This is a genomic window from Roseomonas sp. AR75 (assembly GCF_005222815.1).
In the GTDB taxonomy this organism is placed as follows: Bacteria; Pseudomonadota; Alphaproteobacteria; order Acetobacterales; family Acetobacteraceae; genus Falsiroseomonas.
The window spans coordinates 494,088-548,397 of record NZ_STGB01000004.1; the positions used below are offsets into that span (position 1 = coordinate 494,088).

The window sequence follows — 54,310 nt, forward strand, 5'->3', positions numbered from 1 at the left end:
GAAATACGTCAAGCGCCTGGCCTTCACGCGGGAGGAAAGCGACGCGTCGATCCAGCGCACCGGCTACCGCGTGCGGCCGGTGGGCCAGCGCGGCGCGCCGGACCAGCCTTCGATGTGGGAGATGAGCGTGAAATCCTGGGTGACGCATCCGCTGCGGGAGATGGCGGATGGTCCGGTGCAGGTGCTCGGCGTCGCCTTCGGCGGCATGCAGGCGCTGCGCCGGGTGGAGGTCTCCACCGATGGCGGCGAGACCTGGCAGGAGGCGCGGCTGCTCGGCCCCGATCTCGGCCGCTTCGCCTGGCGGCCCTTCGCCCTGGCGGCGGAGCTCTCGCCGGGCCGGCACGTCATCGCCAGCCGCGCGACCGATGCCGAGGGCAATACCCAGCCCGAGGATGTCGAGCCGAACGAACGCGGCTACGGCCACAATGGCTGGCGCGACCATGCGGTGGAGGTGACCATCGGTGGCTGACAGCTTGCGCCGCGCGGCCCTGGCCGTTGCGCTCGGCCTCGCCGCAAGCGGGGCGGCGGCGCAATCGGGCCGGGATGTCTTCACCGCCGCCGCGCAGCCGAACTGCGCGGTGTGCCATACGCTCGCGGCGGCGGACGCCGCGGGCGAGATCGGGCCAAGCCTCGATGCGCTGAAGCCCTCCGCGGAGCGGGTGCGTCGCGCGGTGACCGAAGGGCCGGGCACCATGCCCGCCTATGCCGACACGCTGTCGGCCGCGCAGATCGAGGCGGTGGCGCGTTTCGTGGCGGAATCGGCCGGCGGCTGATTCGCCCCTTGCGGAAAGCGCGCAGGAACATATCATGAACACATGGACCTGCGCCAGAAGCTCGAGATCCTTGCCGACGCCGCGAAATACGATGCCTCCTGCGCGTCCTCCGGCACGGCGAAGCGCGACTCGACGCGCGGGGGCCTGGGCAGCACCGAGGGCATGGGGATCTGCCATGCCTATGCGCCGGACGGGCGCTGCATCTCGCTGCTGAAGATCCTGCTGACCAATGCCTGCGCCTTCGACTGCGCCTATTGCGTGAACCGCGCGAGTTCGAACGTGCGGCGCGCGCGCTTCACGGTGGCGGAGGTCGTGAAGCTGACGCTGGACTTCTACCGGCGCAACGCGATCGAGGGGCTGTTCCTTTCGTCCGGCATCACGCGCTCGGCGGATTGGACGATGGAGCAGTTGGTGCTGGTCGCGCGCACCCTGCGCGAGGAGCACGGCTTTCAGGGCTACATCCACCTCAAGACCATCCCGGACGCCGCGTCGGAGCTGGTGGAGGAAGCGGGGCGCTGGGCGGACCGGCTCTCCATCAACATCGAGCTGCCGCAGGCCGAAAGCCTGACCGCGCTCGCCCCCGAGAAGAATTTGTCCGAGATCAAGAAAGCGATGGGCGGGCTGCGCACGCGCATCGAGGGGGCGCAGAACGCAGCGAAGTCCGCGCGCCGGGCGAAGCCGCCGCGCTTCGCGCCGGCGGGGCAGAGCACGCAGATGATCGTCGGCGCAGATGCCTCGGACGATGCGACGATCCTCGGCACGGCGACCGACCTCTACGCCGGCTACCGGCTGAAGCGGGTGTACTACTCCGCCTATTCGCCGATCCCCGATGCCTCGCGCGTGCTGCCGCCGATCGCGCCGCCGCTGGTGCGGGAGCATCGGCTGTATCAGGCGGACTGGCTGCTGCGCTTCTACGGCTTCTCGCAGGCCGAGGTGATGGCGGGCGGGGATGGCGGGATGCTGGACCTGTCCCTCGATCCCAAGACCGCCTGGGCGCTGAAGCACCGCGCCGACTTTCCAGTGGACCTGAACCGCGCGCCGCGGGAGCGGCTGCTGCGCGTGCCCGGGCTGGGGTCGAAGACGGTGGAGAAGATTCTGGGGGCGCGCCGGCATGCCGCGATCCGCGCGGAGGATTTGGCGCGGCTGCGGGTGAGCCTGGCGAAGGTGCTGCCCTTCGTCATCACGGCCGACCACCGGCCACGCCTGCTCGACAGCGGCGGCCTGCGGGATCGGCTGATCCCCGGCACCGCTTTCGTGGCCGCCGCGCGGCCGGTGCAGATGAGCCTATTCTGACCGATGCGCGGGTCAGGCGGACCAGGGGTTCACGACGCCGGTGTCGAGGTCGCCGAAGTCGCGCAGGTTGCGCGTTGCGACCACGGCGCGGCGCGACAGGGCGATGCCGGCGATCAACGTGTCCTGCATGCCGACAGGGCGGCCTGCCCGCTCCCGCCGCGCCGCGAGATGACCCGCCGCTGTCGCGGCGCTCGCGTCCAGTTCCGCGATGCGGCCGCCCATCTCCTGGCGCAGCACGACATCGAGCGCGGCTTCCAGCCGGCGCCGCCGCTGGCCTTCCGGCAGGCGCGACAGGCCGAAGCGCAGTTCGAAGACGCTGATCGCGGTGGTCCAGAGATCCCCGGAGGGCTGGCGGTCCAGCCAGGTCAGCAGCACCGGGTCCGGCGCTGCCTGCATCAGGCCCGACAGGACATTGGTGTCGAGCAGGATCACTCGAAGCTGGCCGGCCGTGCCGGCGCGCCACGCAACTCCTCGATCCCGCGCGCCTCCTCCTCAGTCAGGCCGATGCCGGCGAAATGCGCGGCGATGCGCGTGCCAAGGCCGGCCTGGGACTCGACGTCCTCCGCGGCAGCGGCACGCAGGATTTCGCGCACCTCCTCCTCCATGCTGCGGCCCTTGCGCTCCGCGCGGCGGCGCAGGCGGTCGCGGATGCTGTCGTCCAGGTTGCGCACGATGAGCTGGGCCATCCGAGCCTCCCTCGTCCTGCTATCACGATAGCATCGCGCCATGACCACCGCCACCATCCTGCCCGGCCCGGCGGATTTCGCCGCCTGGCGCAACGCCGCGCGCAACCTGCTCGGCGCCGGCATCGCGCCAGAGGACGCGGAGTGGCGCGTGGCTGGGGAGGCGGCAAGCCTCTTCGCGCAGGAGGCCGAGCCGCCGCCCGGCGTCGCGGCCTTCCATGTGCCGCGCGCCTTCGTCGACCTGGCGGAGATCGCGATCCGCCACAGCGATCCCGAACGCTTCGCGCTGCTCTATCGAGTGCTGTGGCGCCTGACGCATGGCGAGCCGGCGCTGATGCAGGTGGCGACCGATGCGGACATCGTGCGGCTGCACGGCATGGCCAAGGCGGTGAAGCGCGACGCGCACAAGATGCATGCCTTTGTCCGATTCCGGCAGGTGGAGACCGAGGCCGGCACCCGCCACGTCGCTTGGTTCGAGCCGGACCACCACATCGAGGAAGCCGAGGCCGGCTTCTTCGTGCGCCGCTTCGCGGGGCTCCGCTGGTCCATCGTGACGCCGCGGCGAAGCGTGCACTGGAACGGCACGGATCTCTCCTTCGGCCCCGGGGGGCGGCGCGCCGATGTGCCACCGGACGACGCGGTGGAGCCGCTCTGGCGCGCCTACTACGCGGCGATCTTCAACCCCGCGCGGCTCAAGCCCGGCGCGATGCGCGCGGAGATGCCCCGCAAATACTGGCGCAACATGCCGGAGACGGCGGAGATCCCACGCCTGATGGCGGAAGCGCCGCGGCGCGCTGCGGCGATGGTCGCTGCCGCCGCCACCGCGCCACGGCCCAATCCGCAACGCCTGCATCCGCCCGGCCGAGCCGACGTTGAGGAGGCGATGGACCTGCTCGATGCCGGCACCGATCCGAAGGCTGCCCTTGCCGCGCTCGCGCGCGAACTGGCCGGGCGCAACGACCTGCCCGACTTTGCCCGCCGCGCGACGCAGATGGTGTTTGGCGAAGGCCCGGTCGGCGCGCCGCTGTTCTTCGTCGGCGAGCAGCCCGGCGACGAGGAGGACATCCAGGGAAGGCCCTTCGTCGGCCCCGCCGGGCGCCTGTTCAACCGCGCGCTGGACGCCGCCCAGGTGCCGCGCGACGAGGCCTATGTCACCAATGCCGTGAAGCACTTCAAGTTCACGCCGAGCGGCAAGCGGCGGATCCATCAAGGCCCCGATGCCGGCGACATCGCCTATTACCGCCCCTTCCTGCTGCGTGAGATCGGCATCGTCGCGCCGCGGCTGCTGGTGGGGCTGGGTGCCACGGCGCTGCGCGCGCTGACCGGCAAGGCCGTGCCGGTGATGAAGTCGCGCGGCACGATCCTGCCGGGGCCGGAGGGTCTGCCGGTCTTCGCGACGGTGCATCCCAGCTATCTGCTGCGCCTGCCGGACGAGGAGGCGCAGCGGCGCGAATACGCCCGCTTCGTGGAGGATCTGCGCGCCGCTCATGCGCAGGCGGCCTAGACCTGCGGAGGCGCCCGTGGCTACCTGCCGCGCAGGAGGACCGACCGATGAGCGACCTGCCAAGGACCGTCGAGATCCGCGAGGAAGGCCCGCGCGAGGGCTTCCAGATCGAGCCCGGCCCGATCCCGACCGAGCGCAAGGCCGCGCTGGTGAACGCGCTGGCCGCGACGGGGCTGAAGCAGATCCAGGTCTGCTCCTTCGTCTCACCGAAGCTGGTGCCGGGCTGGGCCGACGCGGACGCGATGATGGCGATGGTCTCGCCGCCGCCGGGCGTGGCGTTCACCGCGCTGTGGTTCAACGCGCAGGGGCTGAACCGCGCGCTGGCCTTCCGCGACAGGCTGACAATCTACGGCTCGATCTCCTTCGCGGCGTCGGAGGCGTTCCAGAAGAAGAATCTGAACCGCGACCGCGCCGGCCAGATCGAGGCGCAGCGCGCGCTGACGAAGGCGCATCAGGAGGCCGGCGTCGCGGTGACGCGCATCGGCATCCAGGCTGCCTTCGGCTGCAACTATATGGGCGACGTGCCGCCCGAGCTTGTCGTGCGCGCCGTGCAGGATGCGTATGACGTCGCGCGGGACGCGGGTGCGACCATCACGGAGTTGATGCTGGCGGACACGATGGGCTGGGCGACGCCGTTGCGCATCGAGCGCACGGTGGGCGCGGTGCGGGCGCGCTGGCCGGATGTGGCGCTGTCGCTGCATCTGCACGACACGCGTGGTCTCGGCATCGCCAATGCGATGGCGGGGCTGCGGATGGGCGTGGCCAAGTTCGACACGACGGTGGGCGGGCTGGGCGGCTGCCCCTTCGCGGGCCAGCCCGGCGCGCCGGGGAACATCTGCACGGAGGAGCTCGCGCTGCTCTGCGGCGAGATGGGGATCGAGACGGGTATCGATCTCGATGCGCTGATCGAAGCGGGGCACCTGGCGGAGGACATCGTCGGGCACAGGCTGCCGAGCGAGCTGCTGCGCTCGGGGAGCCTGGACGCGTTCAGGCGGAAGGCGGCGTAGGCGAGGGCACTTTCCGCGTCGCGGTCGGTCGCGCCCCCACCCCGACCCTCCCCCGCATGCGGGGGAGGGAGCTATTGTGCATTCTCCGCCATCACCTCATCCAGCCGCCGCCCCGCGACGAAGCCGCGCAGCCCGTCCGGGAACGCCACGCCCGGCGGCAGGCGTGGGCAGGGTTCCGGCGCGCCCAGCACCTGCACCACGGGAATGCGCGCGGCGTAGATCGGCAAGGCGTAGTCCTCCTCCTCGTCGGCGACGCCCTTGGTGCGGATCTTGCCGCTTGCCTGCTCGATCTCCATGCCGATGAGCATCGTCGCCTTCAGCTCCTGCGCGGTGCTTTCGCGCAGCGTGGCGGCGCGGCCGGGGTAGAGGCGGTCGATCATCGCATCCAGCGCACGCGCCTTCTGCGCCGCATCCTCCACGACATGCGCCGTGCCGAAGCACATCGCCGAGCGGTAATCGACGGAATGATTGAAGCCGCAGCGCGCGAGCACCAGGCTGTCGAGATGCGTGACCGTCAGGCACACCGGCACGCCGCCCTTCTGCGCGCGCAGCATCCGGCTTGCGGCGGAACCGTGCCAGTAGAGGTGGTCGCCCTCGCGCCAGAACACTGTCGGCGTGCAATAGGGCTGGCCCTCGATGACATAGGCGATGTGGCAGAGCATCGCGGCGTCGAGGATCGCGTGAACCGACTCGCGGTCGTAGCGCCCGCGCTCGTGCAGGCGACGCACCTTGTTGCGTCCGGTCACGGGATAGGATCCGTCCATCACGGGCACTCCTCGCTGGCACCAGGGGAGGCGGAAAATTGGTCCTGCGCGAGGGCCAATCCTGTGCCATGTTACCGGACCAATGCACGGCACCACCGACCTGCTGCTGCCCGGCATAGACCGCGCCGGCCCCGTGCCGCTGCTGCGCCAGATCTACCTGGCGCTGCGCGGCGCGATCCTGTCCGGCGTGCTGCCGCCCGGCGCGCGCCTGCCGCCGAGCCGCGCGCTCGCCGTCGATCTCGGCGTGGCGCGCAACTCCGTCGTCGCGGCCTATGAGCAGTTGCTCGCCGAGGGTTTCGTGCGGGGCCGCGTCGGCGCCGGCACCTTCGTCGCCGCCGACCTGCCCGACGTGCCGGAACCCGCCCCCGCGCCATCGCCGCCGCGCGAAGCGCCTTCGGAGGAGGCGCTGGACCTCTACGGCACCGCCCCCTTCACCACCGGCCGCGTCGCGCTGGACCAGCGCACGCTGGAGGTCTGGCGCCGCCTGACGCTGCGCCATCTGCGCCGGCCCGATCCGCGCCTGCTCGGTTACTCCGACCCGCGCGGATCCGCGGCGCTGCGCCAGGCCATCGCCGCCTATCTCCGCGCCGCCCGCGCCGTGCGCTGCGAGCCGGAGCAGGTGGTGGTCACCGCCGGCGCGCAGCAGGCGCTGGACCTGGTGCTGCGCGTGCTGATCGCGCCGGGCGACGCGGTGTGGCTGGAGGATCCCTGCTATCCCGCCGTGCAGGCCGCGCTGGCGGCGGCGCGCGCGCGCATCGTGCCCGTGCCGGTGGATGCGCAGGGGCTGGACGTGGCGGCTGGCGTGGCGGCGGCGCCAGGGGCGCGGCTGGCCTATGTCACGCCGTCCTCGCACTACCCGCTCGGCATGCAGCTTTCCATGCCGCGGCGGCTGGAGTTGCTGGCCTGGGCGCGACGCAGCGGGGCCTATGTGCTGGAGGACGATTACGACAGCGAGTTCCGCTACGCCGGCCGCCCGCTGGCCTCGCTGCAGGGCATCGATGAGGCGGCGCGGGTGATCTATGTCGGCACCTTCTCCAAGGTGCTGTTTCCGGGATTGCGGCTCGGCTACGCGGTGCTTCCGCCGGCGCTGCTGGACCCGGTGCTCGCGGCGCGGCGCCTGTCGGACTGGCATCCCGCGGTGCTGCAGGAAGCTGTCGTCACCGACTTCCTGGCCGAGGGCCATTTCACCCAGCACCTCCGCCGCATGCGCCTGCGCTACCGCGCCGCGCGCGACGCGCTGGCCGAGGCGCTTTGCGAGTCCGCGCCGGGCTTGCTGCTGCCGGAGCCGCCGGAGCAGGGCATGAAGCTGCTCGCGCGGCTCGGCGGCGGGCTTTCGGATGTGGCGGTGTCGCGCGCTGCGGCCACACGCGGAATCGTCGCGCGGGCGGTGAGCCCGATGTACCGCGCGGCACCGCCGGTGCAGGCGCTGATGCTGGGCTTCACCGGGCACGAGCCGGCGGCGCTGCGCCGCGCGGCGCGCAGGCTGGGGGAGGTGTTGCGGGCCTGTCGCTGATCGGCGGGGTGCGGGCGGAAGCAGACACCCGCCAGGCCATCGGTCCGGCCCACCCTGCAGGAGCCGATCAGCCCAGGACCCGGCGCGCCCCTCGCCTCAGCCCTGCAATTCGATGTCGCCCGGCTTCCAGCTCTTGTCGAGCCAGGGCTGCAGCGGGCCGTAGAGCCGCAGGATGACGAACCAGGACTTGCCCGGGATCGTCTGCACCCAGTTGCTCTCGCGCCCCGCCGGCGCGGTCGGGCCGAACCAGACATCCACGGAGCCGTCCTGGTTCACCTGCAGGTCCGGCTTCTGGCTGCTGACGGAGGGGAAGCGGTTGTCGGTCTGCAGCATGGATCGTGTCTGGGTGTCGTAGACGATGGTGGACCAGAAGGTGCGCACCGGCACCGGGCCGGGCAGGCGCAGGCGGTAGGTCTTGCCGCCGTCGAAGGCGTTGCCGTCGGAATCCTCGGCGGTCCAGGGGTAGGTCGAGCCCTCGCCCACCACCTGCGTATCCATGGCCGGCGTCACGCCGGTCGCGGCGAAGAAGTAGAAGGACCGCGCATTGAGGTTCGGCACGCCGGGCTGGCGTTCGAACTTGTAGCCGCCGACGAAGGCGAACTTCCATCGACGGTCGGGGAAGATGAGGCCCTCGGGGTCGCGCATCCGGTAGAACAGCGCGCGCGCGGTCGCGTCGCCCGTCGCCGCGGCCTCGGTCAGGATGCGGCGCATGCGATCGTCGGGCTGGAAGGGGCGGCCCTTCTGGATGCCGATGGCGGCGAAGTAGCCAAGGCTGGTCGGGTCGGTCGCCGCCAGCGGTTCCTCCTGCACGACGGTGTTCAGCAGCTCCCAGAAGCGGAAATCGGCAGGCCCGACCATGTTGAAGGGCCGTGTCGAGGCATCGACGAAGGTCAGGCGCGGCGGGTTCGCGGCCTGGGCCAGCGGGTAGACCTTGGTGTGCTGCTTCACCGCCTCGACGCCGGGGCGCGGGTCGCCGTTCTCCAGGAAGCTGCGCCAGATCACGACATTGCCGAAGGTCGCGGGGCGGAGGACGTGGTAGCCCTCGGGCACCGCACCGGCATGGCCCGGCGGAAGGATCAGGTATTTCCCGCCACGCCCGCGATCCGCGCCCGTCAGGCCGAGATCGGCGACCCAGAAATAGAACATGTCGTTGACGATGCCGAGCACGCGGGGCGGCACCTCGATGACCAGCGGGCCGCCGCGCAGGTCGATCCAGAACCAGGTGTAGGGCGTGTTGTCGTTGGCGGTGAGCTCGACCGTCCGGCTGTCCACCAGCTGCTCCCAGATCGGGATGGTGGTGTTGTCGGGTCCGAAGCTGCGGATGGCCTGGCGGTTGAAGGCCTGGTTCACCGCGGGGATGCCGAGCAGGTAGGCCTGCACCGCCTGCTGGAAGATCAGGTTGTCGTAGAGCGCATCGGTGCTGGTGGCGTCGGGCACGCCGTCGAAGAAGTTGAGCCGGCCGAAGCGCGTCTCGACCGAGGCCGGGGAGGCGACGCCGGGCGGGATGGGCGTGGTGTAGCGGAACACCGGCGGCGCCGGCGTGCCGGTGAGCGGCTGGGCCTGCGCCGTGCCGGGGCCGAAGGCGCCACGCAGGGCGGAGGCCGCGGCGGCGAGCAGGGCGAGTTCACGTCGCGTGGTCATGAAGGCCGAATGTCCCCGGAGGCCCGTTTCATCCGGGCGGTTGATGCCGAGCAGGCGAAGCGGGCGCGATGGACCTGGCGCTGGACCGTGCGGGGCAGGAGCGGCGCGGATTCGGTGCCGGGAAGCCTGGAGGTCCGCATGGATGCCGTCACCCTTGGGGGCGGTCCGACACGGATCGTTCCCCGGCGGCCACTCTATCGCGGGCGGCGCGGCCGATGCCCAGCTTGAACCCCTATCCGGATTGGGAACAGCATCCGCCGGGACGATCGCCATCCTTCGGGGAGATTCGCGGCTTGCCCTGCATCGCGCCCATCATCCGGGCGGCCGACTTCTCTAGCGTCGAGGACGTCGCCGCGGCGCAGCGCGACTTCGAAGCCGAGCTCGTCCAACTCTCGCCGGGACGGTTCCGCTACGGGATGAGCCTGGTCGATCTCGGGCCGGTGCGGGTCCAGTCGAATGCCGTCCAGGGCAGCTACCTGGGACGGGCGCGGGTGGCGCCGGGAGAATGGGCGCTGTTCTACCGGACCGGCGGCCCGGCAGAGGCGAGCCGGCTCAACGGCATCCTGCCGGGCAGCGCCGACGCGGTGCTCTACGCGCCGGGCGCCGAGCTCCTGGCCCGCGTGGTGGACGGCCAGCGCTGGACGATGCTGGTGCTGGATGGCGCGCGCTTCGCGGAGGTGTTCGACCGCCTGCCCGCGGCGCGCGAAGGGCGCGCGGTGCCGCTGCGCGGCCTGCTCGCCCGCGCCCCGGGGCTGCTCCGCCTGCCGGACCTCGCCGGCCCGGAGGTGGCGGGGCTGCCGGGCGCCGCGGTGTCGGAGGCGGTGGTGGACGGCCTGCGCGCGTCACTCGACGGCGCGCTGGCCGATGCGCAGTCATCGCGGCGCCGGCTTCGCGGTGAACGGAGTGCCGCCCGCCTCACCTGGGCCGCGGTGGAGTATCTCACGGCGGCATCGGGGCGCCCGGTCTGCAGCGAGGAGATCGGCACCGCGCTCGGCGTGAGCCCCCGCTTCGTCAACTACTGCTTCGATGCGGTCTACGGCATCAGCGTGCACCGCTACCTCCGGCAGCGCCGGCTTTCGGAAGCGCGACGGCGCCTGGCGGCGGGCGGGGCGGGGCTGTTGGTCAAGCAGGTCGCCCTCGACCTCGGCTTCTGGCACTTCGGACGCTTCGCCCTGGCCTATCGCGACCTGTTCGGGGAGACACCGTCGCAGACACTGGCGGCCAGCGGGCGGCCTCCTGGTCGGTGACGGGCCGGAGATCACACGCCGGTCGCGATTGCGCGAGCGCTGCCGGTCCACCCTGGCCATGGAAGGCAGCCCGCGTAGGCTCATCCCCCTCACGCGCACACGAAAGCAGGACGCCATGCCCAAGAACACGATCTGCGTCTGGTACGACAAGGACGCCGAGGAAGCGGCGCGCTTCTACGCCAGCGTCTTCCCGGACAGCAGCGTGGACGGCGTGCATCGCGCGCCCAGCGACTATCCCGCCGGCAAGGAAGGCGACGTGATCCTGGTGGACTTCACGGTCGCCGGCGTGCGCTGCGTCGGCCTCAATGGCGGGCCGGCCTTCAAGCACACGGAGGCCTTCTCCTTCATGATCACCACGGAGGACCAGGCGGAGACCGATCGCTACTGGGATGCCATCGTCGGCAATGGCGGGCAGGAGAGCGAATGCGGCTGGTGCAAGGACCGCTGGGGCATCTCCTGGCAGATCACGCCGCGCGTGCTGCTGGAGGCGATGGCCGCCGGCGGCGCCGAGGCGAAGCGCGCCTTCGAGGCGATGATGACCATGCGCAGGATCGACGTCGCCGCGATCGAGAAGGCGCGCCGCGGCTAATTCAGCCGGTGGCGCAACTCCTCCAGCAGGCCGCGCACGCGGCCGGCCTGGGGGCCGTCCGGCACGAGTTCGAGGAAGCGCTCCAGGCTTGCGATCGCCGCGGTGACATGCCCCAGGCGCTGATGCATCAGCCCGGCCTCCCGCCACAGCGGCGCGGCATCGGGCGCGATGCGCAGCATGTCCTCGGTGCAGGCGACGGCGCCCGAAAGGTCTCCGTCGCGCAGGCGGCGCACCTTGATGTTGTTCTGAAGCCGCAGCAGCACGCCGCGCTTGCTCATCGGCGCCAGGGTGTCGCGACCGAGTTCCGCCGTCTCCCCGGCGAAGCGCTTGAGCAGCGCGCGCAGGTCGCGCGCATCCAGCGGCGCGCCGCCGCCGAACACATCCACCACCACCTGCCCGCGTCCCGACAGCGCGACGAGGAAATGGCCGGGGAAATCCACGCCGTGCGCCTCCCACCCCGCGGCATCGGCGGCGTGCAGCCAGAGGATGCCGAGCGCCACGGGCAGCCCGCGGCGGCGCTCGATCACCTTCAGCAGGTTGGCGTTGGACAGGTCGTCATAGGTGTCGGCGTCGCCGGCATAACCGAACCGGCCGTGCAGCAGCTCGGCCAGTGCGGCGCGCCGACGCGCGACGTCGCCGGCATCGGCCTCGCGGTCGGCGGCGGCTGCCTCCACCGCGGCGCGCGCGATGTCGGACAGGTGCTGCTGCGCCGCGCGCCAGTCGGCCGCGGGTTGATCCACGCGGGCGAACTGCAGCGCGACCATGGCGATGTCGAGCTCCGCATCCGGCAGGTGTCCGGCGGCTTCCAGCGCGGCGCGGGCTTCGACCAGGGGCGTGGTCATGGCCTTTGCCTCGCCCGCGCCGCGCGGCGGGTCAAGCCTTGCGGAGGTGGCTGCCGGCGATTCATGCTGGGGCATCACCGGGGCAGCTCAGGCCGGCACGACGATGGCAACGATCCGCTACCTGGTGCGTGACGTCGCAACCGCGATCGCCTTCTATCGCGACCGGCTGGGATTCCATGAGGATCAGCGCTTCGGTCCCGCCATGGCGATCATGCGGCGCGGCGACCTGGCGCTGTGGCTCGCCGGCCCGGCTTCGTCCGCCGCACGGCCCATGCCCGACGGCGGGCAACCTGCGCCCGGCGGCTGGAACAGGTTCGTGATCGAGGTGGACGATATCGACGCCATCGTGGCGGCGCTGCGCGACGCGGGCTGCCGCTTCCGCAGCAGTGTCGTCAGCGGACCCGGCGGCAGGCAGGTGCTGGTCGAGGATCCTTCCGGGAATCCGGTGGAGATCTTCGCGCCGCGCTGAGCCGGCTCAGCCTTCGCCGCGCGGCACCATGCGGCCCACGCGCCGCCCGCCGAAGATGTGCACGTGGAAATGCGGCACTTCCTGCCCGCCATCCTCGCCCATGTTCGACAGGATGCGGTAGCCGCCCGCTTCCAGCCCCAGCTCGCGCGCGACCTGGCCGACCAGGCGCCAGAAGCCGGCGATCTCGGCCTCGCTCGCCGTGGCGCTGAAATCCGCCACCGAGACATAGGCGCCCTTCGGGATCACCAGCACATGCACGGGCGTCTGCGGGTTGATGTCGTGGAAGGCGAGCGCGTGGTCGTTCTCGCCCGCCTTCCGGCAGGGGATCTCGCCACGCAGGATCTTCGCGAAGACGTTGTTGCCGTCGTAGGGCGGAAGGCCTGTCACGCGCATCGTCGGGCTCCCGGGAGGTGTGCTCGCGACGGTTTCTGGCGGCGCCGCGCGGACAGCGCAAGCGCCCGCCTGTTCAGGGCAGCTTGGTGGTCTGCGCCGCGCGCACCAGCGCCTTCGGCCGTGCCGCCTTCTCCGCGATGCCCGAGATGCCCTGACGCCGCGCGAGTTCGGTCCAGACCTCCTGCGGCCGGATGCCGGCATCAACCCAGACCACGACCAGGTGATAGAGCAGGTCGGCGCTCTCCAGGATCGTCGCGGTGCGGTGGCCCTGCGTCGCCTCGATGACGCATTCGACGGCTTCCTCGCCAAGCTTCTGCGCCACCTTCGCCGTGCCGCGCGCCAGCAGGCGGGCGGAGTGGGAATGCGCGACGTCGCCGGATGCGCGGCGCGCCTCGACCGTGCGCCACAGCGCATCGAGGATGCCGGCCTCGGCACCCGAGACGGAGAAGGGCTGCAGCGCGGAGGCAGCGGGGTCGACCGGCCGCGGCGCCGGCACGGCCGGCGCGGGGATGCCGGCGGGCAGCGGCAAGGCTGCCTCGCGCTTCAACAGCTTCTTCTTGGCCTTCGGCGCGGGCTTCTTCGCCGGCTTCTTGGTCGCCTTCGCCATCAGGGCGCCTCCGAGACGGGGCGGATCGGCAGGCCGGCGGTGTCGAGCGCCGCCTTCGCCTCCGCGATCCGCATCTCGCCATAGTGGAACACGCTGGCCGCGAGCAGACCCGTGGCACCAGCCTGCGCACCCTCGACGAAGTGTGCGGCCTTGCCCACACCGCCCGAGGCGACCAGCGGCAGCCGCACCGCAGCACGCACCGCGCGCAGCAGGCCGAGATCGAAGCCCTGCTTTGTGCCGTCGCGATCCATGGAGGTGAGCAGGATCTCGCCGGCGCCGCAGCGTTCAACCTCGCGCGCCCAGGCGATAGCGTCGATGCCGGTGCCGCGGCGGCCGCCATGCGTGAAGACCTCCCAGCCCTCACCTGAGCGCCGCGCATCGATCGCGACGACGATGGCCTGGCTGCCGAATGCCTCCGCCCCGCGCGTGACGAGCGCGGGATCGGCGACGGCGGCCGAGTTGACGGAAACCTTGTCGGCACCGGCCAGCAGCAGGCGGCGCATGTCCTCCACGCTGCGGATGCCGCCGCCGACCGTCAGCGGGATGAACACCTCCGCGGCGGTGCGGCTGACCACGTCGTACATCGTGTCGCGGTTCTCATGCGTCGCGCCGATGTCGAGGAAGGTCACCTCGTCTGCACCCTCGCGGTCGTAGGTGCGGGCCTGCTCCACCGGATCGCCCGCGTCGCGCAACGAAACGAAATTCACGCCCTTCACGACGCGGCCGTCCTTGACGTCGAGGCAGGGGATGACGCGCAGGGCCAGCACCGGCGTGCTCCGGGGCGGATGCCTGTCCAGGCTGGACGGGTCCGGGTTGCGGGATTCGCGCGCGGGCGCGAGGGGCGCGATGTGCGCCCCTCACGCCCTGCGGTCAAGCGCCGCGCCGGGCAAGGCTACTCGGTCCGGGGAAGCTGCAGCGCGCGGATCGCCTGCAGATGCTGCTGCAGCATCGGCAGGTGGCGCTGCGCATAGGCCTTCAGCGCCGGCACCTCGCCGTTCTGCGCGTAGGTCTGGTAGGCGGCCACCGCCTCCTCATGCGCCTCGACCTGCTGCTGCACGTAGAAGCGGTTCAGCATGTCCACATCGGTCTGGTCGCGCAGGGTGATGAGCTTGGTGGTATCCTGCCCATCCAGCGCGGACGGCACGCGCGTGGTGGCTTCCGGCAGGGCAGCAAGTTCGCGCGCGAGCATCGTGTGATCCTCGACCATGCGCTGGGCGAATTCGCGGATCTGCGGGTGCTGGCTGCGGGCCAGCAGCACCTTGCTCGACTCGATCTCGAAATTGTTCCCGGTGGCTGCGATCTGCACGAAGACATCGGCGCCGGCCCCGGTGCCGGCCAGCCGATCGATCAGGGTCTGCACGAGGCTCTGGGCACTGGCAGAGCCGGCCGCCACGGTGGTGCCGCCGAGGATGAAGGTCATCAGGGCGCGTCGCTGCATCGTCTTTCTCCGGTCGATAGGGTCCGACCGGAAACGATCCCGGGCCGCCGATGGTTTCGTCGGCTAGCCTCGCCGCCAAAGCCGGCCCAGCCGGTTGCGAAACCCGGCGCCGGCGGCCTGCCAACGCATGATGAGGCGCGCTTCCATCGATTCCACCTGGTTCACCGCGCCGGGCCAGCGGCCGGAGATCCAGCCCATCCCGCGATGCGCCCACAGATACTGGTGGCGCAGCACGAACAGCCCGAGGGCGAGGAACAGGAAGCCCTGCAGGAAGGGCAGGACGAGCCCGAGCGTGCCGAGCCCGAGCAGGCTGATTCCCGCGGCCTTTCGCCGCACCGAAGGACGGAACTCCATCATGGCCGCGCAGATGGTCTTGCCGCGCGGCCGATGCAACGGGAGCGCTACATGTGCAGCGCGCGGCCATCCACGGCGAGGGCGGCTTCCTTCACCGCCTCGTTCAACGAGGGGTGCGCATGGCATGTGCGCGCAATGTCCTCGGCGCTGGCCCCGAATTCCATGGCAATGGCGATTTCCGCAATGAGCGTGCCGGCATCGGGCCCCAGGATATGCGCGCCCAGCACGCGGTCTGTCTGCTTGTCGGCCAGGATCTTCACGAAGCCGTCCGTGTCGCCCATCGCGCGCGCCCGGCCATTCGCGGTGAAGGGGAACTTGCCGACCTTGTAGGCGACGCCGGCGGCCTTCAGCTCCTCCTCGGTCTTGCCGATGCTCGCGACCTCCGGCCACGTGTACACCACGCCCGGAATCGCATCGTAGTTGATGTGCGGCTTCTGGCCGGCGAGATGCTCGGCCAGCGCCACGCCTTCCTCCTCGGCCTTGTGGGCCAGCATCGCGCCGGCGATCACGTCTCCGATCGCCCAGATGCCGGGGACGTTGGTGGCGAAGTGGCCATCCGTCTTCACGCGGCCGCGCTCATCCAGTGCGACGCCGGCCTCGGCCAGGCCGAGATTGCCGGTGTAGGCGCGGCGGCCGATGGCCAGCAGGACGACGTCCGCCTTGATCTCCTCGGCCTTGCCGCCGGCCACCGGCTCGACCGTCAGCGTGACGCCGGAGGCATCCGTCTTCGCGCCGGTCACCTTGCTCTTCAGCCGGAACTTGATGCCCTGCTTGCCAAGGATGCGTTCGAACTGCTTGCCGATCTCGGCATCCATGCCCGGCACCAGGCGGTCCAGGAACTCCACCACCGTCACCTCGGCGCCGAGCCGCCGCCACACGCTGCCGAGCTCCAGCCCGATCACCCCGCCGCCGATCACCACCAGGTGGCCCGGGACCTTGTCCAGCTCCAGCGCGCCGGTGGAGGTGACGACCCGCTTCTCGTCCACCTCCACCCCCGGCAGCGGCGTGGATTCGGAGCCGGTGGCGATGACGATGTTCTTGGTGTCGTAGGTGGTGCCGGCGACCTCGACCTTGCCGGGCGAGACGATGCGGCCCTCGCCCTTCAGCCAGGTGACCTTGTTCTTCTTGAACAGGAACTCGATGCCCTTGACGTTGGCCGTGACCACCTCGCCCTTGCGCTCCATCATGCGCTGCAGGTTCAGCGCGACGGAGCCGACCTCCACGCCGTGGTCGGCCAGCTTGTGCTTCGCCTCCTCGAAATGCTCCGAGGAGTGCAGCAGCGCCTTGGACGGGATGCAGCCGACATTGAGGCAGGTGCCGCCCAGCGTCCCCCGCTTCTCGACGCAGGCGACCTTCATGCCGAGCTGCGCCGCCCGGATGGCGCAGACATAGCCGCCGGGGCCGGCGCCGATGACGATGACGTCGAAGCTTTCGGGCATGGAGAGCGATCCTGTCCTTGTCGCGGCGGACCATACGCACCGGCGCGCGGCGCACAAGCCGCGCCGGCCCGCCACTTCCGCAACCCCGATCAACCCGGTCTGCGGCATAAGGGCGACCATGCCGCATGACCCGCCCGGCCCGGCCAAGGCCGTCACCAGGCTCGACTACGGGCGCCGCATCGCCCGCGCCATGGCGCTGATCGCCGCCGACCCCGCGCGCGGTGCGACGCTGGAGGATCTGGCCGAGGCCGCCGCCTTCAGCCCCTTCCACTTCCACCGCATCTACCGCGAACTCACCGGCGAGACCCCCGCCGAGACCATGGCGCGGGAGCGCCTGTCCCGCGCCGCGGGGATGCTGGTGCGGGAGGCGTTGCCGGTCGCGCTGGTGGCCAAGCGCTGCGGCTATGGCAGCGCGGCCGCCTTCACCCGCGCCTTCCGCGCCGCCTACGGCATCCCGCCCGCCGCCTATCGCGACGGCGGCGGAATCGGCACGCCGCGTCCGCCCGCCCCGCACCGAGAGGAGACCGCCATGCACGAGGTCACGATCCGCCAGGAACCCGCCCTGCGCCTGGCCGCACTGGCGCATCGCGGCGCCTACACCGCCATCGGCGGCAGCTTCGACCGGCTGATGGCCTGGGCCGCGGCGCGACGGCTGATCGGGCCGGAGACGCGCTTCCTCGGCCTCTATCACGACGACCCGACCACGGTGGCGGAGAAGGATCTGCGCTCCGACGCCTGCATGACCGTGCCGGCGGCGGTGGAGGAGGCGGAGGGCGTGCGCATCCTGGACCTGCCGCCGACACGCTGCGCCGTGCTGGTCTTCAAGGGCCCCTATGCCGAGCTGGAGGGCGCCTATTCCTGGATCTACCGCGACTGGCTGCCCGGCAGCGGCGAGGAGCCGGCCGACCAGCCGGTGCGGGAGGACTACCTGAACGACTGCCGCACCCTGCCGCCAGCCGAATGGCTGACGGCGATCATGGTGCCGCTCAAAGACCGTTGAGGCTCAGGGCAGGGTCTGCAGGAAGCGCGCGAGGTCGTCGCGCCAGAAGCGCGCATTGCCGGTGGTGCCGTGGCCCAGCGTCTCCGCGCTGGCGGGGATCAGCAGCAGGCGGGCATTGGGGATGCGCGCCAGGGCGCGTTCGGTGACGCCCGTCTCCGGCGGATTGCGCTCGTCGTCGGCGGAGTTGATCAGCAGCAGGCGGGCCTTGATGCGGTCCAGCTTCGGCTCCGGGTCGTAGTCGCGGCTGGCGTCCCATTGCCAGATGAAGTCGTTGGCGTCCGCCGGCGGGTTGGCGGCCAGGCGCTGCTCGACGATGCGGTCGGCGGCTTCGCGGGTGGGTGCCTGGCTCTGCAGGCGCATGTTGCCGCCATTGGTCCCGGTGGCGAAGAACACGTTGGCCAGGCGCAGATTGGGTGGCTGGCTGGTGTAGTTGCCCTCGTTGTAGGCGGGGTCGCGGCGCACCGTTTCGATCATCAGGCGGCGCATCATCCAGTTTCGGCTGGCCATGGCGGTGGGCTGCGCGGCCATCGGCACGGCGGCGTCCATCATGTCCGGGAAGTTTATGGCCCAGGTGAAGGCCATCATCCCGCCCATGGAATTGCCGAGCACCAGGCGCAGCCTGCGGATGCCGAGGCCCTGCGTGACCAGCAGATGCTGTGCGGCGACGACGTCGTCGTAATTGTAGCGCGGGAAGGAAGCGCGCATCCCGTCGGACGGCTTGGAGGAATTCGCGACGCCGATCGAATCCGGGATGATGATGAAGTAGCGCGTCGCATCCAGCGGCTGCCCGGCGCCGAAGAGCTGCCCGCCGAAGGCCGGGGAGAGCATGCCGCGCGCGCTGCCATAGGTGCCGTGCAGGATCAGCACCGCCGGGTTCGTGGGCTCACCGAGCGTGATGTAGCCTTGGCGGACATCCATCGTCTGGCCGGTGTGGAAGCGGAAGTTCGGCGCGGTCCAGGTGCCTTCCCGCTGGTTCGGGTAGCTCGGCGCGGGCTGCTGCGCCTCTGCGGGCAGGACAGCGGCAAGGGCGAGCGGCAACAGCAACGCCGCGCGGCGGAGCAGGCGCATGGACAGGTTCCTCCGTTGGTCGTTGGAGAGGAGCCTAGCCGAAGCGCATTCCGCCGCGCCATGCCGTTCGTCGCTCAAGTCGCATCACGCTGCGCCGGCGAAGGCGCGGAGATCGGCGTTCAGCCGGTCGCGATGCGTGATGAACAGGCCGTGCGGGGCATCCTCGTACAGCGCCAGGCGACCCCGCGGCAGCAACGCCAGGCTCGGCTCGGCGGTCAGCGCCGGCGGGCAGGTGGCGTCCAGCGCGCCGTGCACCAGAAGCACCGGGACCCGGATGCCGCGCAGTTCCGCGCGCATGTCGGCTTCTGTCAGCGTGCGGTGGCAGGCGTGCAGCGCCTGCAGCGAACTGCGCAGCGCCATGTCGCGCACCCAGTTGCGCAGCCCCTGCGGCGTGTCCGGTGTGACAAAGGGCTCCATATTGGTGTCCACCCAGCCCGGGAAGTCGCGCATGAGCCAGTCCTGCCGGAAGCTGTCGAACACGGCGGCGGGGACGCCCGAGGGGTTGTCGTCCCGCTGCATCAGGCAGGGCGTGGTGGTTCCGATCAGCACGGCGCGGGTGACGCGCGCATCGCCGTGCCGCGTGAGGTAGCGCACCACCTCGCCACAGCCCATGGAGAAGCCGACCAGCACCGCGTCGCGCAGATCCAGCGTGTCCATCACCGCGGCCAGGTCGTCGGCCAGGCTGTCGTAGTCGTAGCCGCGGCCGGGATCCTGCGACTGGCCATGGCCGCGCCGGTCATAGGCGACGCAGCGCAGCCCCGCCTGCGACAGCGCCAGCATCTGGTAGGCCCAGCTATCCGAGGGCAGCGACCAGGAGGCGACGAAGACGACGGGACGGCCGCTGCCCCAGTCGCGGTGGAACAGGGCAACGCCGTCGCCTGTGCGGATGTTGGGGTGCATGGCCGGGCTCCTCTCGCGTGATGGCGGGAGGATCGGCGCGCAGCGGCCGCGGGACGATGACCTCGGAGGTAATCGCCCCGCCGCAGGGCGCGCATGAAAAAGGGCGGGCCCCGAAGGACCCGCCCCGCCAGGCGCGCGCTGCGGCGCGGATCAGACGTCCAGCATCAGCCGGCGCGGATCCTCGATGGCGTCCTTCATGCGGACCAGGAAGCTGACGGCTTCCTTGCCGTCCACGATGCGGTGGTCGTAGCTCAGCGCGACATACATCATCGGCCGGATCTCGACCTTGCCGCCCACCGCCATCGGCCGGTCCTGGATCTTGTGCATGCCGAGAATGCCGGACTGCGGCGGGTTCAGGATCGGCGTGGACATCAGCGAGCCGTAGATGCCGCCATTGGTGATGGTGAAGCTGCCGCCGGTGAGCTCATCCAGCTTCAACTGGCCGTCGCGCGCGCGGCGGCCGAAATCGCCGATGGACTTCTCGATCTGCGCGAAGCCGAGCTGGTCCGCGTTGCGCAGCACCGGGACGACCAGGCCCGAAGGCCCGCCGACCGCGATGCCCATGTGGACGAAGTTCTTGTAGATGATCTCGTCGCCCTCGATCTCCGCGTTGACCGCGGGGAATTCCTTGAGCGCGGCGACGCAGGCCTTCACGAAGAAGCTCATGAAGCCGAGCTTCACGCCGTGGCGCTTCTCGAAGGCGTCCTTGTACTCGTTGCGCAGGCCCATCACGGCGCCCATGTCCACCTCGTTGAAGGTGGTGAGCATGGCCGCGGTGTTCTGTGCTTCCTTCAGGCGCCGCGCGATGGTCTGGCGCAGGCGGGTCATCTTCACCCGTTCCTCGCCGCCTTCCAGCGCACGGGCGGGCGCCTTCGCGGCAGGGGTCGCGGCGGGCGCCGCGGCGGGGCGGCTGAGGAACTCCAGCACGTCGCCCTTGGTGACGCGGCCATCCTTGCCGGAGCCGGCGCCGACCTGCGCCGGCGTCACGCCCGACTCGGCCATCAGCTTGGTCGCGGCGGGACCGCTCGGCAGGGCCGCGCCGGGATGCGGCACGGGGCCGGCCGGCGGATAGGCCGGCTCGACATGCGGCTCCGCCTTCGCCGCCGGGGCGGGCGTCGGCGCCGTCGGCGTGCCGGAGGAGGCGGGACGCGGCGCGGCGGCGCCGGCGGTGATGGTGCCGAGCACGGCGCCGGGGCCGACCTCCACGCCTTCATCCGCCGCGATCGCCTCCACCACGCCGGCGGCGGGCGCGTTGACCTCGACGGTCACCTTGTCTGTCTCGAGCTCGACCAGCGGCTCATCCGCCGCGACCGCCTCGCCGGCCTTCTTGAGCCAACGCGCCACGGTGGCGCTCGACACGCTCTCCCCAAGGGGGGGAACCAGGATCTCCGTCATCTCGCTCTGCCTCTCGCGTGCTCAGGCCAACCGGAGGGCCTGGCGCACCAATGTTTCCTGCTGCTGCGCGTGGATGCGGGCGAGGCCGGTGGCCGGGCTCGCCGCTTCCTCGCGGCCGATGTAGCGCGGCCGCCTTGCCTTGTGCTCCAGCCCGCCCAGCACCTTCTCGATGCGACGGTCCACGAAGGTCCAGGCGCCCATGTTCTCGGGCTCCTCCTGGCACCAGACGACCTCGGCGTTGACATAGGGTGCCAGCGCCTTGCCCAGGCTCATCGCCGGGAAGGGATAAAGCTGCTCCAGCCGCACGATGGCGACGTCCTTCACGCCCTTGTCGCGGCGTTCCTGCAGCAGGTCGTAGTAGACCTTGCCGGTGCAGAGCACGACGCGCTTCACCGCCTCGTCCGGCGCGATCACGTCCACTTCCGGGATCACGTACTGGAAGCCGCTGCCGGGGCCGAAATCGGCCAGCGAGGAGACCGCCATCTTGTGGCGCAGCAGCGACTTCGGCGTCATCAGCACCAGCGGCTTGCGGTAGTTCGCCTTGAGCTGGCGGCGCAGCGCGTGGAAGTAGTTGGCCGGCGTGGTCAGGTTGCCGACGCGCATGTTGCGCTCGGCGCAAAGCTGCAGGTAGCGCTCCGGCCGCGCCGAGGAATGCTCGGGGCCCTGGCCCTCATAGCCATGCGGCAGCAGCATCACCAGGCCGGACATGCGCAGCCACTTCGTCTCGGCGCTGGCGATGAACTGGTCGATGATCACCTGCGCGCCGTTCGCGAAGTCGCCGAACTGCGCTTCCCACAGCACCAGCGTGCGCGGATCGGCGAGCGAGTAGCCGTATTCGAAGCCGAGCACGCCGAACTCGGACAGCAGCGAATTGAACGCCTCGAAGCGCGGCTGGCCGGCGCGGATGTTGTTCAGCGGCACGTATTCGGCCTGCGTCTTCTGGTCCACCAGGTAGGCGTGGCGGTGGCTGAAGGTGCCGCGCTGCACATCCTCGCCCGAGAGCCGCACCCGATGGCCTTCCAGCAGCAGCGTGCCGAAGGCCAGCGCCTCGCCGGTGGCCCAGTCGATGCCCTCGCCGGTCTCGATCGCCTGCTTCTTGGCTTCGAGCTGGCGCGCGATCTTGGGGTTCACGGCGAAATCGGTCGGCACGCGCGTCAGCGCGCTGCCGACCTCGCGCAGCGCATCGAGGCCGACAGCGGTCTCGTGCAGCTTCTCGATCTCCTCGCCGGTGGTCACGGCCTTGAGGCCCGACCAGTGGCCTTCCAGCCAGTCGGCCTTGTTCGGCTTGAAGCTCTGCGCGGCCTGGAAGGCGTCCTCCAGCGTGGCGTTGAAGGCGTCGTACATCGCCTTCGACTCCTCGGCCGAGAGCGAGCCTTCCTTCGCCAGCTTCTCCGCGTAGAGAGCACGCGTCGTGCGCATCTCCTTGATGCGGCCGTACATGATCGGCTGGGTGAAGGCGGGCTCGTCGGTCTCGTTGTGGCCATGGCGGCGGTAGCAGACGATGTCGAGCACGATGTCCGCGCCGAACTGCATGCGGAACTCTGCGGCCATGCGCGCGCAGAACACCACCGCTTCCGGATCGTCGCCGTTCACGTGGAGGATCGGCACCTGGATGCTCTTCGCGACGTCGGTGCAATACAGGCCGGAATAGGCGTGCAGCGGGACGGTGGTGAAGCCGATCTGGTTGTTGGTGACGATGTGGATGGTGCCGCCGGTGCGGTAGCCGATGAGCTGGCTCATCGCCAGCGTCTCATACACCACGCCCTGGCCGGCGAAGGCGGCGTCGCCATGCAGGGTGATCCCCATCACGCTGCGTCGCGTCTTGGTGTCGCCCGCCATGTCCTGGCGCGCGCGCACCTTGCCCACCACCACCGGGTCCACCGCTTCCAGATGCGAAGGGTTCGGCTGCAGCGAGAGATGCACGCTGCGTCCGCCGATATCGATGTCGGTGGAGGTGCCGAGATGGTATTTCACGTCGCCCGAGCCCTGCACGTCCTCGGGGTTCGCGGAGCTGCCCTTGAACTCGGAGAAGACCGCCGAGAAGGGCTTCTTCACCACGTTCACCAGCACGTTCAGCCGGCCGCGATGCGCCATGCCGATGGTGATCTCGTTCACACCGCCGGCGGCGGCCGTCTCGATCACCGTCTCGATCGCGGGGATGGTGCTTTCGCCGCCTTCCAGGCCGAAGCGCTTGGTGGTGGCGTATTTCTTCGCGCAGAACGCCTCGAAGCCCTCGGCCTCGGTCAGCTCCTGCAGGATCTTCGTCTTCTCGTCCTTGCCGAAGGCCGTCAGCCAGGGCGCGCCCTCGATCCGGCGCTGGATCCAGGCCTTCTGGTCGGGATCCTGGATGTGCATGAACTCGACGCCGATCGAGCCGCAATAGCTGGCGCGGCAGATCTTCAGGATCTCCCGCAGGGTTGCGTATTCCTTGCCGAGCACGTGGTCGAGGAAGATCGGCCGGTCCATGTCGGCTTCGGTGAAGCCGTAGGTCGCCGGCGTCAGCTCGGCATGCGGGGCGGGCTTCTGCAGGCCGAGCGGGTCGAGCTGGGCTTCCAGGTGGCCGCGCACGCGGTAGCTGCGGATCAGCATCAGGGCGCGGATAGAATCCAGCACCGCGCGCTGCGCCGCGGCCTTGTCGATGCCCGGGGCCGCGGCGGCCGGCGCCGGGGCGGCCTTGCCATCCTTCTTCGGTGCAGGCGGCGGCTCGGGGTCCGGGCCGAACTTGCCGCGGGGCCGCGGTGCCCAGGACGCGCCGGAGGCATCCTCCAGCACCGCGCGGGCCTCGTCGTTCAGGGCGCCGAACAGCTCGGCGAAGGAGGGGTCGACGCTGCCGGGGTTCTCCGCCCAGCGGGCGTAGAGATCGGCGAGGAAGGCGGCATTCGCCCCCGACATCGCGCTCGCGAGGATGTCCACTCCGGCCATCATGTCCTCCTCGGCGGCGCCGCCTGGCGCCGACCGGATCCTCAACCGCTTCGTTCCGGGCTGCGTCCCGGATACGCGACCGCCGCCCCAGGGGGCGGCGGCCCGTCACCTAGATAGTCGCAAGGGCAGGATTACGGCAGGCCCGAGCCCCGCGGCCGGGGAGGGTCCGCCCTGCGCCCTTACGAAGCCTTAACGCCCCAGCGCCTTCACCATGGTGCTGCCCAGCGCCGCCGGGCTGTCCGCCACCTTGATGCCGGCCGCCGCCATTGCTTCCATCTTCGCGGCCGCCGTGTCGTTGCCGCCCGAGATCACCGCGCCGGCATGGCCCATCCGGCGGCCGGGCGGCGCCGTGGCGCCGGCAATGAAGCCGACCACGGGCTTGTTCGGCTTGCCCGGGCCGAAATTCTCCCGGCGCAGGAACTCGGCGCCCATCACCTCGGCGTCACCCCCGATCTCGCCGATCATGATGATGGACTTGGTTTCCTCGTCCCTGAGGAACATCTCCAGGACGTCGATGAAATCCAGCCCCTTCACCGGGTCGCCGCCGATCCCGACGCAGGTGGACTGGCCGAGCCCCGCCGCCGTGGTCTGCGCCACCGCCTCATAGGTCAGCGTGCCGGAGCGGGAGACGATCCCGACCGAGCCGCGCCGGTGGATGTGGCCGGGCATGATGCCGATCTTGCACTCGTCCGGCGTGATGACGCCCGGGCAGTTCGGCCCGACCAGCAGCGACTTCGAGCCCGACAGCGCGCGCTTCACCTTCACCATGTCCAGCACCGGGATGCCTTCGGTGATGCAGATGACCAGCGGCACCTCGGCGTCGATGGCTTCCAGGATCGCATCGGCGGCGAAGGGCGCGGGCACGTAGATGACGGAGGCGTTCGCCTTGGTCGCGGCCACGCATTCGGCCACCGTGTTGAACACCGGCAGGTTCAGCTCGGGGTGCATCGTGCCGCCCTTGCCCGGCGTCGTGCCGCCCACGTAGTTGCTGCCATAGGCGATGCCCTGGGAGGCATGGAAGGTGCCCTGGGCGCCGGTGAAGCCCTGGGTCATCACCCGCGTGTTCTTGTCGACGAGAACAGCCATCGCTCAGGCAGCCTTCTTCACGGCGGCAACGACCTTCTGGGCCGCGTCCGCGAGGTTGTCGGCCGCGATGATGGCCAGCCCGCTCTCGGCCAGGATCTTCTTGCCGAGCTCGACATTCGTGCCTTCCAGCCGCACGACCAGCGGCACGGAAAGCTTGAGGTTCTTGCTCGCCTCGACGATGCCGGTGGCGATCATGTCGCACTTGGCGATGCCGCCGAAGATGTTCACCAGGATCGCCTTGACGTTGGGATCGCTGGTGATGATGCGGAAGGCTTCGGTGACGCGCGCCGCGTTGGCGGTGCCGCCGACATCGAGGAAGTTGGCCGGCGAGGACCCGTAGAGCTTGATGATGTCCATCGTCGCCATGGCGAGGCCCGCGCCGTTCACCATGCAGCCGATCTCGCCATCCAGCGCGACGTAGTTCAGGTCGTTCCTGACCGCGTCCAGCTCCTTCGGGTCCATCTCGCTGTCGTCGCGCAGCTCTTCCAGGTCCTTGTGGCGGAACAGCGCGTTGTCGTCGAAGGACACCTTGGCGTCGAGCGCGACGATGTCGCCCTTGCCGGTGACGACCAGCGGGTTGATCTCCACGATCGCGCAGTCCAGCTCGAGGAAGGCGCCGTAGAGCGCGGTGACGAACTTCGTGAACGCACCGACCTGCTTGCCTTCCAGGCCGAGCCCGAAGGCCAGCTTGCGGGCGTGGAAGCCGGAGATGCCGGAAGCCGGGTCCACATGGACCTTCAGGATCTTCTCGGGGTGGCTGTGCGCCACTTCCTCGATCTCCATGCCGCCCTCGGTCGAGGCCATGATCACCACGCGGGACGCCGCGCGATCCACCAGCAGGCCGAGATACAGCTCCCGCTTGATGTCGCAGCCATCCTCGACATAGACGCGGGAGACGACCTTGCCGGCCTCGCCGGTCTGCTTGGTGACCAGCGTCTTGCCGATCATCGCCTCGGCCGCGGCGCGGACGTCGTCGATCGACTTGACGACGCGCACGCCGCCCTTGCCGTTCGGGTCTTCCTTGAAGCGCCCGGCGCCGCGGCCGCCGGCATGGATCTGCGACTTCACGACATAGACGGGGCCGGGCAGCTTCTTCGCGCCTTCCACCGCCTCATCGGCCGTCCAGGCGACATGGCCGTCGAGCACGGTCACGCCATAGCGGCGCAGCAGCTCCTTGCCCTGGTACTCGTGGATGTTCATGCGGGAACTCCAGTCTCCCTCCCCCGCATGCGGGGGAGGGTCGGGGTGGGGGGCCGTGCGACCTGGGATGGCGTGGCGAGACTCAGACGCCGAGCTTCTTGAAATCCTCGATCAGCTTCTTGACCGCATCGCAGGACTTGTCGAAGGCGGCCTTCTCCTCGGCCGTGAACTGCACCTCGACCACGCGCTCCACGCCGTTCGCGCCGATCACCACGGGCACGCCGACATAGAAGTCCTTCTGGCCGTATTCGCCGTTCAGCATCACCGCGCAGGGCAGCACGCGCTTCTTGTCGAGCAGGTAGCTCTCCGCCATCGCGATGGCCGACGCCGCCGGCGCGTAGAAGGCGCTGCCCTTCTCCAGCAGCTTCACGATCTCGCCGCCGCCATTGGCGGTGCGGGCCACGATCGCGTCGATCTTCTCCTGCGTGGTCCAGCCCATCTTCACCAGGTCGGGGATGGGGATGCCGGCGACGGTGGAATAGCGGGTCAGCGGCACCATCGTGTCGCCATGGCCGCCGAGCACGAAGGCCGTCACGTCCTCCACGCTCACGCCGAATTCCTGCGCCAGGAACAGGCGGAAGCGGCTGCTGTCCAGCACGCCGGCCATGCCCACAACCTTGTTCGCCGGCAGGCCGGACTTCTGCTGCAGCGCCCAGACCATGACGTCGAGCGGGTTGGTGATGCAGATGACGAAGGCGTTCGGGCAGTAGGTCTTGATGCCCTCCGCCACCTGACCCATCACCGCAGCGTTCTTGGTCAGCAGGTCGTCGCGGCTCATCCCGGGCATGCGGGGGAAGCCGGCGGTGACGATCACCACATCGGCATCCTTGATCGCGGCGTAGTCGCCGGCACCGGACATGGCGCTGTCGAAGCCGTCCACCGGGCCGGACTGCATGATGTCCAGCGCCTTGCCCGCGGCCACGCCGGGGAAGACGTCGAACAGCACGACGTCGCCGAGCTCCTTGAGGCCGATGAGGTGGGCCAGCGTGCCGCCGATATTGCCGGCGCCGACGAGGGCGATCTTGTTGCGGGCCATGCGCGGTCCTCAAACCTGGCCCGGCCGCCGGTGCGGGTTGTCCCGGGCACGTCGTTTTTCAAGGGCGAAGAACGCCCGGCGGGTGCTTACTCCCGCGGTGCAACATGGGCAAGGCGGGCCGTGCAGCCTGCCTGCGCCGGGGTCATAAGTCGCGGCGCGCGGTCCACTCGGCGGCGTCCTGGCCCCAGAGCTCTGCCGGCTCCCCCGCGAAGGGCGGCGGCAGGCGCGCCGGGCCGATCTTCCGCGACCCCAGCCTCCCGGCCAGGGCGCGGGACCGTGCGTTGTCCGGGTGGATCACATGCACGACCCGCTCCCAGCCTAGTGCGCCGAATACCCAGTCCAGGCTGGCCGCGGCCGCCTCCCGCGCGTAGCCCTTGCCCCAGGCGCTGCGCCTGATGCCCCAGCCGACCTCCGGCCCGGGCCAGCCGACGGGCTGCCACGGTCCGACCCGGCCGATCCAGACGCCGCTGTCCTTCTCGATCACCGAGAACATGCCGTAGCCCATCAGGCTCCAGGATCCGGCCATCGCCACCAGGCTGCGCCAAGCGCCATAGGGCGGTTGCACGCCGCCGATGAACCGGGCGGATTCGGGGTCGGCGACCAGCGCGACCCAGCTTTCCAGATCCTCCATCCGCGGCGGTCGCAGGATGAGGCGTGGGGTTTCAAGGATGGGTCCGGTCATCCCCCTCTATAGATCAGGCCATTGCGATGGCCAGTCCAGCGCCTGCTCCAGCGCCGCGGCCGCAGCCAGGATCGGTGCCTCCCCATGCCAGGGGCCGATCAGTTGCAGGCCGATGGGCGTGCCCTCGCTGCCGAAGCCCACGGGCACGGAGGCGCCGGGGTGGCCGGTGAGGTTCAGCGGATAGAGCGGCGCCGCCCATTCGGCATAGAAGCCGCTGGCCACCGACCCGCCCGCATCCAGCGGCGCGGGGGGCGCCAGCATGGTGGGGGTCGCGATCAGGTCGAAGCGGGTGAAAAGCCGCTGCACCGCCCGGTGCAGCGCGCCGCGGCGATCCACCGCCCGCACCAGATCGGCGCCCGAGAAGCCCCGGCCGATGCCGATGCTCTCCCGCATGGAGGCCGTCATGCGATCGCCATGCGTCTCCTCCAGCGGTCCGAGGCGGGCGGCATGGGCGGTGGTGGCGACGACGACATAGGTCTCGAACACATCGTCGAAGCAGGGATCGCGCAGGTCCTCGGTGATGGCGCCGGCTGCCTCGAGCGCGGCGCGCGCACCCCGCATCGCGGCCAGCACCTCGGGATGCGTGCGATAGTGTCCCACGTGCTCCATCCAGCCGATGCGCAGGCCCTGCACGGCGGGCATGGGCGGCATGGGCGGGGCGAGCAGGGACCAGGGGTCGCGCGGCTCCGGCCCCTGCATCACGTCGAACATCAGCGCGCAATCCGCGACGGTGCGCGCCATCGGGCCAACGAACGCATAATTGCCGAAGGGGTCGGGGAAGCTCTCGTTCGGGATCTTTCCCAGTGTCGCCTTCAATCCGACCACGCCGGTGCAGCTGGCCGGGCAGCGGATGGAGCCGCCGCCATCCGTGCCGATGGCCAGCGGCGCGACACCTGCCGCCAGCCCCGCGCTGGCGCCGCCGGAGGAGCCGCCGGGCGTCCGTTCCAGGTTCCACGGGTTGCGCGTGACGCCGCAGGCCAGGCTGTCGGTCAGCACCTTGTGCGCGAATTCCGGCAGCGTGGTCTTGCCGATGGGAATGCCGCCCACGGCAACCAGCCGGTCCACCACCGCCCAGCTTTCCGCGGCCGGCGGCGCCTCCACCGCGATAGTGCCGTTGCCCGTGGGCAGGCCGCGCATCGCGACATTGTCCTTCACGGTGAAGGGCACGCCATGCAGCCTGCCGAGGCGCTCCCCGCGCATCACCGCGGCCTCGGCCTGTCTTGCGGCGTCGCGCGCCGCATCGAACAGCGTCAGCACGAACAGGTTGAGCCGCGCATGCTGGCGCTCCGCCTGCGCCAGCACCGCCTCCATCACCTCCACCGGCGAGACGCGCTTCGCCGCGATGTCGGAGGCGAGCTGCGTCGCCGGCAGGCGCCAGAGTTCGGTCACGTCTTCTGCAGCTCCACGATCTGGCCCTTCTCGTCCAGGCCGAAGCCCTTCTGCTTCACGGCTTCCAGCACGGTCGGAATCCAGGCGACCTTGCCCGGATCCTGCCCGCCGACAAGCGCCAGGAGAAGCGCCTCATGGTCGCTATCGTTGCGGAAACCGCGGAGTACGCCGGGTGGGATGCTGATCGTGTCGTATTGCCCGATCTGCAGCTCGCTCTCGCCCTCGTCGCCCCAGATGACGGACCAGGTGCCCGTCAGCGGCATGAAGACCTCGACAGTCTTGTGGTTGTGCAGGCCTGTGCCCTTGCCCGGGCCGCACTTCACGATGGAGAGGTGGAAGCCGTCGGCCGGGATCGGCGCCTTCATCGCGGGATCCTCGATCACGCCGCCGCCGATCACCTGGTAGATGTCGCGGTGATACTGCGGCAGCACCGCATCCACCAACGGGCGGGAGGAGGGCTTGAGGTCGCGGAACAGCGCCACGCGCTGCTTCATCGCGTCCACGGAGATCTGGAGATTGGCCATGTCGCGCGTTCCTACTTCTTCTCGATGTTCCAGTAGGCGATGAAGGCGCTGTCCAAGATGCCGCTGACATTCGGGCGATAGGCGCTGAACACGTCGAACTGGCCGGCGGGGATGTAGGGGATGTACTCCCAGGCGCGGCGCTGGAACGCCTCGAATGCGGTGCGGCGCGCCGCGTCGTCGGGCGCGGCGAAGAAGGCCTGGCGCAGCGATTCGCCCTGCTGGTCGCAGGGATAGCCGGCCCAGTTCCGCTCGCCGCAACGCAGATCGAGCGAGAGGTTCATCAGCGGGTGGAACCAGCTCGTGCCGATCGCATAATAGGTGAACAGATGATAGCCGCCCTGGCCGATGGGCCGGTCCTGCGCATGCATCCGCTGCAGCATGGTCGGGAAGTCCGTCATCTGGACGTCCACGTTGACGCCGGCATCCTGCAGCCGGCGCGCCAGCACCTGCGTCATGGTGCTGATCGGCGCCAGCGTGGTGGTGCCCAGCAGGATAAGCGGCTCCCCGCGATAGCCAGCCTCCTGCAGCAATTGCCGCGCGCGGGCGATGTTCGGCTGCTTGTAGGGATCGCTGCCGGCTTCCGTTCCATAGACCGAGCCGCAGACGCTGAAGGAATGACACACGCTCCAGCGGCCATCCGCGCCGGCGACGGCGGGCATCATCTCGTTCTGGTCGATGATCAGGGCCAGCGCCTGGCGCGCGCGGATGTCGTTGAAGGGCGGCACCTGGAAATTCGGCCGCACGAAGGCATAGGTCGGCAGCGCGGCAATGCGCCGCACCGTCATGTTGCGCCGACGCAGGAAGCCCGCCAGGTCAGGACCGACGGCTTCGAGGAAGTCCACCTCCCCGGTCGCCAGTGCGTTCGCGGCCGTGGTGGCATCCGGCATGATGATCCACTCGACGCGGTCCACCTTCACGTTCCGCGCACCGGCCAGGCCGCTGGTCGGCTCGCTGCGCACGGGGTAGTCGGGGTTGCGCGCGAAGACGGCGCGGTTGCCCTCGCGCCGCTCATCGGCCAGGAAACGGAAGGGGCCGGAGCCGATGGGGCGCGTCATCGGCACGTTGTCCGGGCGGCGCGCATCGGCTTCGCGCATGATCGCGGCGATGGGCGCGCCGGGGCCTGCCAGCAGGAATTCCACCAGGCCGAAGCGCTGGTTCAGCGTGATGGTGAAGGTGCGGTCGTCCACGACCTGCATGCTGGCCAGCCGCGCCTTGAGCTGGCCGCCGATGGAGGTCCCGTTCATCCAGCGTTCGATGGAAGCGACCACGTCGCGCGTGGAGACCGGGCTGCCGTCGTGGAAGCGCAGGTTCGGCCGCAGCGTGAAGCGGTAGGTCAGGCCGTCGTCGCTGACCGACCGGCTCTCCACCATCATCGGCTGCGGTTGCAGGTCCTTGTCGAAGGCGAAGAGCGTGTCGAAGACCATCTGCTGGTAGATGCGCGCCACCAGGTTCGGTCCGCGCGTCGGATCCAGCTCCGACAGGTCGGCCGAGGGCACGACGCGCAGCACGCGCTGCGCATCCTGCGCCGCGGCCGGCGGCCCCAGCAGCGACAAGCCGAGCCCAAGGCCCAGCCCCAATCCCAGAAGAGCGGAACGCATGTCGGAACCCTCCATGACGCGAAGCAGCACGGCGGGCACCACCCTTCGGCGGGCGCGGCCCGGACATTCCCTCTTGGTCAGAAGGCTATGGCGTTCTCGCGCGGCGAGTCAACCATTCGGTTGATTGCCGCGCTTGCGCCGCGGCAGCCGGGGCGCCATTGGGGGCCGGCATGGACACGCCGTTGATCTCCTCGCGCCGCCGCCGCGTGCCGTCCAACGGCACGCGCGACCCGGAACGCACGCGGCGCAACCTGCTGGACGCGGCGTATCGGGAATTCGCGGCGTCCGGCTACCACGGCGCCAGCATCGAGCGGATCTGCCGCCGCGCCGGCGTCTCCAAGCAGATCCTGATCCACCATTTCGGATCGAAGGAGAACGCGCATCTGGCTGTGCTGGAGGCCGCGTATCGTGCCTCCCGCGCGCAGGACGCACGGCTGCAGGCGGATGACGCGGACCCGGTGGAGGCGCTGCGCAGCTTCGTCGGCCAGGCCTTCGACCATCTGCGCGCGAACCGCGACTTCGTCGCGCTGCTCGGCGACGAGAACGTCAACAAGGGGCGGCATATCCGCAGGTCGAAGCTGCTGGCCGACATCTACGCGCCGCTCATCGCCGGGCTGGATGCGATATTGCGCCGCGGCGAGAAGGCCGGCGCGTTCCGGCCGGGCATGGACGCGCAGCAGCTCTACGTCTCGATCAGCGCGCTCTGCTACTTCACCTTCTCCAACGCCTACACGCTGTCCGCAGTCTTCGGGCAGGATCTGCTGTCGGCCGACGCGCTGGCGGAGCGACGGCAGCATGTGGTGGAGTTCGTGCTTGCTGCACTCTCCCTCCCCCGCTGTGCGGGGGAGGGTCGGGTTGGGGGCACGACCTGACCCGCAAGCCCGCTACGAATAGACCCGCTGCGCCTCCCGCAGATGTCCCGACGGCAGCGCATCGAGCCCCGGATCGGGCGGCAGCTCCACGTCGAAGTGGCGCTTCAGCGCCTCCGCGATCACCTCGTAGCAGCTGCCGATGCGGATCACCTCCATCGTGCGGAAGTCGATCATGGTCGAGGAGCGGCGGTAGCGGCTGTATTTCTGCAGCCCGTAATCCACGACGATTTCGGCGACGGCGAGGATCTCCGGCTGTACATCCACCGCGCGGAAGCGCGTGCCGGTGCCGGTGAGGTTCGCGCTGCTGCCGAACAGCGGCTGCCCCTGCGCGGTCGCTTCCTCGGTCACGGCCCGCAGGAAGTTGCCGGCGTTGAGCAGCATCGCCAGCGTGCCGCCATCCGTGCTCGCGGCCAGCGCCTCCTCACCGAGCGCGCGCAGCAGCGGGTGCTGGTCCTTGAAGCCGGCGACAACCGCCACCGGCAGGTCGTGATCCTCCACCAGGCAGCGCACCATGTCGCGTCCGCGCGCATCCAGCAGATGCAGCTCGTCATGCAGCGCGAGATTGCCGAGCATCGCGTTGCGCTTGTGCGCACCGCGGCCCTTGGCATGGAAGAAGCGCATCAGCGCATCGTGGCAGCCGCCCACGCCGGCATAGCCGACATCCATCGGGATGATCGCAACGCCGCCCGCCTTCACCGCGGCGACCACGCGGCGCGCATCGCCCGCGATATCGAGCCTGCTCATCCGCTCAGCCCAGGTTCAGGTTGAGGCCGGGCAGGATCGGCGCCCAGCGGTCGCGCTCCGCGCGCAGCATTGCCGCCGCCTCGTCCGGCGTGCTTGGCGTGATCGTGAAGCCAGCCTGGGTGAGTTGCGCGCGCAGTTCCGGGTCGTTCAGCGAAGCGAGCGTCGCGGCATGCAGCGTCGCAATCGCCTCGGGCGGCGTCGCCGCGGGCGCCAGCACCAGGAAGCGCAGCGCATTCACCACGCGCGGCAATCCTTCTTCCGCCGTGGTCGGCACGTCCGGCGCCGCCGGCGAGCGCTGGGTGGAGAGCACGGCGAGCGGCCGCAGCTTGCCCGCCGCGAAATGCTGCGTGACGGAGCCCAGGCTGAACACGCCGAGATGCACATGCCCGGCCAGCACGTCGTTCATGGCGGGACCACCGCCGCGATACTGTGCCTGCACCATCTTGATGTCGGCCTCGCGCGCCAGCAGTTCGAAGCCCAGGTGGTGCGGCGATCCGACCGAAGGATTGGCGAAGGAGTATTTCTCCGGGTTCGCTTTCGCGAGTGCCACGAACTCGCGCAGCGTGCGCGCCGGCACCTCCGGGTTGATGGCGACGACCAGCGGCGTCTCGGCCATGTAGGCAATGGGGGTGAAATCGCGGAACAGGTCGTAGGGCATGTTCCGGTACAGCATCTGGAAGTAGGCGATATTGTCGGCGTTGATCACGAGGGTGTGGCCATCGGCCGTGCCGCGCGCCGCCGCCTCCATGCCGATATTGGTCGCGGCGCCGCCGCGGTTCTCGATCACCAGCGGCTGGCCGAGGCGGATGCGCATCCGCTCCGCCCAGGGACGCGCCAGCGTGTCGGTGCCGCCGCCCGGCGGATAGGGAATGATCAGGCGGATAGGGCGGCTCGGCGCCCAGGTGCCGGACTGGGCGCGCGCACCACCGGTCGCGACGAGGCTGGCGGAAAGTGCGGCAAGCAGGCTGCGGCGATTCATCCGACGTTTCCTTTCCGATTTGCGCGCAGTTTCCGCCGGCCGGTGTGGCGCGACAAGGCCACAAATGCGAAAGGGCGCCCGAAGGCGCCCCCCGTCACGCGCACCGATCCGCGTCCGTCAGAACGGCATGCAGCGCACCACGTCGTCATGCCCGCGCGCCAGCGTGGCGAAGGTGCCGCTGGGGCAATCGCGCTGCGCGTGGTCGGTCGGCGGCAGGCCGTTCTGCCAGCCCGCCACGCTGCTCACCGCGGGCGTGCAGCGCGTGCGCCCGTTGCGGCGGGTGCAGTTCTGCGCGGCGGCGCGCGGCACCGCCGCGGCAGAGGCGCCACGCACCACGACGCCGCCGCGCGAGGTGCGCGCGTCGCCGGGGCGCAGCGCGACCGTCTCCCGCGCATTTCGCGACGTGGCGCGGTTGCGCGACGCCGTCGTCGACGTGGATCGCGCCGTGCTGCGTGAGGACGCCTGCTGGCGCGATGTCCTGCTGCTGGACGCCTGCTGGCGGGTGTTGCCGCGCGCAGCGGTCTCGCGCGCGCTGCTGCTGCGCGCCTGCTGCGCGGTGGCCGATTGCTGCTGCGCCGATCTGCTTGCGGTGGTCCTCGTTTCGTCGTTGCGCCGCGCCGCTTCCGCGGCGGGCATCGCAAAGGCCAGGACAATGAGCGCGAGCAGGATTTTGCGCATGCGTACGGTCTTCCCCCTGCGTGCGGCCTTCCCCTGTGAAGACCAGTCCTTGCGGACCCGAAGCACTCCCGCCTACCTCTAGACCCATGTCGTCGAGCCGTGTCAACGGCCGATCTTCAGATTCTAGGTGAGGTGCGGACGACCCCGCCAATCGCGGCTTTGCATCTCGTGCAGCCGGCTCGCGGTACGGGCGAACATCGCCACATTCTCGCCACGTTCGTAAATCCGATCGGGGCTCGCCGCGGCGCTCGCCACCAGCTTCACGCGGTGCTCGTACAGCGTATCCACCAGCGTGATGAATCGCTTCGCCTTGTCGAAATTGTCTGCACCGAGTCGCGGAATTCCATCCAGCAGCAGCGTGTGGAAATGCGTCGCGATGGCGAGGTAGTCCGCGGGCCCGAGCGGACGTCCGCACAGCGCGTCGAAGTCGAAGCGCGCCACGCCATCCACCGCTTGCGGCACCTCGATCGCGCGGCCGAGCAGCGTGAGCTTCATCGGCGCGCCGTGATCCTGCCCGGTCAGCTCGGTGAAGGCACGATCCATTGCGGCTTCCGCGCGCGCATCCGCCGGCATGTGCCAGGTCGGCATGTCCAGGATCCGCTCGCGCCGATAGTCGCGCGCGGCATCCAGCACCAGCACCTCCAGCCGCCTCTGGATCAGCGCGATGAAGGGCAGGAAGGCGTCGCGCCCGGGCCGGCCCTTGAACAGGTCGTCGGGCGCGGTGTTGCTCGTCGCGACCACAACGGTCCCACGCGCGAACAGCGCCTGGAACAGCCGGCCGAGGATCATCGCGTCGGCGATGTCATGCACCTGGAACTCGTCGAAGCAGAGCAGCGCCGCCTCGGCCGCGATGGAATCCGCCAGCGGCGGGATCGGGTCCGCGGTGTCGCCATGCTGCTGTTTCCAGGCGTGGATTCGCGCATGCACGCGATGCTGCATGAATTCGTGGAAGTGGATGCGCTGCTTGCGCGCGACCTCCGCCGTGTCGAAGAACAGGTCCATCAGCATGGACTTGCCGCGCCCGACCTCCCCGACGAGGTAGAGGCCCATCGGCGTGCCCGCCGGTGCCTCTTCCGGCGCCACCGGCTTGCGACGCAGGAAGCGCGCGAAGAAGCCGCCCTGCTCGGGCTCCTCGGGATGCGGGTCGTAGCCGCGGGTGCGGCGCCACAGATCCTGCAGCATCTCCGCCGCGCGCGCCTGGGCGGGATCGGGCTGCAACGTGCCGGCGGCGACCATGGCACGATAGGCAGGCAGCGGGCCCCCGGCCGGGGCCCCGGCGGCGGGCGAGGCATCCATCGGCCGGCCGATACGCCGCGCGCGGCCGGGCGGCAACCCGCCGCCCTGCAACCCGGCATTGACGGAACGGCCGCCCGCCACGCAGCCTGCGCGCGCCATGCCGCCCCCGCCATCGCCCCCGGGCGCCGCCCTGCTCTATGCGCCCGACGGCTACGACACGTCGCGCCCGCGGCTGATGGGGCGGCATGCGGCGGGAGAAGGCTTCCTCACCGGCCTGCTGCGTCACGCCGGCTTCGACCGCATGCTGGCGCTGACCCGCAGCGCCGCGGATGCCGAGGCCTTCCGCAGGCATGTCGCATCCCTCGGCAGCACGATCCCGGCCGAGACGATCCCGGACGAGGAGATGCACCGCCTGGCCGGCGTCGGCTGCCTGCTGCTGCCCGGGCCGGGGCTCAGCGACTTCGCCTGGCGCCGGCGGCGCATGGGGCTTGGCGCGGGCTTCTCGCTGGTTGGCGTGACGCACACCATCTCCTCCGCCGGCGCAATGGATTCCATCGCGGACAGCCTGGTCGCGCCGGTGCAGCCCTGGGACGCGATCGTCTGCACCTCGGCGCCGGTGCGCAGCGCGGTGATGCGGCTGCTGGAGATGCAGGGCGCCTATCTCGCGCGGCGGCTGGGGGCGACGCGGATCGAGGGGCCGCAGCTTCCGGTGATCCCGCTCGGGGTGGATTGCGCGGCGCTGGCGCCCGATCCCGCCGCGCGCGCGGCATGGCGCGCACGCCTTGGTCTCGCCGAGGACGATATCGCCGTGCTGCATCACGGCCGCCTGTCCTTCCACGCGAAGGGGCATCCGCTGCCGATGTTCCTGGCGCTCGGTCGCGCCGCTGCGCACGCGCCCGGCGGCGCGCGGGTGGTGCTGATCCTGTCCGGCTGGTTCGCCGATGAGACGCAGCGCCGCGCCTTCTCCGACCAGGCGCGGGCCGTGGCGCCGGACCTCGCGATCCGCCTGGTCGAGCGGCCGGAGACCGGCACCACGCTGCGCAACGCCGCCGATCTCTTCACCCTGCTGTCCGACAACGTGCAGGAGAGCTTCGGACTGGCGCCGGTGGAGGCGCTGGCCGCGGGCCTGCCGGTGGTCGGCACCGACTGGGACGGGCTGAAGGACACGGTGCGCCATGGCGAGACGGGCTTCCGCGTGCCGGTCACCCTCGCCGGCCCGATGACCGACCTCGCCGAGCGGCACGAGGCCGGCTTCGACAGCTACGACGCCTTCATCGGCGGTGTCGCGCAGTTCACCGCGGTGGATGTGCCCGCCGCCGAAGCCGCCTTCACCGCGTTGATCGCCGATCCCGCGCGCCGCACCCGCATGGGTGCGGCGGCGCGGGCCGATGCGCTGGCGCGCTTCGACTGGCCCGTGGTGATCGCGCAATGGCGCGCGCTGTGGGAGGAGCTGGCGCGGCTGCGGCGCGATGCGCGCACGGAACGCGCAGCGCCGCTGCGCGGCGAGCAGCGCGTGCCGCTGCGCCCCGACCCCACGCTGCTCTTCGCGGATTATCCGACGCGGCGGCTGACGCCGGAGATGCGGCTGGCGCTGCCGCCCGGCGAGGATGCGGCTTCGGTGCTTGCGCGGCTGCGCATGCTTGTGGCGATCACCGGCGTGGCACCGCGGCGCGACCTGCTGCCCTCGCTCGATTCCATTGAGGCCGCGCTCAAGCTTCTTGAGCAGGGACCGGCGCCGGCCGGCCATCTCTCCGCCGAATTGCCACCCAGGCGCGCATGGCGCTTGCACCGAGGTTTGGCCTGGCTGCTGAAGATGGACCTGCTGCGCCTGGCGGACCCCATCTAGCGGCGATCCGCACCCCACGGTTTCGGATCGATTTCGGTTCGCTTTCGGGTCTTCCACCAGCGTGCCGGCTAGCATGAGCCTGCCGATCCGTTGGGAGGGCTGCATGGCGGCTGGCGTAGCATGCGCCTACCCGCCGCGCGGGACGATGTCCTGCGCGGGCTACTGGCGCTTGCGCGGAACCCTGCCCTACGATCAAGCCCTGGACGAATCGGTCGCGGGGTATGGAGATCAGGGGCGGCGCGCGAAGGGTCCGGTTCGGCGAATGCCTGCTGGACGAGGGCCGCGGCGTCCTGGTGGCGCCGGGTGGCGCGGAGACGGTGCTGCGCCCGAAAACCTTCGAGCTGCTGGCGCTGATGCTCGCCAATGCCGGGCGCGTGGTGACGCGGGCCGAGATCCTCGATGCGGTCTGGCGCGACGTCCATGTGACGGACGACAGCATCACGCAATGCGTGGTGGAGCTGCGCAAGGCGATGGGCGAGGGCGGCGCGGCGCTGCTGAAGACGCTGCCGCGCCGCGGCTACCTGCTGCAGGCCGATGTGGCGTTCGATTCCGCGGCACCGCCGCCTGCGCAGCAGCCGGCGCTGTCGCGCCGCGCGGACGACCGGCCCTCCATCGTCGTGCTGCCCTTCCGCATGGCGGCGAACGATCCGCAGGACGCGTATTTCGCGGACGGCATCATCGAGGGCATCGTGCATGTCCTCTCCGGCCTCGACGGGCTGTTCGTGCTGAGCCGCGGCTCCGCGCTGGCCTTCGCGCAGACCTCGCTGGACCCGCGCGCGGCGGGGCGGGAGCTTGGCGTGCGCTACGTGCTGCAGGGTGGCGTGCGCCGCGCCGGCGGGCGGCTGCGCGTGACCACGGAGCTCAGCGAGACCGAGCGTGGCACGATCCTGCGCACGGATCGCTACGACGGCTCCGAGGCCGACCTGTTCGAGATGCAGGACCGCATCGCCGAGCAGGCCGCGGGGGTGATCCTGCCGCAGGTCAAGGCGGAGGAACTGGCGCGCGCCATGCGTAAGCCGCCGGCGAACCTTTCGGCATACGACCTCGTGCTGCGCGCGCTGGATTGCATCCAGAAGCTTACGCCCGCCAGCTTCAAGGAGGCGCGCGAGCTTCTCGCGCGCGCCATGGCGGCCGATCCTGATCACGCGCTGGCCTACACGCATCTCGCCTGGCTGCTCGTGCTTTCCATCGCGCAGGGCTGGTCCGACGACGTAGCTGCCGATTCCGCAACGGCGGAAAGGATGGCGGCGGAGGCGCTGCAGCGTGACCCGCACGATGCGCTGGCGATGACGCTCAGCGGATTCGTCACGGCCTACATCCAGCGCGACTACAGATCGGCGCGACGCATGCTCGAACAGGCAACGCAGACCAGCCCGAGCTGTGCCTTGGCGTGGACCTATGGCGCAGCGATCCGTTGCTGGTACGAACCGGGGCAGGATGCGGTGGCCTGGGCCGAGCGCGGCCTCCGCCTGGCGCCGCAGGATCCTTTCACCTTCCTGCACGAACACATCCTGTCGCAGGCGCACTACACCGCGGACAACTATGAGGACGCCGTCGCGTGGTCGAAGCGATCGATCGCATCCAACCCATCGCACGCGGTGAGCTGGCGCGTGCTGATGGTCGCGCTCGTGGCGCTCGGCCGCGTTGAGGAAGCGGAGGCCGCTGGACGTGAGATGATGGCGCTCTCGCCGGGCTTCCGGCTCGCCAGCTTTGCCGCGCGCACGCCGTTCAACGGCGCGGCACTGGAGACCTACGTCACGCGGCTCAGGATCGCTGGCCTTCCGGACTGACGGAACAGCGGGTCGCGAAGCAGAGGGCAGGGAGAATCGGAATGGGTAGCAATACGGGCGACACCGGGGACACCGGCGATTCCGGCAATGCTGGCGCCAGCGTCGCCGTCGTCGGTTTCGCGGATCGGGTGGACCTGCCATTCGCCGTCGTCGCCGATCCGGACAAGCCGGGCCGACGCATCTCGGCCAGTCGTATCGATCCGAAGGGCAGCTTCGCGCCGTACTGGTCGGGCGAATGGAAGGCGTGGCGAATCCTCGCCGACTTCACCGACACGCCGGCCTGGCGCAACCGGCAGGGCGAGAAGCAAAGGCCGCCGGGCAAGCAGGATCCGGTGGACGGCCTGCAGCTGGATGACTGGACCGAGCTCCTTCCAAAGATCATCCCGGACTCCAAGGGAAAGAGCACCGAGGAGCTGGTCGATATCGAGATCGAGGACATGCTCCTCGCCGCGGAGACGGAGCGCGCCGACGCGCTCGGGGAGATCTTCACGCAAAGCGGCACGTTCGTACCGGACTTCACCGGCCTGCTCGACATCCGGCCGGGCTCCTTCCTGAAGACGCTGCAACTGGTCGAGGTGACGGTGTTCCTCGGCGGCTTCGTCGCGCAGCACTTCAAATGGATCAACCAGCGGCGCCGGCCCTCGCATGTCTGCCCGGCCCTCAAGCCGCCGATCCCGGTGCCGGGCCATGCCTCCTACCCGTCCGGGCATGCGACGCAGGCTTTCCTGGTGGCGGGCGCGCTCCGGGAAGCGTTCGAGGGCTGCGCCCAGAAGGGCGCCATGCCGGCGGTCAACGCCCTGGCGGAGCGGATCGCCCGCAACCGCGAGATTGCGGGCGTGCATTATCGTTCGGATTCCGAAGCCGGGCGGCGGCTGGCAAAGGACCTGCTGAAGGTGTTGCGCACGGTGCCGAGCTACCAGTCGCTGATCGACGACGCATCGCGCGAGTGGGGCCGGGGGCGATGACCGTTCCCCGCGCGCACCGTCGCCCGGTATCGCCGCGCGCCGAGCGTGAGCTGGATCGTTGCCACACGGCTGACCTGCAGGAAGAGCCTGACGCGGCGGCGGCACGGGCGGCCGGGCCTGCCGGCACAAGGGCGCTCCGGCTTAGGCGCGCATGGCGTTGCCTTTGCGACGCGCCCGACGACACGGTGGACGCGGAGGCAGCGCCTCCGCCCGGTGCCCAGCTTATCGAGCCGGAGATCAACCTCCGGTCGGAAGCCATGCACAGCATGTCCGGCGACACGATTGCCGCGACGACCGAAGCGGTCAGCCGCCTGCCGAGCCGCTGGGGCACCAGCAGGAACTGGTCCGGTGCGGTGATTGCCGCCCGCGACGGAAAGGTCTTTCGCCGCGTCTCGGCAAGCTGGACCGTGCCAGTGGCTCAGCAACCGGCGGACCACATAGCCGCGCGATACCTTCCAGGCGGTTCCTATCGCTGCTCGGTCTGGATCGGACTGGATGGCTACCGCTTCTTCTCGCGCTCCCTGCCACAGGTCGGCACCGTGTCGCAGGTCAACGCGGCCGGGCAGGCCGAATACTATCTGTGGGTCCAGTGGTGGGTGCGCGGGAAGTGGTTCGGCGAAGTCGAGATCGCGAACTTCGATGTGCAGGCCGGCGACGAGATCCACGCCGTTGTTCAGGTGCTCAAGCCGGACGACGTACTCTTCACCGTCCGACGCAGCCGCCCGGGCGTGCCGGACGCATTGACGGAGATCGCCTGGCAGGCGGGCGTCTATGAAGGCGAGGACGGCGTCGAACGGCCGTTACCGACGCTCTGGGACACGCGCGAGCGCGGCTTCGCCCCGGTGGAAGGCCGCCATGCCGTCTTCTGCGTGGAGCGTCCGGCCGTGATGCCGCCGAACGCCGAGGACCTGCACGAGCGCGGCATCGAGCCCGATCCTCGCACGCTCGAGCATTTCCTGCTGCCTCGGCTTGGGGACACCGTGTTCCGCGGTGCGAAGGCGGAGATGCGTGCGCCCTCCGGACGGCGCGATACAGCGGAGCTGCGCGACCTGACGGCGGCACGCCGCATCCGAATGATCGAGCGTTTGCCGGGACCTGGGGCCGGCCGAATCGCGACGATGACATCGCCGCAGGGCATGGACGCGCATGAGTTCGGCGCGCCGTTCGACAGGAGACGACTGGTGGTGAAGCAGCGTTGAACGGCCGTCCTACCCCCGCCGCCTGAAGCGCTCCACCGCCGCCACCAGCGCGGTGCGCACGCCCGGTTCCAGGGCCGAATGACCGGCATCGGGCACGATGGTCAGCCGGGCGCGGGGCCAGGCGGCGGCCAGGTCGAAGGCCGTGTCGGGCGGGCAGACCATGTCGTAGCGGCCCTGCACGATCTCCGCCGGCACATGCGCGATGCGGTCCATGCCACCCAGCAGCCCCTCGGGCGGCAGGAACAGGTCGTTGGCGAAGTAATGCGCCTCGATCCGCGCCAGGCCCAGCGCGCTTCGGTCCTGCGCGAAGCTCGCCACCGTCTCGGGGCTCGGCAGCAGGGTGGAGCAGGAGCCTTCGTACAGGCTCCAGGCCCGTGCCGCCGGGCCATGCACCAGCGGGTCGGGGTCGCAGAGGCGGCGCAGATAGGCGGCCAGCAGGTCGCCACGCTCGGCGGCCGGGATGTGCTCGGCGAAGGCGGCCCAGGCATCGGGGAAGACCCGGCGCAGGCCATACAGGAACCACTCCACCTCGGCGGGCCGTCCGAGGAAGACGCCGCGCAGCACGCAGCCCGCCACCCGCTCGGCATGCGCCTGGGCATAGGCCAGCGCCAGGGTGGAGCCCCAGGAACCTCCGAACAGCAGCCAGCGCTCGATGCCCAGGAAGCGGCGCAGCACCTCGATATCCGCCACCAGATGCGGGGTGGTGTTGTCCCGCAGGTCGCCCAGCGGGCGGGACCGGCCGGCGCCGCGCTGGTCGAAGATCACCACGCGCCAATGGCCGGGGTCGAAGAAGCGGCGATGGATCGCGCCCGCCCCCGCACCAGGGCCGCCATGCAGGAACAGCACCGGCTGGCCGCGCGGATTGCCCACCTGCTCCCAATACATCACGTGCCCGCCCGAGAGCGGCAGCAGGCCGGTCTCATAGGGCGCGATATCGGGAAAGAGATCGCCGCGCGGCATGACCCGCGAGGTTTAGCGACGCCCCCGCCCGCTGGGCAAGGCACCCGCGTTGCGCCGCACGCCGGAATGATCGGCGCATGGCCGCGCGCGGCAAGTTTGGCACGCTTCCCTCTTCGCCCCGGGCCCGAAGCTGCCTAGGTTGAGGGGAATGGCCGAGATCCCCTCGCCGGGCTCCCGCTCCGCCGCCGCCGGCGTCATCCGCTGCGGCGTCTGTGGCACCGAGAGCCGGCACCCGCCCTTCCGCCCCGCCCCGCCGGAGCAGCCGCCGGATCTCGACCTGCGCCCGGGCGAGCCGGTGCGCTCCACCATGGCGCGCTGGCTGCAGCAATGCCCGGCCTGCGGCTATTGCGCGCCCGACATCACCCGCGCCCATCCGGCGGCGGCCGAGGCGGTGCGCGCCGCGCCCTTCCGCGCGCTCATGGCCGACAGCACCATCCCGCCGCTCGGCCGCCGGTTCCTGGCCTGGGCGCTGGTGCTGGAGGAGACGGGCGCGCTGCATGCCTCGGCGGAGGCGACATTGCAGGCGGCCTGGGTGGCGGATGATCTCGGCCGCCCCGACCTGGCGCGGTCCTGGCGGCTGGAGGCGGTGGCGCTGTGGCGGGGCGGCCCGGCGCTGGACCTCGAGCAATCCGTGCGCGTGGTGGATGCGCTGCGCCGCGCGGAGGCCTGGGACGACGCGGCCAGCACGGCCGAGGGCATCGCGAAGCAGTCCCCGCCGGAGGCCGTGGCGCAGGTGGTGATGCTGGAGCGCCGCCTGATCGAGGCGGGCGATGCCGGCCGGCACACCGTGGCCAGCGCCCTGCCGCCGCCCTCTCGCCGGCCGCATGTCAGCCACCACAGGGTGGCCGCCAAGGGCGAGGGGTTCTGGGCCATGCTGCGGCGGCTGTTCGGCAAGGGCTGACCGGCCCTATTGCAGGAAGCCGATCCAGCGCCCCGCGAAGATCGCCCCGATCCAGAGCAGCAGCGACGCCAGGGCTGTCGCCCGCACCGTCGGTCCGGGCGCGGCGCCGGCCAGCACCGCCCGCCAGCCCTCGCCCCGTCGCAGCAGCAGAACGTTCGCCAGCCCCAGCCCGATCAGCCCAAGTTTCAGCAGGAAGGCCGGGTTCTCCGCATAGGTGGCGGGGCGGGTCGTGAACAGCAGGAAGCCGGTCGCCGCCGCCAGCGCCAGGCCGGTGCCCGCCATGCGCACCAGCATCGGCGCCACGGCCGCCAGGGGCACCGCGCGAAAGGCGCCGAGCAGCCGCAGATCGAGCGCCGCGATCGTGCCGATCAGCAGCCCGATGCCAAGGATGTGCGCGGCATTGACCAGCGGATAGAGCACCGCCGAACCGCGCAGCGCGGCCGCCACTGGCCAAGCGGCCAGCGCCTCCAGCACGGTGCGGGGCCGCTCAGCCTTGCGGCACGCGATTCGGATAGATGTCGTACGTCCGGTCGCGCACGGTGAGACGCACCGCCTTCATCCGCCGTTCCCCACGCGTGGCGGAGCGGTTGCCGATGGCGACGACGGCGTCGCCAGGGCTGGCGGACTCCGCCGTGAAGCCGGAACGCGCGGTCTGGCGCGGATTGCTCAGCTCCACCGTCCAAAGCTCGTCATCGGCCTGCACCCGCAGCGTCGGATGCGGCTGGCCGACATACACCTCCCGGACGGTGCCGCGGAGCGTGGTGAGTTCGCCCTCCGCCCAGGAGAAGCCGTGATGCGCGGCCGCGCCAGTGGCGCCCAGCCCCGACAGCGCCAGCCCCGCAAGGCCGCGTCGGCCGATGTTCCGTGCCATGTCCGAAATGCCCTTCTTCCCGGTTGCCGCAGGAGATGGGCGCGCGGCGCCGCGCTGTCAGCCCTCGGCTGGCTCATCCTTGATGTAGGGCTCGACCTTGCCCGTGAGCTTGATGGTCAGCGGGTTGCCCTTGCGGTCGAGTGTCTTGCCGACAGCAACCCGGATCCAGCCCTCGCTCACGCAGTATTCCTCGACATTGGTCTTCTCCGCGCCGTTGAAGCGGATGCCGATGCCGCGTTGCAGCAGGGCCGCGTCGTGATGCGGGCTGCGCGGGTCCACGGAGAGCCGGTCGGGCAGGGTGTCGGTCATGGATGGCGCTGATACCCCGGTGCGCAGCAGGGTCCAAGACCGCCGGGCTACATCCCCTCCCGCGCCACGCGGAAGGCGTCGGGCGGGTCGGCATTGGCGGCCAGCCAGGCCGGCCCGCCCTTGGCGATCCAGCACCCCGCGGCGATGCGCGACGCCGCCACCAGGATCGCCAGGTCCACCGCGCGCATGGTCCAACGCGCCTGCGCGGCCATGATCAACTGCCCGTGGAAATCGCCCTCCCACATGATCGGCGCGAAGATCGTGGAACCCATGCGGGAGGTCTTGAGATACTGGCGGAAGCTGCCGTGATCGTCGGTGTTCTCCAGCAGCAGCTTGCTGCGGTTCGCATGGACCCAGCCGGGATGCCCGCCATCGATCGGCACCATCAGCCGCCGCTGCTCCGGCGGGAAGCCGAGATTGCCGACAAGCATGTGGCTCTGCCGGTCCGGCGTGACAAAGAAGGCGCCGGCGACGAAGAACTGTCGCTCGCCCGGCTTCAGCGCGCCCTCGCGCAGATGCGCCTGCCGGTCGCCGAGCAGGTGAAAGCAGCCGCGCGCCAGCGCGTGCATCGCTTCCTCGGGCCCGGCTGCATCCAGCGCCTCGGCGCCGGCCGTCTCCAGCATGGAGAGGCCGGCCCGCATCAACTCCGCTTCGGTCATCCCCGCGCCTTCAGCGCCTCGATGCGCTGCACCAGGGCACGTCCGTCGTAGCCGGAGCGCTGCACGCGCTGGTACCAGTTGTCGAACACCGCATCCACGTTGGCGGGCGCGAAGAGGATCGCGAGCTGCTCGGGCGGCGCCACGTAGTGCTGCATGCCGGAGGTGACCAGGCGCGCGATCGCCGCGTCGCTGAATGGGCGATGGTTGGCGAAGTGCTCGTCCTCGATCTTGCGGAACTCCGCCTGCACGGCGGGCTTCACATCGTCCGGCAGGCGCTGCCAGACCTGCTGGTTGATCACCAGCGACCACGGCACGACGGTGCCGATGCGCCAGGTGGAGAAGTTCTGCGCGACGTTGTGGAAGCCGAAGCCGCCGGCGGTGCCGACGGAGGTCATCACCAGGTCCACGATGCCGCGCTGCAGCGCCGGCACGATCTCGCCGAAGGGCACCGGCGTCGGCGCCGCGCCGATCTTCTGCATCAGCGCGCCGGCTTCCGTATTGTGCACGCGCACCTTCTTGCCGCTGAAGTCGCCCACGGTGCGCAGCGGAGCGCGGGAGATGATGCACTGGTCCTCGAACACGCCGGTGGCGAGCTGGACGGAGCGGTACTTCTCGCGCCAGACGCGCGCCATCTCCTCGCGCAGCAGCGGGTCGAGCATGCGCTGATACTGCGCGACATCGGTCAGCAGCCCCGGCAGGTGGCCGAAATTCATGTAGGGGGCTTCGGCGGAGAGCCAGGGCGTCACCGCGAAGCTGCCATCCAGCCGCCCGTCGCGCACCGCCGCCGGCTGCTCCGGCCCCGCCACCAGCGTGTCGTAGAGCTCGATGGTGAGCTTGCCGCCGGTGGCCTGCGCGATGCGCTGCGGCGCCGGCTTCAGGCTCTCGACATAGGAGCTGCCGGTCGCATTCACGAAGCCGACATTCCACCGCACCGCCTGCGCGAGCGCAAGGCGCGGCAACGCCAGCGTACCGCTTGCTGCGAGAGCGGAGGCCAGCAACGCACGGCGGGTGAGCGGCATCGGGACCCCCTCTTGTCTTTGTCCGGACAAATCCTCACGCTCGCGGCCGGTCGCTGTCAAGCGCATGGGAAGACCGGATGACGATGCCAGCCGCCACGCCGCCCGGTCTCGCGGAGCGGTGCGCACGCGCCGTCGCCTTCGCGATGCTGGTCCTGGCCGCCGGCTGCGTCGTGGCGATGACGGCGTCCACGGTGTGGGATGTCGGCGTGCGCTACGCGCTGAACGCGCCGACGGTCTGGGCGACGGAACTCAGCACCTATTTCCTGGTCGGCGCGATCTTCCTCGGTGCGGCGCAGGCGCATCTGGCGGAGGCGAATGTCCGGGTGGAACTGCTGCTGAACGCGCTGCCGCCGGCGGCGCGGCGCGACGTGATGCTGGCCGGCGCCTGGGCCGGGCTGCTGGTCGTGCTGATCGCCGCCTGGCAGTCGGCGCTGATGGTGGTCTCGGATTACGCGAACGATGCGCGGCTGTTCAGCCTTCTGCTGACGCCCACCTGGATGCCGAAGGCGCCCATCGCGATCGGGCTTTCCGGGCTGGCGCTCGCGATGCTCGTGGAGATCGCCCAGCTTTCGTCCGCCCGCGCGGCCTGGCGGCGAAGCCTGCCCTGGCTGCTGGTGGCGGGCCTGGTGCTGCTGCTCGTCGGCTTCGGGCGCCACCCGCCGCCATCCGGCATCGGACGGGTGGATGCGGGCAGCGTCGCGGTGCTGGCGGCGGTGCTGATCGGCGCCTTCGCTTCCGGCCTGCGGGCGGGCACGATCACGGCAGCGATGCTGCTGGGCGGGATTGCCCTGTTCAGCCTGACGCGCGATGCCGGCGCGGGCACGCTGAGCCTGCTGCTGTTCGGCGCCATCGCCTTCTTCCTGGCCATCGGGTTGCGCATCGCCTTCGCGTTGGCGCTCGTCGGGCTGCTGGCGATCTACCTGCTGCTGCCCGCGCCGTTCCCGATGACGGTGGCGGAGCGCACCTGGTCGGGCGTCAATTCCTTCTCCCTCACCGCCGTGCCGCTCTATGTGCTGATGGGGGCGCTGCTGGTGCGGTCGCGCCTGTCGGACCAGCTGTTCACGGTGATGGCGCGCGTGCTCGCGCCGCTGCCGGGCGGGCTGGCGCATGCGGCGACGGCGGGCTGCGGAATCTTCGCGGCGGTGTCCGGTTCCTCCGTCGCGACGGCGGCGACGGTCGGCTCCGTCGCCTGCCCGGAGATGACGCGCCGCGGCTACAGCCCCGCGCTCGCCTATGGCAGCGTCGCGGCGGGCGGGACGCTCGGCATCCTGATCCCGCCGAGCGTGCCGATGATCATCTACGCGACGACGGTCGGCGTCTCCATCGTGGAGCTGTTCCTGGCCGGCATCCTGCCGGGGCTGCTGATGATGCTGCTGTTCATGACGGTGATCCTCGTCTGGGTCTGGCTGCGCCCGGAGGCCGCGCCGCGGCTGGCGCCGGCGGACCGGCTGCCGCTGACCCGCGCGAGCCTGGTGGATTCCGTGCTGGTGCTGCTGCTGATCGGGACGGTGATCGGCTCGCTCTATGGCGGCGTCGCCACCGCGTCGGAGACGGGTGCGGTCGGCGCGGCGGTGGCGCTGCTGTTCTGCGCGCTGCGCGGCCGGCTGGGCGGCGCGATGCTGTGGGCCTGCCTGGTGGAGACGGTGACGGTCACCGCCTTCGTCTTCCTGATCGTGGTCGGCGCCAACGTGCTGTCCTACGGCTTCGACTTCCTGAAGGTGTCGCAGCAGGTGATGGCGCTGGCGACGGAAGCCGGACTGGATCGCTGGGTCATCTTCCTGGCGATCGTGGTCGTCTACGTCGCCCTGGGCATGTTCCTGGATTCGATCTCGATGCTGGTCCTGACGCTGCCGGTGGTGTTCCCGCTGGCGCAGTCGCTGGGCTTCGATCCGATCTGGCTGGGCGTGATCCTGGTGATCATGGCGGAGGTCGGTCTGATCACGCCGCCGGTCGGGATGAACCTGTTCGTGCTGCAGGGCATTGCGCGCACCGTCAGCCTTTCTACCATCGCCGTCGGGGCGCTGCCCTTTCTCGGCGCGATGCTCGCGACTGTGCTGCTGCTCTGCCTCTGGCCGGACATCGCGTTGCTGCTGCCGGCCGCTCTGAAATAGACGCGCGCGCCTACAGCGCGGCCCGCAGCGCGGCGACGACGCGCGAAACCTCCTCGGCCGTCAGGTAGGGATGCATCGGCAGCGACAGGATGCGCGTGCACAGCATCTCGCTGACCGGCAGCGGCGGCGGGCCGCCGGCGATGGAGGCCGCATGCGCCGCGGCATAGGCAGGCTGATGGTGCAGCGGCTTCGGGTAGTAGATGCCGCTCGGCACGCCCTCGGCCTTCAGCGCGTCCTGCACGCGGGCGCGGTCCGTGCCTTCCGGCAGCAGCACCGAGTAGAGGCCCCAGGCATGCTCGGCGCCCGACACGGAACTCGGCGCCTGCACCACGCCGCCCAACCCTTCGGCATACAGCGCGGCGATCTTCGTGCGCGCGGCGAGCTCGGCGTCGAGCAGCGGCAGCTTGGTCAGCAGCACCGCGGCCTGCAGCGTATCCAGCCGGCCGTTCATGCCGGTGCGCAGCACCTCGTAGCGCGACTTGCCCTCGCCATGGGTGCGAAGCTGGCGGTACAGCTCGGCGCGCTCGGCGCTGTCGGTCAGCAACGCGCCGCCATCGCCGTAGCAGCCCAGCGTCTTGGTCGGGTAGAAGCTGAGCGCCGTCGCGCCGGCCCAGCGGCCCAGGCGCTTGCCGTGCAGCGCGGCGCCGAAGGCCTGCGCCGCGTCGTCCAGCGCGAACATCCCCTCCCGCGCGCAGATCGCCTCGATCGCCGGCCAGTCCGCGGGCAGGCCGAACAGGTCCACGCCGATCACGGCGCGCGGCTTCAGCCGGCCGTCCTTCTTCACCAGCGCAACGCGCCGTTCCAGGTCGGCGATGTCGAGGTTGAAGGTGACCGGGTCCACATCCACGAAGACCGGCGTGGCGCCCAGCACCAGCGGCACTTCCGCCGTCGCGGTATAGGTGAAGGCCGGCAGGAACACCGCGTCGCCGCGGCCGATCTCCTCCGCCATCATCGCGATCTGCAGCGCGTCGGTGCCGGAAGAGACGCCGACCGCATGGGCGCAGCCGGCGAAGTCCGCCAGCTTCGCCTCCAGCTCCCGCACCTCGGGGCCGTTGATGAAGGCGCCGCTGTCCAGCACGGCGGCGAAGCGGCGGTCGAGCTCGGCGCGGATCAGCGCCTGCTGGGCCTTCATGTCGAAAAGCGCGATGGGACGCGGGGCGGTCATGGCTGTCCGTGGCAGGGAATCCGGACACGCTGCATAGACCCGGCGCCGCCGCGGGCCAAATCACCGGCGGTTTCGCCGCGTTGCGTTGCCGGCATGGCAAGCGTGGGATCGACGATACGGCGCTGGGACGCAGGATGCTTGGCAGGTGCCGAGCCGATGGCCTAGCGTTCCGAGTCCGGCGGCCGGGCATGCAGCCCGCGCGGGGGCAAGGAAGGAGGGACCGCACCGATGCGGCGAAGCACTTGGCTGGCAGCCACAACACTGGCGCTCGGCCTGGCGGCCGGGACCGCCCAGGCGCAGGGCACTGCGACCCAGACGACGCGGGCGGAGCCGCTTTCCGTGGGCGCGCTGGCCTCGATGTGCGCCTCCTCCGGCTCGGGCGAGAACCCGCTGGCGTCCTTCTGCCAGGGCGTGATGATCGGCGCCGGCCAGTATCACAGCGCCGTCTCCGCGGCTGGCACACGGCCGATCTTCTGCCTGCCGGAACCCAGCCCGACGATCGAGCAGGTGCAGACCGCCTTCGTCCGCTGGGCAGCAGCCAATACGCAATACAGCGGCGAACTGGCGGTGTCCGGCCTGATGCGCTTCGCCGCCGCCACCTATCCCTGCCCGCCGCAGCCAGCCCAGCCGGCCCGGCGGCGCTGAGCGAGAGGACCAGACCATGCGACGTCTCCTCCTGATCCTGCCCGTGGCGATCGGCCTGGCCGGCTGCGCGGACATGACCTCCTCGCAGCGTTCGACGGCGACCGGCGCGGGCGTCGGCGCGCTCGGCGGCGCGGCGCTCGGCTCGCTCTCCGGCAATGCCGGCTGGGGCGCGCTGATCGGCGCCGGCGTCGGCGGCGCCAGCGGCTTCCTGATCGACCGCAGCCGCACGCAGTGATCGCCCGGCCGGGGGCGGCACGCACCGCCCCCGGCCGCTCATTCTTCGTCAACCGTGGCAGCGGCATGCTGCCGCGCATGGCGAGGATGATCTCGGCGCCGGCCCTTGGCGCGGCGCGCGCGCTGTTCCTGCTCGATCTTGCGGTCACCGTACTGGCATGGCCGGTGGCGTTGGCGTTGCTGTCCGATCCGCCGCGTGCGGATGCATGGCAGGGCGTGCTCGCGCTGCTGCTCTACCCGGCCGCCTACCTGGTGGGCCTCTACAGCCTTGGCCTCTACCGCCGCGACGCGCTGAACGAGCCGCGCCAGGCGCTCGGCCGCGTGCCGGTCGCGGCGGCGCTGGCGGCGCTCGGCGCCTCCGCCGTGCTGGCGCTGCTGACCGAAGGCAGCAGCGTCGCGCTGTTCGCCGTGGCGACGATCGGCCTCGGCGTCGCCGGCTGCATCGCGCGTCTGGCGCTGGCGGCGCTGCGCCGGCTCGGCCTGTTCCGCCGCCGGCTGCTGATCGTCGGCGCCGGGCAACGCGCCTGGGACCTGGTCTGGCTGCTGCGGCGGGAAGCCCGCACCCTCGCCTTCGACATCGCGCTGCTGCACGAGCCGGCGATGGGCGAGTTCGACGCGCGCCTCGCGGAGGACCCCGCGCTGCGCATCTTCCCCGCCGGCACCGACTTCCTCGACGCCGCGCGCGCCTTCGGCGCCGACCAGATCATCGTCGCCTCCGACGAGCGGCGCGGCCTGCCGATGCGGGCGCTGCTGGCGTGCCGCACCGCGGGCTTCCCCGTCAGCGAGTACCTGCGTTCGCTGGAGCGCGAGATCGGGCGGATCGACATCAAGCGGCTGGAACTCGGCTTCCTGGTCTATGACGAGGGCTTCGGCGCCAGCCTGCTGGACCATGCGCTGAAGCGCGCGCTGGACATCGTGGCAAGCCTGCTGCTGCTGGCGCTGTCCTCGCCCTTCCTGATCGCGGCGACGCTGGCGGTGAAGCTGCAGGATGGCGGCCCCGCGCTGTACCGCCAGGCGCGGGTCACGCGTGACGGTCGCGTCTTCCGCATCATGAAGCTGCGCACCATGCGCGTGGATGCCGAGCGTTTCGGCGCCACCTGGGCCGCCGAGCGCGATCCGCGCATCACGCGCGTGGGGCATTTCCTGCGGCGCACGCGGCTGGACGAGCTGCCGCAGCTCTTCAACGTGCTGCGCGGCGACATGTCCATCGTCGGCCCGCGCCCGGAGCGCCCGGAATTCACCCAGGAACTGGCCCGGAAACTGCCGCTGTATGAGGAGCGCCACCGGATGCGGGCCGGCCTCACCGGCTGGGCGCAGGTGAACTATCCCTATGGCGCGTCGCTGGACGATGCGCGCTCGAAGCTCAGCTACGACCTGTACTACGTGAAGAATTTCGGCGTGCTGTTCGACCTGCTGATCCTGATGCAGACGCTGCGCGTCGTGCTGTTCCCGGGGAATGCGGTGCGGTGAGGCGTCGCTGAGCCGCGAAGGGGTCGCGCTCGCCCTCCCCCGAGATCACACCCTCACGAACCGTGCGGCGAAGAACCCGTCGATCCCGCCGCGCTCCGCCCACATGTCCGGCCGCGTGCGCAGCGTGCCCTGCGCCGTGATCGCTTCCGGCAGGCCCGGCACCTCCTCCGGCCGGATGGGGTCGAGACGCAGCCCGAGCGCAGAGGCGCGCGCAAGATGCGCCTCGCCTTCCTCCGGCTGCAGCGAGCACGTCGCATAGACCAGGCGTCCGCCCGGACGCAGCAGCGTCGCGGCATGCGCGAGCAGCCGCGCCTGCGTCTCCGCCATCGGGGCGACATCGGCGGCGCGCTTCAGATGCGGGATGTCGGGATGGCGGCGGATGATGCCGGTGGCCGTGCAGGGCGCATCCAGCAACACCGCATCGAATCGTTCGTTCGCCGTCGGTGACCAGCTCGCGGCGTCGGCCTGGACCAGGTCGGCGGCGAGCTCCAGGCGCGCCAGATTCTCGCGCAGGCGCGACATCCGGCGCGGATCGCGCTCCACGGCCACCACCTGCGCGCCCGCGGCCGCAAGCTGCGCCGTCTTGCCGCCCGGCGCGGCGCAGAGATCGGCCACGCGCTCGCCCGGCCGCACGCCCAGCAGCCTTGCCGGCAGCGCCGCCGCTGCGTCCTGCGCCCAGGATTGGCCTTCGGCGAAGCCCGGGAGGTCGGTGATGCGCGTGCCCGCCGGCAGACGCGCCGTGCCGGTCGGCAGGATCTCCGCGCCCTCCGGCGCCGGCGCACCCGGCGCCAGGGTCAGGTCCAGCGGCGCGGCCTGCCGGTGGGCGCGCGCGATGGCGCGCACCGCGGGGCCATAGGCGGCGTGCCAGGCGCTCCAGAGCCAGGGCGGCGTGTCCAGCCGCTCTGCGTCCAACCCATCCATCGCCGCCGGCCCGTCGGTCGCGATCTTGCGCAGCACCGCGTTGACGAGCCCCGCGAAGGGCCGCGGCACGGCCGCGACGGTCGCGGCCACCGCCGCATGCGGGGGCGTGCCGAGCAGCAGAAGCTCCGCCGCACCCGCCCGCAGCGCCGCGCGCACCGCCGGCGGCGGCTCCCGCCGCAGCATCGGCTCGAGCACGGCGTCCAGGCTGCCGGTGCGGCGCAGCACGGCAGCGGCGATCCGATGCGCCGCGGCGCGGTCGCGCGGGGCAAGGGCGGCCGGCAGCGCGTCCAGCGCCTCCTCCAGCGGCCGGCGCCGTTCCATCACCGCGGCCAGCAGTGCCAGTGCGGCCTGGCGGGCAGGGGCGCCCGGGAGTGTCTGGGGGCGTTGCTGCGACGTCATGCGGCCGGCTATGCCGGCCGAGGCCGCGGACGCGCACGCACGGCGCTTGGGGGCATCCTGTACATGGCAGGGTTTATGGCCCCGCGTCCGGGGCCGTGCTAGGGCGCGCCGATGCAGCGCTTGGGACAACTCCTGGACCGGCTGCCGGAAACGCGGCGGCCGCGGCTCTGGCTCGTCCTGTTGTGCCTGGCGCTCTGGCTGCCGGGCTTCTTCACCATTGCCCCCGGCGACCGCGACGAAAGCCGCTTCGCCCAGGCCACCCGCCAGATGGTGCAGACCGGCGACTATGTCCGCATCCGCCTCGGCGAGGTGGAGCGCAACAAGAAGCCCGCCGGCATCCACTGGACACAGGCCGGCGCCGTGCATGCGCTGGAAACGCTGGGCGTGGACGCCGCGCGCGACCGCATCTGGGCCTATCGCCTGCCCTCGCTCGCCGGCGCGCTGATCGCGGTGCTCGCCACCTGGCATTTCGGGCGGGCCCTCGTCGGCCGCCGCGCCGCCTTCCTCGGCGCCGCCCTGCTGGCGAGCTGCCTGGTGCTGACCTTCGAGACGCACATCGCCAAGACCGATGCGGCGCTGCTCGGCACCGTCGCCATCGCCATGGGGCTGATGGGGCGGGCCTATCTGAACCCCGCGACCTTCAGCGCCCGTCAGGCGGCCGGCTTCTGGCTGGTGCTCGGCCTGTCGCTGCTGCTGAAGGGGCCGGTCGGACCGGCGGTGCCGCTGCTCGCCGGCTTCACCCTGGCCGCCGCGGATAGCGCCTGGCGCAACAGCGCCCCTTGGCTGCGCGCGCTGCGGCCGGCCTGGGGCGTGCCGTTGATGCTGCTGGCCGCGCTGCCCTGGTTCGTCGCGGTGAACATCGCCACCGAAGGCCGCTTCCTGACCGAGGCGCTGGGTGGCGACATGCTCGGCAAGGTCGGCGGTGCCGACGAGAACCACTGGGGTCCGCCCGGCTACTACATCCTGACCTTCGGCGTCGCC

The 54,310-nt window shown here is 70.8% G+C and carries 55 protein-coding genes (2 of these 55 only partly in view); 21 read left to right on the plus strand and 34 right to left on the minus strand.

Annotation, left to right across the window (positions count from 1 at the left end):
* The 3 genes in view from E4T13_RS16435 to E4T13_RS16445 are tightly spaced (at most 42 nt apart) and all read left to right on the plus strand, a layout consistent with a single transcriptional unit that may run on beyond the window.
* Window positions 1–469: the 3' portion of a sulfite oxidase gene (locus tag E4T13_RS16435; RefSeq protein WP_137179375.1), read on the plus strand. The gene continues 731 nt to the left of window position 1, outside the view; the window shows 469 of its 1,200 coding nt (coding positions 732–1,200); the start codon falls outside the window, past its left edge; the stop codon is at window positions 467–469.
* On the plus strand, window positions 462–773 hold the full coding sequence (locus tag E4T13_RS16440; RefSeq protein WP_206030196.1) for a cytochrome c: 312 nt from the start codon (window positions 462–464) through the stop codon (window positions 771–773). The genes E4T13_RS16435 and E4T13_RS16440 overlap by 8 nt, the downstream gene beginning before the upstream one ends.
* A 42-nt stretch (window positions 774–815) precedes the next feature.
* Window positions 816–2,066, plus strand: coding sequence for a putative DNA modification/repair radical SAM protein (locus E4T13_RS16445; protein WP_137179376.1), 1,251 nt, complete (start codon window positions 816–818; stop codon window positions 2,064–2,066).
* Between the two features lie 12 nt (window positions 2,067–2,078).
* Here E4T13_RS16445 and E4T13_RS16450 read toward each other — a convergent pair whose 3' ends face one another.
* On the minus strand, window positions 2,079–2,498 hold the full coding sequence (locus E4T13_RS16450) for a type II toxin-antitoxin system VapC family toxin (protein ID WP_137179377.1): 420 nt from the start codon (window positions 2,496–2,498) through the stop codon (window positions 2,079–2,081).
* On the minus strand, window positions 2,495–2,752 hold the full coding sequence (locus E4T13_RS16455) for a FitA-like ribbon-helix-helix domain-containing protein (protein ID WP_137179378.1): 258 nt from the start codon (window positions 2,750–2,752) through the stop codon (window positions 2,495–2,497). The genes E4T13_RS16450 and E4T13_RS16455 overlap by 4 nt, the downstream gene beginning before the upstream one ends.
* A gap of 40 nt (window positions 2,753–2,792) precedes the next feature.
* Between E4T13_RS16455 and E4T13_RS16460 the strand changes: the two genes are divergently transcribed.
* Both E4T13_RS16460 and E4T13_RS16465 read left to right on the plus strand, forming a co-directional pair.
* A complete protein-coding gene (locus E4T13_RS16460; protein ID WP_137179379.1) occupies window positions 2,793–4,253 on the plus strand; it encodes a UdgX family uracil-DNA binding protein in 1,461 nt (486 codons plus the stop codon).
* A 47-nt stretch (window positions 4,254–4,300) separates the two neighbouring features.
* Window positions 4,301–5,260 (plus strand): hydroxymethylglutaryl-CoA lyase, encoded by a 960-nt coding sequence (locus E4T13_RS16465; protein WP_137179380.1) that lies wholly within the window; start codon window positions 4,301–4,303, stop codon window positions 5,258–5,260.
* 71 nt (window positions 5,261–5,331) lie between these two features.
* Here E4T13_RS16465 and E4T13_RS16470 read toward each other — a convergent pair whose 3' ends face one another.
* A complete protein-coding gene (locus E4T13_RS16470) occupies window positions 5,332–6,024 on the minus strand; it encodes a pyridoxamine 5'-phosphate oxidase family protein (protein ID WP_137179381.1) in 693 nt (230 codons plus the stop codon).
* Window positions 6,025–6,106: 82 nt separating this feature from the next.
* On the opposite strand from E4T13_RS16470, the gene E4T13_RS16475 reads away from it, so the two are divergent.
* Complete coding sequence (locus E4T13_RS16475; RefSeq protein WP_137179382.1) at window positions 6,107–7,537, plus strand: PLP-dependent aminotransferase family protein; 1,431 nt, start codon at window positions 6,107–6,109, stop codon at window positions 7,535–7,537.
* Between the two features lie 96 nt (window positions 7,538–7,633).
* On the opposite strand, the gene E4T13_RS16480 is transcribed toward E4T13_RS16475, so the two are convergent.
* Complete coding sequence (locus tag E4T13_RS16480) at window positions 7,634–9,178, minus strand: DUF1254 domain-containing protein (RefSeq protein WP_137179383.1); 1,545 nt, start codon at window positions 9,176–9,178, stop codon at window positions 7,634–7,636.
* A gap of 293 nt (window positions 9,179–9,471) precedes the next feature.
* On the opposite strand from E4T13_RS16480, the gene E4T13_RS16485 reads away from it, so the two are divergent.
* Both E4T13_RS16485 and E4T13_RS16490 read left to right on the plus strand, forming a co-directional pair.
* Window positions 9,472–10,425 (plus strand): helix-turn-helix domain-containing protein, encoded by a 954-nt coding sequence (locus E4T13_RS16485; protein ID WP_137179384.1) that lies wholly within the window; start codon window positions 9,472–9,474, stop codon window positions 10,423–10,425.
* Between the two features lie 115 nt (window positions 10,426–10,540).
* Window positions 10,541–11,014: a VOC family protein gene (locus E4T13_RS16490; RefSeq protein ID WP_137179385.1), complete on the plus strand. Its 474-nt coding sequence runs from the start codon at window positions 10,541–10,543 to the stop codon at window positions 11,012–11,014.
* On the opposite strand, the gene E4T13_RS16495 is transcribed toward E4T13_RS16490, so the two are convergent.
* Window positions 11,011–11,856, minus strand: coding sequence for a SirB1 family protein (locus E4T13_RS16495; protein ID WP_137179386.1), 846 nt, complete (start codon window positions 11,854–11,856; stop codon window positions 11,011–11,013). The two genes, E4T13_RS16490 and E4T13_RS16495, sit on opposite strands and share 4 nt — an antisense overlap.
* Before the next feature lie 103 nt (window positions 11,857–11,959).
* On the opposite strand from E4T13_RS16495, the gene E4T13_RS16500 reads away from it, so the two are divergent.
* Window positions 11,960–12,325, plus strand: a complete 366-nt coding sequence (locus tag E4T13_RS16500) for a VOC family protein (protein WP_137179387.1) — start codon at window positions 11,960–11,962, stop codon at window positions 12,323–12,325.
* Between the two features lie 6 nt (window positions 12,326–12,331).
* On the opposite strand, the gene E4T13_RS16505 is transcribed toward E4T13_RS16500, so the two are convergent.
* From E4T13_RS16505 to lpdA, 6 genes are all read right to left on the minus strand, one after another.
* Window positions 12,332–12,718 carry a histidine triad nucleotide-binding protein gene (locus E4T13_RS16505; RefSeq protein ID WP_137179388.1) on the minus strand — a complete coding sequence of 129 codons (387 nt, stop codon included), beginning with the start codon at window positions 12,716–12,718 and terminating at the stop codon, window positions 12,332–12,334.
* Between the two features lie 73 nt (window positions 12,719–12,791).
* Window positions 12,792–13,325, minus strand: a complete 534-nt coding sequence (locus E4T13_RS16510) for a phosphoribosyl-ATP diphosphatase (protein ID WP_137179389.1) — start codon at window positions 13,323–13,325, stop codon at window positions 12,792–12,794.
* Entirely contained in the window at window positions 13,325–14,092 is a 768-nt protein-coding gene (gene hisF / locus E4T13_RS16515) for an imidazole glycerol phosphate synthase subunit HisF (RefSeq protein ID WP_137179390.1), read from the minus strand. The genes E4T13_RS16510 and hisF overlap by 1 nt, the downstream gene beginning before the upstream one ends.
* 125 nt (window positions 14,093–14,217) lie before the next feature.
* The gene (locus E4T13_RS16520) at window positions 14,218–14,763 is read right to left on the minus strand and encodes a DUF4142 domain-containing protein (RefSeq protein ID WP_137179391.1); all 546 of its coding nucleotides are present in this window, start codon (window positions 14,761–14,763) and stop codon (window positions 14,218–14,220) included.
* Window positions 14,764–14,826: 63 nt separating this feature from the next.
* On the minus strand, window positions 14,827–15,120 hold the full coding sequence (locus E4T13_RS16525) for a PGPGW domain-containing protein (RefSeq protein WP_170985031.1): 294 nt from the start codon (window positions 15,118–15,120) through the stop codon (window positions 14,827–14,829).
* A gap of 44 nt (window positions 15,121–15,164) precedes the next feature.
* On the minus strand, window positions 15,165–16,556 hold the full coding sequence (gene lpdA, locus E4T13_RS16530; protein WP_137179393.1) for a dihydrolipoyl dehydrogenase: 1,392 nt from the start codon (window positions 16,554–16,556) through the stop codon (window positions 15,165–15,167).
* Between the two features lie 118 nt (window positions 16,557–16,674).
* Between lpdA and E4T13_RS16535 the strand changes: the two genes are divergently transcribed.
* Window positions 16,675–17,556, plus strand: a complete 882-nt coding sequence (locus E4T13_RS16535) for a GyrI-like domain-containing protein (protein ID WP_137179394.1) — start codon at window positions 16,675–16,677, stop codon at window positions 17,554–17,556.
* A gap of 3 nt (window positions 17,557–17,559) precedes the next feature.
* Here E4T13_RS16535 and E4T13_RS16540 read toward each other — a convergent pair whose 3' ends face one another.
* The 11 genes from E4T13_RS16540 to E4T13_RS16590 all read right to left on the minus strand — a co-directional run bounded on the left by E4T13_RS16540 (window position 17,560) and on the right by E4T13_RS16590 (window position 31,356).
* The gene (locus E4T13_RS16540) at window positions 17,560–18,624 is read right to left on the minus strand and encodes an alpha/beta fold hydrolase (protein WP_137179395.1); all 1,065 of its coding nucleotides are present in this window, start codon (window positions 18,622–18,624) and stop codon (window positions 17,560–17,562) included.
* Window positions 18,625–18,708: 84 nt separating this feature from the next.
* A complete protein-coding gene (locus E4T13_RS16545) occupies window positions 18,709–19,524 on the minus strand; it encodes an alpha/beta fold hydrolase (RefSeq protein WP_137179396.1) in 816 nt (271 codons plus the stop codon).
* A gap of 150 nt (window positions 19,525–19,674) precedes the next feature.
* Window positions 19,675–20,919, minus strand: a complete 1,245-nt coding sequence (gene odhB, locus E4T13_RS16550; RefSeq protein WP_137179397.1) for a 2-oxoglutarate dehydrogenase complex dihydrolipoyllysine-residue succinyltransferase — start codon at window positions 20,917–20,919, stop codon at window positions 19,675–19,677.
* 21 nt (window positions 20,920–20,940) lie between these two features.
* Entirely contained in the window at window positions 20,941–23,841 is a 2,901-nt protein-coding gene (locus E4T13_RS16555; protein WP_137179398.1) for a 2-oxoglutarate dehydrogenase E1 component, read from the minus strand.
* Window positions 23,842–24,030: 189 nt separating this feature from the next.
* Window positions 24,031–24,927 (minus strand): succinate--CoA ligase subunit alpha, encoded by an 897-nt coding sequence (gene sucD / locus E4T13_RS16560; protein ID WP_137179399.1) that lies wholly within the window; start codon window positions 24,925–24,927, stop codon window positions 24,031–24,033.
* 3 nt (window positions 24,928–24,930) lie between these two features.
* Window positions 24,931–26,127 (minus strand): ADP-forming succinate--CoA ligase subunit beta, encoded by a 1,197-nt coding sequence (gene sucC, locus E4T13_RS16565; RefSeq protein WP_137179400.1) that lies wholly within the window; start codon window positions 26,125–26,127, stop codon window positions 24,931–24,933.
* Between the two features lie 82 nt (window positions 26,128–26,209).
* Window positions 26,210–27,163: a malate dehydrogenase gene (mdh, locus tag E4T13_RS16570; RefSeq protein ID WP_137179401.1), complete on the minus strand. Its 954-nt coding sequence runs from the start codon at window positions 27,161–27,163 to the stop codon at window positions 26,210–26,212.
* 142 nt (window positions 27,164–27,305) lie between these two features.
* Window positions 27,306–27,845, minus strand: a complete 540-nt coding sequence (locus tag E4T13_RS16575) for a GNAT family N-acetyltransferase (protein WP_137179402.1) — start codon at window positions 27,843–27,845, stop codon at window positions 27,306–27,308.
* A 6-nt stretch (window positions 27,846–27,851) separates the two neighbouring features.
* Entirely contained in the window at window positions 27,852–29,234 is a 1,383-nt protein-coding gene (locus E4T13_RS16580; RefSeq protein WP_206030197.1) for an amidase, read from the minus strand.
* Window positions 29,231–29,758, minus strand: coding sequence for a cupin domain-containing protein (locus E4T13_RS16585; protein WP_206030198.1), 528 nt, complete (start codon window positions 29,756–29,758; stop codon window positions 29,231–29,233). The genes E4T13_RS16580 and E4T13_RS16585 overlap by 4 nt, the downstream gene beginning before the upstream one ends.
* An 11-nt stretch (window positions 29,759–29,769) precedes the next feature.
* Window positions 29,770–31,356, minus strand: a complete 1,587-nt coding sequence (locus tag E4T13_RS16590; RefSeq protein WP_170985032.1) for an ABC transporter substrate-binding protein — start codon at window positions 31,354–31,356, stop codon at window positions 29,770–29,772.
* Window positions 31,357–31,526: 170 nt separating this feature from the next.
* Here E4T13_RS16590 and E4T13_RS16595 point away from each other — a divergent pair, with 170 nt between their 5' ends.
* Entirely contained in the window at window positions 31,527–32,228 is a 702-nt protein-coding gene (locus tag E4T13_RS16595) for a TetR/AcrR family transcriptional regulator (RefSeq protein ID WP_137179404.1), read from the plus strand.
* A 12-nt stretch (window positions 32,229–32,240) separates the two neighbouring features.
* Here the strand turns inward: E4T13_RS16595 and E4T13_RS16600 are convergent, their stop codons facing one another.
* From E4T13_RS16600 to zapE, 4 genes are all read right to left on the minus strand, one after another.
* Window positions 32,241–32,972 (minus strand): Sua5/YciO/YrdC/YwlC family protein, encoded by a 732-nt coding sequence (locus E4T13_RS16600; RefSeq protein ID WP_137179405.1) that lies wholly within the window; start codon window positions 32,970–32,972, stop codon window positions 32,241–32,243.
* Between the two features lie 4 nt (window positions 32,973–32,976).
* Window positions 32,977–33,951 carry a tripartite tricarboxylate transporter substrate binding protein gene (locus E4T13_RS16605; RefSeq protein WP_137179406.1) on the minus strand — a complete coding sequence of 325 codons (975 nt, stop codon included), beginning with the start codon at window positions 33,949–33,951 and terminating at the stop codon, window positions 32,977–32,979.
* Window positions 33,952–34,068: 117 nt separating this feature from the next.
* A complete protein-coding gene (locus E4T13_RS16610) occupies window positions 34,069–34,695 on the minus strand; it encodes a hypothetical protein (RefSeq protein ID WP_137179407.1) in 627 nt (208 codons plus the stop codon).
* Window positions 34,696–34,752: 57 nt separating this feature from the next.
* Window positions 34,753–35,925 carry a cell division protein ZapE gene (zapE, locus tag E4T13_RS16615; RefSeq protein WP_137179997.1) on the minus strand — a complete coding sequence of 391 codons (1,173 nt, stop codon included), beginning with the start codon at window positions 35,923–35,925 and terminating at the stop codon, window positions 34,753–34,755.
* A 97-nt stretch (window positions 35,926–36,022) separates the two neighbouring features.
* Here zapE and E4T13_RS16620 point away from each other — a divergent pair, with 97 nt between their 5' ends.
* The 4 genes from E4T13_RS16620 (at window position 36,023) to E4T13_RS16635 (ending at window position 41,665) form a co-directional block, all read left to right on the plus strand.
* Entirely contained in the window at window positions 36,023–37,711 is a 1,689-nt protein-coding gene (locus E4T13_RS16620; RefSeq protein WP_137179408.1) for a glycosyltransferase family 4 protein, read from the plus strand.
* Between the two features lie 221 nt (window positions 37,712–37,932).
* Complete coding sequence (locus E4T13_RS16625) at window positions 37,933–39,501, plus strand: winged helix-turn-helix domain-containing tetratricopeptide repeat protein (RefSeq protein WP_137179409.1); 1,569 nt, start codon at window positions 37,933–37,935, stop codon at window positions 39,499–39,501.
* Between the two features lie 41 nt (window positions 39,502–39,542).
* Complete coding sequence (locus E4T13_RS16630; protein ID WP_137179410.1) at window positions 39,543–40,466, plus strand: phosphatase PAP2 family protein; 924 nt, start codon at window positions 39,543–39,545, stop codon at window positions 40,464–40,466.
* Window positions 40,463–41,665: a G1 family glutamic endopeptidase gene (locus E4T13_RS16635; RefSeq protein WP_137179411.1), complete on the plus strand. Its 1,203-nt coding sequence runs from the start codon at window positions 40,463–40,465 to the stop codon at window positions 41,663–41,665. Before E4T13_RS16630 ends, E4T13_RS16635 begins: the two co-directional genes overlap by 4 nt.
* A gap of 9 nt (window positions 41,666–41,674) precedes the next feature.
* On the opposite strand, the gene pip is transcribed toward E4T13_RS16635, so the two are convergent.
* Window positions 41,675–42,625 (minus strand): prolyl aminopeptidase, encoded by a 951-nt coding sequence (gene pip, locus E4T13_RS16640; protein WP_137179412.1) that lies wholly within the window; start codon window positions 42,623–42,625, stop codon window positions 41,675–41,677.
* Window positions 42,626–42,773: 148 nt separating this feature from the next.
* Between pip and E4T13_RS16645 the strand changes: the two genes are divergently transcribed.
* Window positions 42,774–43,526, plus strand: a complete 753-nt coding sequence (locus E4T13_RS16645) for a hypothetical protein (protein ID WP_137179413.1) — start codon at window positions 42,774–42,776, stop codon at window positions 43,524–43,526.
* A gap of 6 nt (window positions 43,527–43,532) precedes the next feature.
* Here the strand turns inward: E4T13_RS16645 and E4T13_RS16650 are convergent, their stop codons facing one another.
* The 5 genes from E4T13_RS16650 to E4T13_RS16670 are packed head-to-tail and all read right to left on the minus strand — an operon-like array spanning window position 43,533 to window position 46,384.
* On the minus strand, window positions 43,533–44,000 hold the full coding sequence (locus E4T13_RS16650; protein ID WP_137179414.1) for a DUF6644 family protein: 468 nt from the start codon (window positions 43,998–44,000) through the stop codon (window positions 43,533–43,535).
* A gap of 13 nt (window positions 44,001–44,013) precedes the next feature.
* On the minus strand, window positions 44,014–44,397 hold the full coding sequence (locus E4T13_RS16655) for a DUF6152 family protein (protein WP_137179415.1): 384 nt from the start codon (window positions 44,395–44,397) through the stop codon (window positions 44,014–44,016).
* Between the two features lie 57 nt (window positions 44,398–44,454).
* Window positions 44,455–44,706: a DUF3297 family protein gene (locus E4T13_RS16660; RefSeq protein WP_137179416.1), complete on the minus strand. Its 252-nt coding sequence runs from the start codon at window positions 44,704–44,706 to the stop codon at window positions 44,455–44,457.
* Window positions 44,707–44,753: 47 nt separating this feature from the next.
* Window positions 44,754–45,365, minus strand: coding sequence for a hypothetical protein (locus E4T13_RS16665; RefSeq protein ID WP_137179417.1), 612 nt, complete (start codon window positions 45,363–45,365; stop codon window positions 44,754–44,756).
* Window positions 45,362–46,384 carry a TRAP transporter substrate-binding protein gene (locus E4T13_RS16670; RefSeq protein WP_170985033.1) on the minus strand — a complete coding sequence of 341 codons (1,023 nt, stop codon included), beginning with the start codon at window positions 46,382–46,384 and terminating at the stop codon, window positions 45,362–45,364. The genes E4T13_RS16665 and E4T13_RS16670 overlap by 4 nt, the downstream gene beginning before the upstream one ends.
* A 77-nt stretch (window positions 46,385–46,461) precedes the next feature.
* Here E4T13_RS16670 and E4T13_RS16675 point away from each other — a divergent pair, with 77 nt between their 5' ends.
* The gene (locus tag E4T13_RS16675) at window positions 46,462–48,495 is read left to right on the plus strand and encodes a TRAP transporter large permease subunit (RefSeq protein WP_137179419.1); all 2,034 of its coding nucleotides are present in this window, start codon (window positions 46,462–46,464) and stop codon (window positions 48,493–48,495) included.
* A gap of 10 nt (window positions 48,496–48,505) precedes the next feature.
* Here E4T13_RS16675 and E4T13_RS16680 read toward each other — a convergent pair whose 3' ends face one another.
* Window positions 48,506–49,660, minus strand: coding sequence for a DegT/DnrJ/EryC1/StrS aminotransferase family protein (locus E4T13_RS16680; RefSeq protein ID WP_137179420.1), 1,155 nt, complete (start codon window positions 49,658–49,660; stop codon window positions 48,506–48,508).
* Between the two features lie 228 nt (window positions 49,661–49,888).
* Here E4T13_RS16680 and E4T13_RS16685 point away from each other — a divergent pair, with 228 nt between their 5' ends.
* From E4T13_RS16685 to E4T13_RS16695, 3 genes are all read left to right on the plus strand, one after another.
* Window positions 49,889–50,305 carry a Rap1a/Tai family immunity protein gene (locus tag E4T13_RS16685; protein ID WP_137179421.1) on the plus strand — a complete coding sequence of 139 codons (417 nt, stop codon included), beginning with the start codon at window positions 49,889–49,891 and terminating at the stop codon, window positions 50,303–50,305.
* A gap of 16 nt (window positions 50,306–50,321) precedes the next feature.
* Window positions 50,322–50,540: a glycine zipper family protein gene (locus E4T13_RS16690; RefSeq protein ID WP_137179422.1), complete on the plus strand. Its 219-nt coding sequence runs from the start codon at window positions 50,322–50,324 to the stop codon at window positions 50,538–50,540.
* A gap of 77 nt (window positions 50,541–50,617) precedes the next feature.
* Window positions 50,618–52,009: a TIGR03013 family XrtA/PEP-CTERM system glycosyltransferase gene (locus E4T13_RS16695; protein WP_170985034.1), complete on the plus strand. Its 1,392-nt coding sequence runs from the start codon at window positions 50,618–50,620 to the stop codon at window positions 52,007–52,009.
* A gap of 45 nt (window positions 52,010–52,054) precedes the next feature.
* On the opposite strand, the gene E4T13_RS16700 is transcribed toward E4T13_RS16695, so the two are convergent.
* Entirely contained in the window at window positions 52,055–53,329 is a 1,275-nt protein-coding gene (locus E4T13_RS16700) for an RsmB/NOP family class I SAM-dependent RNA methyltransferase (protein WP_137179424.1), read from the minus strand.
* A 120-nt stretch (window positions 53,330–53,449) separates the two neighbouring features.
* Between E4T13_RS16700 and E4T13_RS16705 the strand changes: the two genes are divergently transcribed.
* Window positions 53,450–54,310: the 5' portion of a glycosyltransferase family 39 protein gene (locus E4T13_RS16705; protein ID WP_137179425.1), read on the plus strand. The gene runs 813 nt beyond the window's last position; 861 of the gene's 1,674 nt are visible here — the first part of the coding sequence; it begins with the start codon at window positions 53,450–53,452; its stop codon lies beyond the right edge, outside the window.

Excerpts from the sequence above, each read along its gene's own strand:
- E4T13_RS16470 (WP_137179381.1), bottom strand. The coding sequence starts at position 6,024 with ATGGACGGATCCTATCCCGTGACCGGACGCAACAAGGTGCGTCGCCTG.
- E4T13_RS16585 (WP_206030198.1), bottom strand. The coding sequence starts at position 29,758 with ATGGCCAATCTCCAGATCTCCGTGGACGCGATGAAGCAGCGCGTGGCG.
- odhB (WP_137179397.1), bottom strand. The coding sequence starts at position 20,919 with ATGACGGAGATCCTGGTTCCCCCCCTTGGGGAGAGCGTGTCGAGCGCC.
- E4T13_RS16620 (WP_137179408.1), top strand. The coding sequence starts at position 36,023 with ATGCCGCCCCCGCCATCGCCCCCGGGCGCCGCCCTGCTCTATGCGCCC.
- E4T13_RS16445 (WP_137179376.1), top strand. The coding sequence starts at position 816 with ATGGACCTGCGCCAGAAGCTCGAGATCCTTGCCGACGCCGCGAAATAC.
- E4T13_RS16660 (WP_137179416.1), bottom strand. The coding sequence starts at position 44,706 with ATGACCGACACCCTGCCCGACCGGCTCTCCGTGGACCCGCGCAGCCCG.
- E4T13_RS16505 (WP_137179388.1), bottom strand. The coding sequence starts at position 12,718 with ATGCGCGTGACAGGCCTTCCGCCCTACGACGGCAACAACGTCTTCGCG.
- E4T13_RS16655 (WP_137179415.1), bottom strand. The coding sequence starts at position 44,397 with ATGGCACGGAACATCGGCCGACGCGGCCTTGCGGGGCTGGCGCTGTCG.
- zapE (WP_137179997.1), bottom strand. The coding sequence starts at position 35,925 with ATGGATGCCTCGCCCGCCGCCGGGGCCCCGGCCGGGGGCCCGCTGCCT.
- E4T13_RS16575 (WP_137179402.1), bottom strand. The coding sequence starts at position 27,845 with ATGACCGGACCCATCCTTGAAACCCCACGCCTCATCCTGCGACCGCCG.
- E4T13_RS16635 (WP_137179411.1), top strand. The coding sequence starts at position 40,463 with ATGACCGTTCCCCGCGCGCACCGTCGCCCGGTATCGCCGCGCGCCGAG.
- E4T13_RS16455 (WP_137179378.1), bottom strand. The coding sequence starts at position 2,752 with ATGGCCCAGCTCATCGTGCGCAACCTGGACGACAGCATCCGCGACCGC.
- pip (WP_137179412.1), bottom strand. The coding sequence starts at position 42,625 with ATGCCGCGCGGCGATCTCTTTCCCGATATCGCGCCCTATGAGACCGGC.
- E4T13_RS16535 (WP_137179394.1), top strand. The coding sequence starts at position 16,675 with ATGCCGCATGACCCGCCCGGCCCGGCCAAGGCCGTCACCAGGCTCGAC.
- sucD (WP_137179399.1), bottom strand. The coding sequence starts at position 24,927 with ATGGCTGTTCTCGTCGACAAGAACACGCGGGTGATGACCCAGGGCTTC.
- E4T13_RS16590 (WP_170985032.1), bottom strand. The coding sequence starts at position 31,356 with ATGCGTTCCGCTCTTCTGGGATTGGGGCTGGGCCTTGGGCTCGGCTTG.
- sucC (WP_137179400.1), bottom strand. The coding sequence starts at position 26,127 with ATGAACATCCACGAGTACCAGGGCAAGGAGCTGCTGCGCCGCTATGGC.
- E4T13_RS16700 (WP_137179424.1), bottom strand. The coding sequence starts at position 53,329 with ATGACGTCGCAGCAACGCCCCCAGACACTCCCGGGCGCCCCTGCCCGC.
- E4T13_RS16665 (WP_137179417.1), bottom strand. The coding sequence starts at position 45,365 with ATGACCGAAGCGGAGTTGATGCGGGCCGGCCTCTCCATGCTGGAGACG.
- mdh (WP_137179401.1), bottom strand. The coding sequence starts at position 27,163 with ATGGCCCGCAACAAGATCGCCCTCGTCGGCGCCGGCAATATCGGCGGC.
- E4T13_RS16510 (WP_137179389.1), bottom strand. The coding sequence starts at position 13,325 with ATGGCGAAGGCGACCAAGAAGCCGGCGAAGAAGCCCGCGCCGAAGGCC.
- E4T13_RS16525 (WP_170985031.1), bottom strand. The coding sequence starts at position 15,120 with ATGATGGAGTTCCGTCCTTCGGTGCGGCGAAAGGCCGCGGGAATCAGC.
- E4T13_RS16625 (WP_137179409.1), top strand. The coding sequence starts at position 37,933 with ATGGAGATCAGGGGCGGCGCGCGAAGGGTCCGGTTCGGCGAATGCCTG.
- E4T13_RS16555 (WP_137179398.1), bottom strand. The coding sequence starts at position 23,841 with ATGGCCGGAGTGGACATCCTCGCGAGCGCGATGTCGGGGGCGAATGCC.
- E4T13_RS16540 (WP_137179395.1), bottom strand. The coding sequence starts at position 18,624 with ATGCGCCTGCTCCGCCGCGCGGCGTTGCTGTTGCCGCTCGCCCTTGCC.
- E4T13_RS16645 (WP_137179413.1), top strand. The coding sequence starts at position 42,774 with ATGGCCGAGATCCCCTCGCCGGGCTCCCGCTCCGCCGCCGCCGGCGTC.
- lpdA (WP_137179393.1), bottom strand. The coding sequence starts at position 16,556 with ATGCCCGAAAGCTTCGACGTCATCGTCATCGGCGCCGGCCCCGGCGGC.
- E4T13_RS16475 (WP_137179382.1), top strand. The coding sequence starts at position 6,107 with ATGCACGGCACCACCGACCTGCTGCTGCCCGGCATAGACCGCGCCGGC.
- E4T13_RS16670 (WP_170985033.1), bottom strand. The coding sequence starts at position 46,384 with ATGCCGCTCACCCGCCGTGCGTTGCTGGCCTCCGCTCTCGCAGCAAGC.
- E4T13_RS16600 (WP_137179405.1), bottom strand. The coding sequence starts at position 32,972 with ATGAGCAGGCTCGATATCGCGGGCGATGCGCGCCGCGTGGTCGCCGCG.
- E4T13_RS16520 (WP_137179391.1), bottom strand. The coding sequence starts at position 14,763 with ATGCAGCGACGCGCCCTGATGACCTTCATCCTCGGCGGCACCACCGTG.
- E4T13_RS16460 (WP_137179379.1), top strand. The coding sequence starts at position 2,793 with ATGACCACCGCCACCATCCTGCCCGGCCCGGCGGATTTCGCCGCCTGG.
- E4T13_RS16690 (WP_137179422.1), top strand. The coding sequence starts at position 50,322 with ATGCGACGTCTCCTCCTGATCCTGCCCGTGGCGATCGGCCTGGCCGGC.
- E4T13_RS16695 (WP_170985034.1), top strand. The coding sequence starts at position 50,618 with ATGGCGAGGATGATCTCGGCGCCGGCCCTTGGCGCGGCGCGCGCGCTG.
- E4T13_RS16495 (WP_137179386.1), bottom strand. The coding sequence starts at position 11,856 with ATGACCACGCCCCTGGTCGAAGCCCGCGCCGCGCTGGAAGCCGCCGGA.
- E4T13_RS16605 (WP_137179406.1), bottom strand. The coding sequence starts at position 33,951 with ATGAATCGCCGCAGCCTGCTTGCCGCACTTTCCGCCAGCCTCGTCGCG.
- E4T13_RS16675 (WP_137179419.1), top strand. The coding sequence starts at position 46,462 with ATGACGATGCCAGCCGCCACGCCGCCCGGTCTCGCGGAGCGGTGCGCA.
- E4T13_RS16465 (WP_137179380.1), top strand. The coding sequence starts at position 4,301 with ATGAGCGACCTGCCAAGGACCGTCGAGATCCGCGAGGAAGGCCCGCGC.
- E4T13_RS16685 (WP_137179421.1), top strand. The coding sequence starts at position 49,889 with ATGCGGCGAAGCACTTGGCTGGCAGCCACAACACTGGCGCTCGGCCTG.
- E4T13_RS16680 (WP_137179420.1), bottom strand. The coding sequence starts at position 49,660 with ATGACCGCCCCGCGTCCCATCGCGCTTTTCGACATGAAGGCCCAGCAG.
- E4T13_RS16490 (WP_137179385.1), top strand. The coding sequence starts at position 10,541 with ATGCCCAAGAACACGATCTGCGTCTGGTACGACAAGGACGCCGAGGAA.
- E4T13_RS16500 (WP_137179387.1), top strand. The coding sequence starts at position 11,960 with ATGGCAACGATCCGCTACCTGGTGCGTGACGTCGCAACCGCGATCGCC.
- E4T13_RS16480 (WP_137179383.1), bottom strand. The coding sequence starts at position 9,178 with ATGACCACGCGACGTGAACTCGCCCTGCTCGCCGCCGCGGCCTCCGCC.
- E4T13_RS16545 (WP_137179396.1), bottom strand. The coding sequence starts at position 19,524 with ATGCACCCCAACATCCGCACAGGCGACGGCGTTGCCCTGTTCCACCGC.
- E4T13_RS16630 (WP_137179410.1), top strand. The coding sequence starts at position 39,543 with ATGGGTAGCAATACGGGCGACACCGGGGACACCGGCGATTCCGGCAAT.
- E4T13_RS16595 (WP_137179404.1), top strand. The coding sequence starts at position 31,527 with ATGGACACGCCGTTGATCTCCTCGCGCCGCCGCCGCGTGCCGTCCAAC.